The organism is Flagellimonas allohymeniacidonis (assembly GCF_004296335.1).
In the GTDB taxonomy this organism is placed as follows: Bacteria; Bacteroidota; Bacteroidia; order Flavobacteriales; family Flavobacteriaceae; genus Flagellimonas; species Flagellimonas allohymeniacidonis.
On the sequence record NZ_SGIU01000001.1, the window covers coordinates 979,349 to 1,037,019 of the forward strand.

The window sequence follows — 57,671 nt, forward strand, 5'->3', positions numbered from 1 at the left end:
TCGAAATTGATGATAACTGCCGGATTCCTTCTCTTTTTCTTAGCCTGCGGTGGCAATGAAGAAGCTTCAAAACTTTTTGAGATCCAACTGGAGGGCAAGAAAAAAAATATTCAGCAAGGGCAGGAAATCGGGATTGCCATCAAAAACAAAAAAAATCTCGACATTCAAAAAGTCACCTACTTTATGGACGGCGAGGAACTGCCCGTAAACAACGGCAAAATCTCTCTGATTTCGCAAAAACTTGGAAATAAGGTGATCAAAGCCTCTATCCTATTTGAGGAACAAACGGTGGAGATAGAAAAGAAAATTCGATTGTTGTCGGCCAACGCACCTGAGGTCTACACCTATGAAATTGTAAACACCTATCCCCATGATCCCAGCGCCTATACCCAAGGATTGGAGTTTGCCAACGACCTGCTTTACGAAAGCACTGGCCAAAGGGGAAAATCCACTTTAAGAAAGGTAAAATATGAAACAGGAGAAGTGCTCCAAAAAATTGATTTGGACAAAACTGTTTTTGGAGAGGGCTTGACCCTTCTCAATAACAAGCTCTTCCTCTTGACCTGGCAAAGCGGTTTGGGCTATGTGTACAATCCCAATACCTTAGAAAAAATCCAGAACTTCAGTTATGGTGAGAGCCGCGAGGGTTGGGGTCTTTGCAATGACGGAAAACAACTTTACAAAAGCGATGGGACCGAGAAAATCTGGTTTTTAGATCCCGAATCCATGCAGGAGGTTGGCCACATAGAAACAGTGACCAACAAATCCATTTTCAACAAGGCCAATGAATTGGAATATGTGGATGGAAAAATCTACGCGAACGTGTACCAAAAGGAAAGCATGATGATCATCGATGCCACCTCAGGGGCCATTGAAGGGGTAATTAACTTTGGAGGCCTAAAAAGCAAGGTAAACCGTGGTGAAGAATGGGATGACGTAAACTCCGTGCTCAATGGGGTCGCCTACCACCCCGAACGGGAAACCTTTTTTGTGACCGGAAAAAATTGGGACAAGCTTTTTGAGGTTAAAATCATGAAGAAACAATAGGTGCAGGTATTCGAACAGCATAGAAAAGTTGCCCCCAAAGACCTTGATGAACTTGACCATGTGAACAACGTACGCTATGTGGAATGGGTGCAGGAAATGTCCAAAAAACATTGGAACCACGCTGCAAATGCCCAAATGAAAAAGGACATGATTTGGGTGGTGCGCCGGCACGACATTGTGTATCACAAATCAGCAAAATTGGATGACACTTTGCGACTCTCCACCTTTATTAAGGAAAACAAGGGACCCATTTCAACACGGATAGTAGAAATACATGACAATAAAACCGACCAACTTTTAGTTAAAGCTACTACAGACTGGTGTCTTTTGGATGCAAAAACGCTAAGGCCCAAAAGAGTACCGGAAGCCGTAACAACCCTATTCGAAAAAGTGTGAAACGTTGTCCCCAAATCTGGATTTCTGCAATCTTCGGACTCGTATTGGTGCTCTGCTGGAGTTCATGCAGGAACGATTTTGAGTTTGAGTCCAATTCGGGCAACCTTCGCTTCTCCAAGGATACCGTTTTTTTAGATACAGTTTTTACCAATATCGGTAGCGCCACCTATACCTTAAAGGTATATAACCGGCTCAATGAGGATATCGCCATCCCTTTTGTGGGGCTTCAAAATGGTCAAAGCAGCAGTTATCGCCTAAATGTGGATGGCGAGGCCGGAAAAGAATTCTCCAATATCCCCCTTTTGGCAAACGACAGTCTTTTTGTTTTTGTGGAAACCACTTTTGATGTGGCACCCACCGGAGAGCTTGAATTTTTGAACACCGACCGAATTTTGTTCGGTGAAGGTGCAGGCCAGCAATCGGTGGAACTCGTGACCTTGGTGAAGGATGCTGTTTTTCTGTATCCTGCTACCGATGCCGACGGCCTTGTGGAAACCATCCCCATTGGCTTGGATGAGGAGGGCAATGAAATACGAATTGAAGGCTTTTATCTGGACTTTGACGAGCTCAACTTCACCAATGAGAAGCCTTATGTAATTTACGGTTATGCCGCCGTGCCCAACGGCAGTGTCCTCACGATCGATGCCGGGGCCCGGGTACACTTTCACAATAATTCAGGTATTATGGTGGATGCCGGTGCCCTCATGCAAGTCAATGGTACTCTGAGCGAAGACCAAGAACTTTTGGAAAACGAAGTGATTTTTGAAGGGGACCGGCTCGAGCCCTCCTTTGCCGATACGCCCGGGCAATGGGGCACTATTTGGATTCGTGAGGGAAGCATCGACAATTCCATACAGAACCTTACCCTTAAAAATGCCACCGTGGGCCTACGGGTGGAAGGCAACGCTACGTCCATAGTGCCCAGCTTGACCTTACAGAACAGTCAAATTTATAACAGTCTCGATACCAACCTTTGGGCCACCACGGCAACCATTAATGCGGCGAACTCCGTTTTTGGGGGTGCCGGTAACATCTCCTTCCACGGAAATTTGGGCGGCAATTACAACTTGGTGCACTGTACCCTGGCCAATTATTGGAACAATGGTTTTAGAAGCGGTCCTGCCCTGGCCTTGGACAATTTTGGGCAGAATGCTTCCGGAGAAGTTGTTGCTGAAGACCTACAACAGGCCAATTTCACCAATTGCATTATCGATGGCAGTGTTCAGGTTGAACTTTCCCTTCAACAAAATCCAGCGGCCGCTTTCAACTTTCTGTTTGAGAACTGTACACTTCAGTTCAATGATACCGCAGGTGTTTTTGAGGGCAATCCGCTCTATAATTTGGAAAACCTTTCCAACTATCAAAATATAATTTTGAACGGGGATATGGACTTTGAAATGCCCTTCGAAAACAACCTTCAAATCGGGCCCGATTCAGAGGCCATTGACCAAGGCAAAAATGACCTTCTTCCTCCCCTTCCGCAAGACATTTTGGGTCGCGATCGTATATCGCCTTCCGACATTGGTGCCTACGAATACATGTCTTCTAACTGACATTTGAGAAAGAAAATATCTACATTTTAACAAAAAAAGGGCGATTTTGAGGGAAACCCCTAATTTTTTTAAGGGAAATCTTTAATGGGTTTTTTTCATCCGTTAGTAACTTGCAACCAGCAATTTACGTATGGATTATAGCTATGCCATAATAGATTCCGACGCAACCTCACGACTACAATTACAAGTGTATTTGGAAGAGTATGAGGAATTGGTCTGTGCAGGTTCTGCCCATGGTCCAACTGAGGGCCTAAATACCATCCTCAAATTTGGTCCCGATGTGGTGTTGATCAACCTCAATGAAGATAGCGTTTCCTATTTTCAAATGGTAAGCGAATTGAACCATTATATGGGTGCCCTTCCGTTAATCATTGGCTACTCCAATTCAAAAAATTATGCATACAACGCCATAAAAAGTGGTTTTTTCGATTACTGGATATTGCCCCATAACGAGTTCGATATCCGCAAGACCATCTTCCGTTTGCGCAAATTGCACCCAAAAGATTCCAAACAGTCCACCATCTGTCTCAAATCCTATAATGATTATAGGTATCTGGACACCAAAGAAATCCTTTACCTTAAATCGGATAACAACGCCACAGACTTTTTTATGCGCAATGGCGAAGTGATCAGCGCGTTTAAAACCCTTAAGTCTTTTGAGCAGCGATTGCCCGATGGCTTTATTCGCATTCACCAAAGTTATATTTTGAACAGCAGGTACGTGGCCCGTATTAATTACGGTAAGTCGATGTGCACACTTCGCAAGCCTACGGATACCACCATTCCCTTTTCTAAAAAGTACCGCGAGCGCGTAGATTTGCTCAAAGAAATCCTATCCAAAACGGCACTTCGGGCGGTAAATTAACACAATTCTAACAGAACCGGGCCAATTACTAATAGACTGCGGTCAGTTACTAAAATGTGTCGGCCAGAGGGCGTGAACTTTCGTCGGGTAAATAACTTCGGCCCCGAAAGCTAACTTAATCTTTAAAACTTATTTATTATGAAAAAAGTATTTACCCTTATTGCCATGGCCGTGTTCACCCTAGGTTTATTTTCTTGTGAGGCAGAGACCAATGTTGAAGAAACCGAAAGCCTTTTTGAGACCATTGATGCAAAATCCAACGCTGTTGATGGTGACGACCCAATGGATGATGACAGACAGTAAATAGTTAAGTATTTTCTTGTAAATGTTAAATTATATCCCTTTTTTATCTTTTACAAGACAGTAAGATTTACTTAAAATATAACCGAGGAAGGTTTACTTCTCGGATTAAGACATAACCCCAAACCTCTCATTTAAGGATTTGGGGTTTTTTAGTACCTTGTAGTAAAAGAAATAGGTTTTTGACCTATTTTTCAACCAAACGCCATTGAAAAAAATACTTAACATACTTGTGCTGATCCTTCTTTGTTCTTGCAACAAAGGGCAAACCGAGGTTCAGGCCCCAACCAACCCTGCAATTACCCAAGCACTGGAACAGTTGCGGATTGCCAGGGACAGTACTGCTTTATCTTCGGAACAACGTAAAGAATATCTAAATAAAGGTCTGGTTCTTTTAAATCAGTTCGAAAAAGATTCCAATTATCTAACCAATCTTTCCCAGGTTTCGCTAATTAGCTCCCGACTTAAAGACTCTTCACTTTTCCGCCAGGTCAACCTTAAAGTTCAGGAGCTCTCAAACGATAGAAATGCTTTTAGAACTTTAGGGGAGTCACATTGGGACTTGGGAACGTTCTTAAGAAACAATGACAAAAAAGATAGTGCCTATTACCACTACAGAGCGGCCTATAATAGTTTTTCAAAATTACCTGTGGATTCTACTTCGCAATCCCTTAAAGCCAGAATGTTATATGGTATGGCGCGTTTGCAAGACGATTTTAAGGACTACTTAGGAGCAGAAGTAAACATGGTAAAAGCTATTAAGATTTTTGATGATTTAGGTGATAAAAGACGGTTGTACAACAGCTATAACCAGCTAGGGATCATCTCTAATGGTCAGAAAAACAGGGACAAAGCATTAGAATATTATATGAAGGCCGGAGCGCTTATTGCCAAGTTGAACGTTCCAAATATTAATAGGTATAGATGGCAAAACCAAAATAATATAGCTCACGTCCTTGTAAAAAAAGAAAAATATAATCAGGCCATAGTTTCTTATAAGAAGTTATTGGCCGAAGAAACGCTTTTTAGATCTAGGCCAAGTCTTTATTCAAAAGCATTGGTAAGCCAAACTTTTGCTCAATCCAAAACTGGGGTAACTGGCCAACAACTCAATCGACAATACGAACGTGCCATACATATTAATGATAGCATAGGCGACTTGGACGACCAGGGCCGGGCCAAACAGTTTTATGGAGAATTGTTGATTACCCAAGGAGATACCCTAAAGGGTCTAAACTATATTAAGGAGGCTCGTCAAATTGCAGAAGAAATGTCAAACAACGATCGCTCTTTGGAAGTGCTGCGTAGCCTCACCAATTTGGACAAAGACAATGCCGTGGCCTACTCTACCGCCTATTTTGACCTTAGTGAACAGATCAAAGAAGAGGAGCGCACCGAACGGGACAAGTTTGCGCGTATTCGGCTGGAGACCGACGAGGTCATTGAAGAAAATGTAATATTGACACGCCAAAAACAAATATACGGGGGCATTGCCATTGGTCTTCTACTTTTGGGGGTTGCCTTGTTTACGATAATCTCTCAGCGCATCAGCAACAACCGGCTCAAGTTTCAGCAAAAACAGCAAGAGAGCAATCAAGAGATCTATAACCTTATGCTTTCGCAACAGGGTAAGTTTGAAGAGGGCAAAAAATTGGAGCAGAAACGCATTTCTGAAGAACTGCACGATGGTATATTGGGCGAAATGCTGGGCATTCGTTTGGTTCTCAGTGGCTTAAACGAAAAAGACGACGAGAGTTCCGTAGAGCACCGGGGCCAACTTATTGAAAGGTTGCGAGGGGTGGAAGAAGAAATAAGAACAATTTCACACGAACTTAGTGATTCTTCCTACCAGAAAATTTTTAATTTTATTGTCTCCCTCGAGGAAATGATACAAAATATCGAAACTTCTTCGGGGATTGGATGCTCCTTTACATACGACCCCCATTTGGAATGGGACGAACTTGAAGGCGACCTAAAAATAAATGCCTACCGCATTGTACAAGAAGCTTTGCAAAACAGTGTGAAGCATTCACAAAGTGAAAATGCATTGGTGAACTTTGAAGTTGAAGAAAATAAACTGAAACTCAGTATCTCTGACGACGGTATTGGCTTCGACATCAACAAAGGAAAGCGTGGCATTGGGCTTCGCAACATTATATCGAGGGTGAAGAAAGTTAACGGCACCTTGAATATTGACAGTAAAAAAGGAAAGGGTACCACTTTGGTGATCACCTTTCCCATAGCATATACCAAACGAAGCGAACCGCAAGAAACAGCAGGAAGTTCAGAAACTATTAAAGCCTAAATACCTACTAAAATGAGCAAAATTAAAACACTTCGAATCTTAGCCATCGACGACCATGAAATGACCATGCTCGGATATAAGTTTATCCTTGAGCGTATCGTTTTTGAAGGTTATTCCATTATTGTGGATACCGCCAACACCTATGAGTTGGGCAAAAAAATGATCGAGGATTCCATAAATTCCTTCAGCTACGACATTTTGTTTTTGGATGTCCAGTTGTACCCACCCAATGAGGACCAACCCAATACGGGCGAGGATTTGGGAATTTTGGCGCGGCAATTGGTGCCCGAAACCAAGATTGTGTACATGTCGTCGTTCAGTGATAACTACCGAATCAACAGTATTTTAAAATCCGTTGACCCCGATGGGTATCTGATCAAAACGGATATTGATCCAAAAACCTTGGAAGATGCCGTGAAAACGGTGACCCTTAACCCGCCCTATTACTCTTCAAAAGCGTTGAGTGCCATTCGCAAGAAAATGACCAACAATATCAGCTTGGATGAAAAGGACAAAAAGATATTGTATCATTTATCGATTGGAACCAAGAACAAGGATTTGGAAAAATTCATACAACTTTCCCCCTCTTCCATCGAGAACAGAAAGCGACATTTAAAGTCTCTTTTCGGAACGGAAAATGAAAACGATCTTGCACTCATTTTAGCTGCCAAAAATCGAGGATTTATTTAGAGTTAGAAATCCATTTTAGTAAGCTTTTTAGCACAAATGGTCAATTTTTCCTGAAAAAAGTGCCCAAATAGTAGGAAACCCCCAGAATTTTTAAGGTTTTCCTTTAATCCCAAGAAAAAGTTTCGTTTTACTTTTGATAGTACGGACCATTTAACCAGAAGAACATGCCGGCACGAAAGAAAAACGAAGACAATTTCCCATTGAAAGGAATTAGGACTTTTGTCTATACCGAGGGGTTGGAAGAATTTGTCAGGGTTTTGGAGAAGGATTTTTTTGCGGAGGTAAAAGTGCAATGCAGTTACCATATCGAGAAAGGAAAAACCGATTTGATTCTTGACATTTATTGCAATTTTGGGTTCACAGAGAGCCTGCACCATTTCAACAATGGAAATTGGGGCGGTTTTTCCGCCACGGAAAACCACACTTTGCAAGAATCTTCCTTTGATGAAGCGTTCCAGCAATTGTGCATGGCCAACAATGACGCGATTGACATTGAAGAACTTTCCCTTCATTTTAGGGACACGGCCATAGTGATCAGTCGTGTACAAGATTACAGTATACCCGAAGAATTACGGAGTATCATCTTAAAGATGAGCGAACATTTTGTGTATATCACCAAAGGGCTTACGGAAATGCCCTATGAGGTTTTTGTTCCGGTCTTTGAAGACAAATCACAGAACATTACGAAATTTTCTGGAGCAAGAAGAAACTATTATGAGCACTGGGGGCTTTACTTTGATGATGAGACCAACCATGATGTAATGGTATACTCCTTGGACTCCAAAGAACTACAAAAGGAGAATTTCTTTTTGTTGGATTAACAATATATTCACCTTAGGCTTAACCTAAGAACACCCACACACCATTACATATTGAACAAAGGTCGATGACGCATTAACTCATTGACCTTTTTTCTTATGGCAGTGATATTTGCCTCATTGGCAGAATCATTGATTACCTCGTCAATTAACCCAACAATGGTCTCCATATCTTCTTCCACCAATCCCCTGGTGGTAATGGCCGGTGTTCCAAATCGAATTCCTGAAGTAATGAATGGCGATTGGTCATCAAAGGGAACCATATTTTTGTTGGCAGTAATGCCGGCATCCTCCAACGCCTTTTCGGCATCTTTGCCCGTGATGCCCTTATTGCGCAGGTCAATAAGCATCATGTGGTTGTCGGTGCCACCAGAAATGACTTTGTATTCTCTTTTCATAAAAGCCTTGGCCATGGCGTCGGCATTCTTTTTCACCTGCAACATATAGTGCAGAAAGTCATCGGTCAATGCCTCCCCAAATGCGATGGCCTTGGCGGCAATGATATGCTCCAAGGGGCCTCCTTGATTTCCAGGAAAAACAGCAAGATCGAGCAAGCCCGACATCTTTCTCAGGTTTCCATTCTTCAAACGAATTCCAAAAGGATTTTCAAAATTCTCTCCCATCAAAATCAACCCCCCGCGAGGCCCACGTAATGTTTTATGCGTGGTAGTGGTTACGATATGACAGTGCGGAATGGGATCTTTAAGAATGCCTTTGGCAATTAAACCCGCAGGATGCGAAATATCTGCCAATAGAATGGCATTTACACGGTCTGCAATCTCACGAAATCGTGCGAAGTCCATATCACGGGAATAGGCAGAAGCTCCAGCAATGATCAATTTGGGTTTTTCCCTATCTGCAATTTCCTGAATTTTATCGTAGTTCAAAGTACCTGTCTCCTCATCAACTCCATAAAACACTGGGCGGTAAAGTTTTCCAGAAAAATTCACGGGAGAACCGTGGGTCAAATGTCCACCATGGGCGAGATCAAACCCTAAAATGGTATCGCCCGGTTGCAGACAAGCATGGTATACCGCTGCATTGGCCTGTGACCCCGAATGTGGTTGTACATTGGCATAGACCGCCCCGAAGAGCTCTTTGGCCCGGTCAATGGCAAGCTGCTCTACCTCATCTACTACCTCACAACCTCCGTAGTATCTTTTCCCCGGGTATCCTTCCGCATATTTGTTCGTCAAAACAGAGCCGGCGGCCTCCATGACCTGGGGGCTTGTGAAATTTTCAGAGGCAATTAGCTCAATTCCCTCAATTTGTCGTTGGCGCTCACGCTCGATAAGGTCAAAAATTGCAGTATCTCTTTGCATTCGGTCTATTTTAAGAAGTTTCAAAAGTACGAATTGGTCATAAAATAGTTCGTAAAAAAAAGACTTCGAGCAGGGATGTTATCAAAATAAAATCAACAATTTGGTGAAGGCCGGTTTCTCCCGAAATCCGAGAAAAATATAGTATTTCATCGATTATATACTACCGTTCAACCTAAATCGTTAATACTAAGTAGGTTTTTGGCACGGCTGTTGAAAATCTATCTAAAGAATCATAAAACCAAAGACATGAAAAAACTAGTACTTTATAGCGTTGTGTTGCTACTCTTTTCATGCGGCGGGGTCAAAAAGACCCAAGAGGCCGTAAACAGTGGCAACTATATGGCCGCCATGAACAAGGCCATTAAGAACTTAGCTGAAAACAAGACAAGAAAGGGAAATCAGGCATACATTGTATTGCTTGAAGATGCCTTTGCCAAAAATGCGCAGAGAGAGCAAGAGCAGATCACTTTTCTGGAGCAAGATGGAAATCCGTCCAATTTGGAGACCATCTACAACAAATATGTACAGCTTAAAAATATTCAAAATCGGATAAGACCATTGATGCCCTTAAGAATCAACGATGAGGGACGGGATGCCAATTTTCGATTTATGAACTACGACAATGCCATCTTGGAAACCAAGGATGACCTGTCCGACTATTTGTACGTCAATGCCTCAGATTTGTTGAAATCGGCAAAATATAAGCAAGACTATAGAAATGCCTATAACGATTTCCAATATCTGCAAGAGCTAAGCCCTGGTTTTAAGGATACCGTTGAAAAAATGGACGAGGCCTATCAAAAAGGATTGGACTATGTGAAAGTTCAAATTGAAAACGAAACCGAACAGGTGATTCCAGAACGTTTGGAAGAGGAGTTGTTGGACTTCAACACCTTTGGAATCGATAACTTTTGGACTAAGTTCCACTCCAGCCCCATGGCAAACATGAAGTATGACTATGCCTTGAACCTTGGGTTTCGAGAAATCAATATTTCTCCGGAAAGAGTGAACGAGACCCAAATTATTAAGGAGAAACAGATCAAGGACGGTTATGAGTACCTGCTGGATGAAAACGGAAATGCCGTGAAAGACAGTTTGGGCAACCGTATTAAAGTGGACCGATTGCGAACCGTGCAGTGTAACTTTTATCAGTTTACACAGTTCAAGAGTGCCCAAATTGGGGCCAAGGTTAGCATCACGGATTTGGACAGTGGTCAAGAGGTGAACTCCTATCCCCTATCCTCCGAATTTGTCTTTGAGCACATATATGCCAATTACAAAGGGGACCGAAGAGCATTGGACAACGATTTGGTTGCACTATTGGATTTGGCCGCGGTGCCATTCCCAACCAACGAACAAATGGTGTACGATGCCGGAGAGGATTTAAAGGCACGACTAAAGAACATTGTTCGTCAACAACAATTTCAATAAAACAACAAGGCCCCAGTAAGGGGCCTTTTTTTATACGTATTCCTTAAGGTCGATATCGGCTATGGCACCATGCGAGGCATGGAACGATATCTCCCCGTTTTTAATTACCAATAATTGTGGGGATTCATGGATCAATCCCAATTGGGATTCCACCGCGTTGGACACATCACGGTACTGATGTAGGTCTAAAAAGTAAATATCCACATCATCACCAAGATTGTAAGTGCCGGTGAACATATTCAAAACCATACGACTAATGCCGCATGTGGTCGAATGCTTAAAAATAAGCTGTGGTCGAGAGTCGGACTCTTGCACAATTTCATCCAATTGATCTAAAGAAGTCAGTGGAATCCAAGGTACTTTCTGTACTTCCTTATTTGTCTCATCCCGCTTCCCAAAAACACTGTCGAATAATCCCATAGCATAAATTTAATACATCTGTCGGGAAGTCTTGAAAAGCTTACAGCTGACGAAATGTCCTGTGTTTTCAAGCATTTCCAGACATTTTGGCGCTTTCCCCCACTTGGTAAGGTTGTTGAACCTGATGAGAAAAATAATGAAAATGAATTTCAACAATTTTACCATAAAATCACAAGAGGCCATTCAGCAGGCGCAGCAAATTGCCCAAGGCTTTGGCCATCAGCAGATTGAAAATGAGCACTTATTCAGGGCCATTTCAGAAGTCGATGAAAATGTGCTTCCCTTCATTCTTAAGAAATTGAATGTGAACATTGCTTTGGTCGGTCAAATTCTAGACAAGGAACTGGAAAGCCTTCCCAAAGTTTCTGGAGGTGAGATCATGCTTTCCCGTGAAGCTGGAAAAACCCTGACCGAGGCAAGTGCCATTGCCAAAAAGCAATCCGATGAATATGTTTCAATCGAGCATTTGCTCTTGGCCATTTTTAAATCCAAAAGCAAAATCGCCCAAATCCTAAAAGATCAAGGGGTAACCGAAAAAGATTTAAGTGCTGCCATTGCAGAGCTTCGAAAAGGTGGCAAGGTCACCTCGCAAAGCGCTGAAGACACCTATAACTCTTTGGACAAGTACGCAAGAAACCTTAACGAACTGGCAGATAGCGGAAAGTTGGATCCGGTAATCGGTAGGGACGAGGAAATTCGTAGGGTGCTGCAAATTCTATCCCGTAGAACCAAGAACAACCCCATGCTAGTGGGAGAGCCTGGTGTGGGTAAAACAGCCATTGCGGAAGGTTTGGCCCACCGTATCGTGCAAGGTGATGTACCCGAAAACCTCAAGGATAAGGTTATCTATTCACTGGATATGGGTGCTTTGATAGCCGGAGCCAAATACAAAGGTGAGTTTGAGGAACGCTTAAAGTCGGTAATTAAGGAAGTAACCTCAGCAGATGGGGGAATCGTCCTCTTTATTGATGAAATCCATACCCTAGTTGGCGCCGGAGGAGGTCAAGGTGCGATGGATGCGGCCAATATTTTGAAACCAGCGCTTGCCCGAGGTGAACTTCGGGCCATTGGTGCCACAACATTGGATGAATACCAAAAATATTTTGAAAAGGACAAGGCACTCGAAAGGCGTTTCCAAAAAGTAGTGGTCGATGAACCTGATACGGAAAGTGCTATTTCCATTCTGCGAGGAATCAAGGACAAATATGAGGCACACCACAAGGTGCGTATAAAAGATGAGGCTGTAATTTCAGCAGTGGAGCTTTCACAGCGATACATTACCAACCGGTTTTTACCGGATAAGGCCATTGACCTTATGGACGAAGCTGCTTCGAAGCTTCGAATGGAAATTAACTCCAAACCTGAGGAACTCGATGTGCTTGACCGGAAGATCATGCAACTTGAAATTGAGATTGAAGCCATCAAACGTGAAGACGATACGGCCAAGTTGCAAAGTTTGAATTTGGAGTTGGCCAATCTTAAGGAAGAACGCAACGAAATCTTTGCCCAATGGGAAAGTGAGAAAACCGTTGTGGACAACATTCAGAAAACCAAGCAAGATATTGAGACCTTCAAACTGGAAGCGGAACGTGCTGAACGCAACGGAGACTATGGAAAAGTGGCCGAACTACGGTATGGAAAAATAAAAGAGGCCCAAGAGCGACTTGAAAAGTTGCATCAAGAATTGGCTGATCAGCAAAGTGCCGGAACCTTGATCAAGGAAGAAGTGACCAATGAGGACATTGCCGAGGTGGTTGCCAAATGGACCGGTATCCCTGTTACCAAAATGCTGCAGAGCGAACGCGAGAAACTGCTTCAGCTTGAAGAAGTTCTTCACAAAAGAGTGGTGGGCCAGGAAGAGGCCATTGAGGCGGTATCGGATGCGATTCGAAGAAGCAGGGCTGGGTTACAGGATGCTAAAAAGCCTATTGGTTCATTCCTTTTCTTGGGTAATACTGGTGTTGGTAAGACCGAATTGGCCAAGACTCTTGCAGCCTACCTTTTCGATGACGAAAATGCCATGACCCGAATCGATATGAGTGAGTACCAAGAGCGCCATTCGGTGAGTAGATTGGTGGGAGCCCCTCCCGGATATGTGGGTTATGATGAAGGCGGACAGTTGACGGAGGCGGTTCGAAGAAAGCCTTACTCGGTCGTGCTTTTGGATGAAATTGAAAAGGCACACCCAGACACCTTCAATATCCTTCTTCAGGTATTGGATGACGGAAGACTTACGGACAACAAAGGCAGAGTGGCCGATTTTAAGAACACCATTATCATAATGACCAGTAATATGGGCAGTCCCATCATTCAAGAAAAGTTTGAGGATGCTGTGGATTTGGATAGTGCAGCTGAATCTGCCCGTGTGGAGGTAATGGGTTTGTTACGACAGACCATCAGGCCCGAGTTCCTAAACCGGATTGACGATATCATAATGTTCAGGCCATTGACGAGAGCCAACATTAAAGACATTGTAGGTCTACAATTGGAGCAGCTTAAAAAATTGGTTGCTAAGCAACACATTACTTTGGATGCCACTGAAGAGGCTATTGATTACTTGGCCCAAAAAGGGTACGATCCCCAGTTTGGTGCGCGACCTGTTAAGCGATTGATTCAAAAAGAGGTGCTGAACAACCTCTCAAAAGAATTGCTTGCCGGCAAAATAACAGCAGATAGTATTGTGCTGCTCGATTCTTTTGACGATAGCTTGGTTTTTAGAAATCAAAACGAGCTGGTAAAATAAATAAGCTTAAATTCATAGTGGAAATATGCCCCTATTTTGTTAAAAGTGGGGGCATATCTTTTTTAAAATACCATGCAGTATATCTTTTTTATATATTAGCCTAAGACCAGACCATCCTGAACCAACATGGCCAAAAAAGCAGAAAGAACCACCGCCTACATTATTGAAACGGTAGCTCCAATTTTTAATAAATACGGATATGTGGGCACCAGCATGAGCGACCTTACGGAAGCTACTGGACTTACCAAAGGGGCCATCTATGGGAATTTTGAGAATAAAGAAGCCCTCGCCCTATCAGCTTTTCAATACAATCAAAATCAGTTGCTTTCGATAATCGACGAAAAACTTGATGTACCGGGTCAGGCCTTGGACAAACTGTTTTCCCTTATTCGTTTTTACCGTCAATATGATGTGTTCACCCTACCCTTTGGAGGTTGTCCGATTCTGAACGTTGGTGTGGATGCCCAAAACAACAATAAACTCCTTTCTGCAGCGGTTAAGGAAACCATTAAGGAAATTGAGGGCAAAATTGCCTTGGTATTGGAAAATGGTGTAAATGCGGAAGAAATTCGATTACCCGTGCCTCCGCTTCAATTTGCCAAACAACTTTTTACCATGTTGCAAGGGGCCATTGCCATGGCGACCATGACCCGAGATAGAAAGTACTTGGTGAACACCATCGCGTATCTTGAGCACTTGGTCAATTCTGAGATTGAAAAACTGAAATGAGCATTGTCTATGAATGATTTTGAATTCAGATGACCATTAGGAAAATAAAAATTAAAGATTACTTTTAAAATGCTGAACATCTAAGCAATAACCATTGATTTCCCATATGCGCAAGTTCTTTCAAGCTTTTATTATATTGTCGATTTGTTTGTTGGTTACCACAGGCTGTAACGAAGACAAAAAGACGGAGGTCGTTGATCCAGTGATTTCCACTTTTTATCTCATCCGACATGCTGAAAAGGACCGCACGGACCCAGAAAACAAAGACCCTGAATTGAACCAAGATGGATTGGACCGGGCCATAAAATGGGCAGAGGTCTTCGACCTCATTGAATTGGACGCCATTTATTCGACGCGATATGAAAGGACTTCGATGACTGCTGCACCCACCTCGGTTAAAAAAGAAATTGAAATCGAATATTACGACCCATCATCGGTAGATATGGAGACCTTTAAGCAATCCAATGCGGGTAAAAATGTACTGGTCGTTGGGCACAGTAACACCACTCCTACCTTTGTGAATCAACTCTTGGGGAAAAAGCTATATCCCCAAATGGAAGACACGGACAATAGCAGCCTTTTCATCGTTCGATTTATAGATGACGAGCCTACTTCCATCCGCCTCAAAATTGACTAATTAGGTTTAACTTCTATCTCGGAAAGTTCGATTTTCGAAAGTAACTCCAGTTCTCCTGCTTCGAACAAGCGGTCTATTTCGAAAATGTCGGTCCCTTTGGTTTTTGGCTTATAATTATTGTAATCCACAAAGCGTATACTATCCACATAACGCTCGTTATACGCTTCTCGAAAACGTTGTCCCCCGCCGTTCACGCGAAAATCATAGGCCAAATAATCAGGTTTTAGAGTTGCCTTGTTGAACCAATAGAGGTACACATCCTCAAAATCCTCACCGCCCATATCTTGGTCAAAGGTCACCTTGATCTTATAATAGTCCTTATCCTTGATTTTTACTTCACTGAGTAAGATTTTATTCACCGCCTTGTCATTCAGACCATATGGCAGCTTCACAAAGTAGTGAACCGAATTTACTGAATTGGAGTATCTTCTGGCTATGGAATCCGGCAGTGCAATAAGACTGTCATTGATGAATCGTTCCAAACCTTCGTTTGTTCTTTTATCTCGAATAACTATGGAATCCAGATAGGTATAGCGCTCCAGCGATTTGCCCTGCTCGTCATATTTTGAAATGTACTTTCGGTCCCTGAACAAAAAAGACACTTCATGATTTCTGAAATACTCCCCGCCACTATCTTGAATTGAGGAGTCAACGATTTTCTGGGCGGTCATAGCAGGTTCTGGCTGTTGTTTGCAAGAGATCAAGAACACCAGTAGTACGAAAGAAAGTAGTTTCTTCATTGGTATTAGTTTCATAGATAATCGTAAAAAGGTTCACAACATTACAATTTTCTTAGGGAAGAGTTTCTATTTTTGCCCTTCATGCAGAAAAACATCAACATAAAAAACAAAAGGGCCCGGTTCGATTATGAGCTCTTGGAAACCTATACAGCTGGCATTGTTTTAGGGGGTACGGAAATTAAATCCCTTCGACTGGGCAAGGCATCGCTTTCCCAAAGTTTTTGCGAGTTCAATGAAAAGGGGGAGTTGTTTGTGATCAATATGCAGATTGATGAGTACAGCCATGGCGGCCACTATAACCATAAACCCAAGGCAGAGCGAAAACTGTTGCTCAATAAACAAGAGTTGCGAAAACTACGAAAGGAGGTTACCACTTCGGGGCTTACGATCGTTCCCGTTAACCTCTTTATCAATGAAAAGGGGTTGGCCAAAATGAACATTGCATTGGCAAGGGGGAAAAAACAATATGACAAAAGGGAAACCATAAAGGACCGCGAAAGCAAACGCAGTCTTTCCAGAATCAAAAAGAACTTCAACAACTAGTTTTTGTTTTCCAACAAAGGGACAAAGCGAAAAAGGCCCAGTTCCTGCTTTTCAAACTCCTTTTCCGATTTTCTAATGAACAAGGTCATGACTTGCTCATCAGTTCCCACCGGAATCACAAGCCTACCTCCTACTTTAAGTTGCGATAACAACGCTTTGGGTACTTTCGGCGCACCTGCTGTGACAATAATCCCGTCAAACGGAGCGATTTTTGGGAGTCCTTTGTAGCCATCTCCAAAAATGACTTTTTTGGGACGGTATCCCATCCTATCGAAAAACAAACTGGTCTTTTTAAACAGTTCCTTTTGCCTCTCAATGGTATAAACTTTGGCTTTGAGCTCCAATAGAATAGCTGTTTGATAACCACTGCCTGTTCCTATCTCCAAGATGGAATCGTTGGGTTTTACTTGCAATAGCTCTGTTTGAAAAGCAACTGTGTAAGGTTGGGAAATGGTCTGACTGGCACCAATGGGAAAAGCTTTGTCTTGGTAGGCATGGTCCTCAAAACTGCTATCCAAAAAAAGATGTCGCGGCACGGCCTTAATCGCGTTTAAAACGTTTTCATCCTGAATGCCCTTGGAGGCTACAACCTGCGCCAATTTGTTGCGCATCCCCTTATGCTTTAGCGTATCTTTCATGCTTTTGGTCTGGTCTTCGAATTTAAAAAGTTTCCATCGAGAATCAACACAGGTTCGCTTCTTATTTTCATGGGAAACTGATACCATATCCTTATTTTTGACAAAAATCTGACTCATGCTTAAAGTTGGTGTCCTTGGTGCAGGACATTTGGGTAAAATCCATTTAAGGCTCTTAAACGAATCTGAAAAATATCAACTTGTTGGTTTTTACGATCCAGATGAAATCAATGCCAAAAAAGTAGCTGACGAATTTGGGTATACCTATTTTCCGAATATCAATACTTTGATGGATGCCGTGGATGTGGTTGATATTGTGACACCTACCCTATCCCATTTCGATTGTGCCAAAAAGGCTATTGAGAGAGGATGCCATATTTTTATTGAAAAGCCGATAACCAATACGCTTGAAGAAGCCGAAAGTCTGCTGACCATGGCCAACGATAAAGGAGTAAAGGGCCAAGTGGGACATGTGGAGCGTTTCAATCCGGCTTTTTTGGGTGTAAAGGACAAGATTGAAAATCCCATGTTTATTGAGACCCATCGTTTGGCAGAGTTTAATCCCAGAGGAACCGATGTCCCGGTGGTATTGGATCTTATGATTCACGATATCGATGTGATCTTGAGCGTGGTCGGTTCAGAAGTAAAACAAATCAACGCAAGTGGTGTGTCCGTTATCAGCAGTTCCCCCGATATCGCCAATGCCAGAATCGAATTTGAGAACGGGTGTGTAGCGAATCTCACTTCAAGTAGAATTTCGTTGAAGAATATGCGTAAATCGCGATTTTTTCAAAAAGATGCCTACATCTCGGTGGATTTCTTGGAAAAGAAGGTTGAGGTCGTAAAGATGAAAGATGCGCCGGAAAAACCTGGAGATTTCGACATGATTCTGCAAAATGCCGAAGGGGTACGAAAACAAATCTATTTTGAAAACCCCGATATCCTCCCCAACAACGCCATCAAACAAGAGCTGGAAACCTTTGCAGATGCCATTGAGAACAATACAGAACCTATTGTCACTTTGGAACAGGGCACAAAAGCATTGCGGGTAGCTTTGCAGATTATTGAATCCTTCAAAAAGTAATTGGAATGAAAATAATAGCGGTTATTGGAGCCGGTACCATGGGCAACGGAATCGCCCACGTTTTTGCACAAAATGGGTTTCAGGTGAACCTTATTGATATTTCGGAAGCGTCTTTGGAAAAAGGCTTGTCCACCATTGGCAAAAATTTGGACCGAATGCTGTACAAAGAAAAAATCACAGAAGCTGAAAAAGAAAGTACACTCAAAAACATTAGCACGTTCACGCAAGTAAAGATAGGTGTTGAAAATACAGATTTGGTGGTAGAGGCGGCAACGGAGAATTTGGAAATCAAACTCAATATTTTCAAAGATCTGGATGCACTCTGTGATGCCAAAACCATTTTAGCGACCAATACCTCCTCCATTTCGATTACCCAAATAGCTGCCGTTACGCAACGACCCGAGAAAGTTATCGGAATGCATTTCATGAATCCGGTTCCCATTATGAAACTGGTAGAAATCATTAGGGGCTATAGTACTTCTGATGAGGTTACCCAAACCATTATGGATTTGTCACAGAAACTGGGCAAAACCCCTACCGAGGTAAATGATTATCCCGGTTTTGTGGCCAACCGCATCTTAATGCCCATGATCAATGAGGCCGTTGAAACCCTTTTTCACGGCGTGGCCGGAGTTAAGGAAATCGACACTGTAATGAAGTTGGGTATGGCTCATCCTATGGGACCTTTGCAATTGGCCGACTTTATTGGACTTGATGTATGCCTTTCGATACTGAATGTGATGTATAACGGGTTCAAAAATCCGAAATACGCCCCTTGCCCATTGTTGGTCAATATGGTGATGGCTGGAAAATTGGGGGTTAAATCAGGGGAAGGTTTCTACGATTATTCCGAGTCGCGGAAGGCAGAAAAAGTTGCCGCACAATTTAGTTCATAGTGCATGGCGCAGATTAAACCTTTCAAAGCGATTCGGCCCAAAAAGGACAAAGCACCCTTTGTGGTATCACGTTCTTACGAGGAATACGATAAAAAAGAATTGAAGGCTGTTTTGCAATACAACCCCTTCTCCTTTTTGCATATCATCAATCCTGGTTTCAAATTTCACAAAACCATTTCGGGCCAAGAGCGATTTAAGTTGGTACATAATCGGTATTTGGAGTTTTTGGAGGAAGATATCTTCCAAGAAGATGGGGAGCCCTGCTTTTATCTCTATGAGACCGGAAAAAGCAAATTCCGAACCCTAGGTTTCTTTTGTGCTTGCAGTGTGCAGGACTATCGCAACAATGTGATCAAAAAGCATGAGGATACCATCCAGCGGAGAGAAAAACTATTTGCCGATTATCTGGAAACCGTAGGTTTTAACGCGGAACCGGTGTTGATGATGTATGAGGACAATCCAGAGATAAAGTCCATTCTCCTTAACGCGACCAAGACAACGCCCGAATATGATTTCACCACTACGGATAAAATCAGACATCGGCTTTGGAAAATAGCGAACAAGGATACTGTAAGTCATTTACAGACCATTTTTGAGCAGATGGATGCGCTATATATTGCAGACGGGCACCATCGCAGTGCTTCGTCCAACTTACTGTCAGAACGGGTGAAAAACAAAAGTGAATCCCACCAAGGCACTGAGGCCTATAATTACTTTATGGCCTATCTTATTCCCGAATCCGAAGTAAAGATTTATGAATTCAATCGCATGGTGAAAGACCTCAACGGCTACGCCAAGGAGGAGTTCTTAATCAAATTGGATGAGTTTTTCCGAATTGAGAAAAAGGATGAGGGCCTGTACAAGCCGACGCAGAAGCATCACTTTAGCATGTATTTGGATGGGGAATTCTATTCGCTATATCTTAGAAAGACCAGTTACACCTTTACCGATGCCCTGAGCGAATTGGATACCCAAATTCTTTTTAAAACCATATTGGAACCTATTTTGGGCATTCATGACCTTCGTAACGATAAACGCATATCCTATGGATATGGCAAGTACAATCTCATCAAAATGAAAGATAGCATTGATAAAGGCGATTATGTCGTTGGTTTTAGTTTGGTTCCCATCAATGTCAATGAAATTAAGGCCATTGCAGATGCCGAATTGATCATGCCCCCTAAAAGTACCTATATCGAGCCCAAATTGAGGAGCGGATTGGCCATCTATGCGTTTTAAACCATTACCCTATGTCCATCGGAACAAATCTTAACAAAGTAAAAAGTAGTCTTCCTGGCCATGTTACCTTGGTTGCGGTTTCCAAAACCAAGCCCAAGGAGGTTATTTTGGAAGCCTACAATACCGGACATCGCATTTTTGGGGAAAACAAGGTGCAGGAAATGGTGCAGAAATGGGAAGAACTGCCCAAAGACATCGAGTGGCACATGATTGGTCATGTCCAGCGAAACAAAGTGAAATACATGGCCCCATTTGTTTCCATGATTCATGGGGTAGATAGTTTTCGTCTTTTGAAAGAAATTGACAAACAGGCCAAAAAAAACAACAGGACCATTGATTGTCTGCTTCAGATGCACATTGCAAAGGAGGAAACAAAATTTGGTTTGGATGGAAATGAGTTAAAGGAAATAATCGTTTCGGAGGAATTTGAGCTTCTCAAAAACATCCGAATTGTTGGAGTGATGGGCATGGCCACTTTTACACCAGATGAGTCTCAAGTGAGAAAGGAATTCGCCTATCTAAAATCCATATTTGCTGAACTAAAGGAACAACTGCCCGAAATCGATACCCTTTCCATGGGGATGAGTGGAGATTATGGCATCGCCATTGAGGAAGGCTCTACCATGGTGCGCATAGGAAGTAGTATCTTTGGGGCACGCAACTACCTATAAACCGTTTAAAACATTACATGTACGCCATTCTTGACATTGAAAGCACCGGGGGCCAATTCAACGAAGAGGGTATTATGGAGATAGCGGTTTACCGCTATAACGGACATGAAGTGGTAGACCGGTTCATCAGTTTGATCAATCCCGAAAGGGAAATACAGCCTTTTGTTTCAAAACTCACGGGTATCAATAACAAAATGTTGCGTTCGGCACCGAAGTTTCACGAAGTAGCCAAACGTATCATTGAAATTACCCAAGATGCGGTGGTTGTTGCGCACAATGCCCAGTTTGATTATCGAATTCTTCGAACCGAGTTCAGGCGATTGGGATACGATTTTCAACGAAAGACCCTATGCACGGTTGACCTTTCAAAACAATTGCTTCCAGAAGCTGAATCGCATAGTTTGGGCAAGTTGGTTCGTTCTTTGGGCATCCCCATCAGTGATCGTCATCGAGCAAATGGAGATGCTATAGCCACTCTAAAGTTATTTGAACTTTTATTGGGCAAAGATGTAAAAAAGACCATTGTGAGTGAAGTCATCCGTGAGGCCGAACATGGCGAGCTCTCTCCAAATCAGTTAAAAATGGTTTCTTCCCTTCCTGCCAAAACAGGACTTTATTATATGTATGACAAGGACGGGAACCTTATTTTTTTAGGGAAGACCAAGGATATCCAGAAAAGGGTAAACCAACACTTTACAAACGTTGGGCAATTGGCACGAAAACTTCAAAAAGAAACCAAAAAGGTTACCCACGAACTTACTGGAAGTGAGGTTGTAGCAGTATTAAAGGAATACCTTGAGGTCAAGAAAAACAAACCTCGCTACAATACCATCAGCAAGAAGAAATTGTTCTCCCACGCCATCAACTTTTCGGAAAATGGCACGCCACAAGTTCAGTTGGAAATCGTTAAAAATGCACAACGGTTAGTGTCAAGTTTGGGCTTCAATGGGATACCCTCGGCCAAGGTTTTCTTAAAAAAAATTAGCGAAGAGTACGAACTTTGTCCCAATGCATTGGGCTTATCCCCAGCTTGCAAAACTCCAGAGAATCAATGCCAAGGCAGTTGTATTGAAGTACAGAATGTCAGGGCATACAACGAAAAAATGGAAACCGTACTCATGAAATATAGCCTCGCTGGAAAAAACTGGGTCTTGGTCGATAAGGGGCGAAAACTAGGTGAGCGAAGCTTTATTCTCATCAAAAATGGTCGGCTTGAGGGCTTTGGCTATACTGAGCTCAATCATCAAATGAATAATATTCATATATTAGAATCGCTATTGACCCCAATGTCGAGTGACGAAAACACTACTTTCATTATTGAATCCTATTTGAGAAAAAAGAATAGCCTCAAGATTTTAGAGTTAACGCCTGCCTTTTGAGAGAGCATAAAATACATTCTGGTTGGAAAAATAAGCTTCATGAAATTATTTATGAGGCCGATACTCCATTAGGAAAGATTTTTGACATCGCCTTGGTGGCCCTTATTGTTTTGAGTGTTATTTTGGTAATGCTCGAAAGTGTGAAAGAAGTGGATAGAAGCTATCACCAAATACTTCTCACACTTGAATGGATAGTGACCATATTTTTCACCTTCGAATACATCGCGCGATTGATCAGCATTAAAAAACCGTGGAAGTATGCACTTAGCTTTTATGGTATTATTGATCTAATCTCAACAATTCCCTTATATCTTTCCTACATCCTTGCCGGCTCCCAAGTGTTGTTGGCAGTTCGTGCCTTTCGACTGCTGCGGATATTTCGAATATTGAAATTGGTGAAGTTTCTTGGCGAGGCTTCACAGCTGAAGGCCGCCCTGAGAGCGAGCCGAACCAAAATAGCGGTATTCATTTACGTAGTTCTTATACTTTCGGTTATTATGGGTACCATTATGTACTTGATTGAAAGTAACGAAGCCGGATTTACCAGTATTCCTCGAAGTATTTATTGGACGATTGTCACCCTTACTACGGTAGGGTATGGTGATATTGCTCCGCAAACCACCTTGGGGCAATTTTTGGCCACTGTGGTCATGGTTTTGGGCTACGGAATCATTGCCGTGCCCACGGGCATTGTGACCGTTGAGTTTTCCAAACAAAAGGGTAAGAGTTTGATACACACCAATACCCAATGCTGCAAAAGCTGTTCGGCGGAAGGCCATAGGGATGACGCATCACACTGTTATAATTGTGGTGAACCCTTATGAATCAGAAAACCTTGTTAGCTGTAGTGGGTCCCACAGCAATCGGAAAGACCCGATTGGCCATAGCTCTTGCCAAACATTTCAATACGGAAATCATATCGGCTGATTCCCGTCAGTTTTTCAAAGAGATGAGAATAGGCACGGCTGTACCCAGCTCCAAAGAGCTTACGGAAGCCAAGCACCATTTCATTCAGCATAAAAGCATCCATGAGACTTACTCTGTTGGAGACTTTGAAAAGGAAGTCATGGCTTTGCTTCATCGCTTATTTCAGGAAAAAGATACAGTCGTTTTAGTCGGTGGCAGCGGTTTGTATGTTGACGCCTTGGTAAAAGGGCTGGATGAATTCCCCGAAGTCAATCCTAAGATTCGAAAAACTTTGAATAAAAGGCTGCTGGATGAAGGCATAGAAAGTCTTCAGAGAGAACTTAAAGCAAGGGACCCGCTTTATTATGACCAAGTAGATTTGATGAATCCGCACCGCGTTATTCGTGCTTTGGAGGTTTCTATAAGTTCCGGACGACCGTTTTCCTCATTCCGAAGAAAGCACAAAACAAACAGGTTTTTTCAAACGGTATATGTGGGAATAGATGCTGACAGAGCGATAATTTATGACCGAATCAACAGAAGGGTAGATAGTATGATGGACGAGGGCCTACTTGACGAAGCAAGACAATTGCACCCATTCAAAGAACTAAACGCCCTTCAAACCGTGGGCTACCGGGAATTGTTTGAATTTTTTGAAGAAAAATGCACTCTCGATTTTGCCGTAGAGGAAATAAAGAAAAATACGCGAAGGTTTGCCAAACGCCAATTGACCTGGCTTAGAAAAAACGAACATATTATTTGGTCGAACTATGCCGACCCGCTGGAAAAAATCATTCAACGAATAAAGAACGAAATTGGTGCGAGCAATGACTGAGAACAAAAAGGTATTTATTGTTATGGGTGTATCCGGAACGGGCAAGACCACTGTCGGGAAATTATTGGGCAAAGCCCTGGACATTCCCTTTTTTGATGGAGATGACTACCATCCAGAGACCAATGTGCAAAAAATGTCGGCGGGCATCCCATTAAATGATCAAGACCGGGAAGGCTGGCTATTAACGCTTAATGAATTGGCCCAAAAACATCGATCCTCCGGTGCTGTTATCGCCTGTTCTGCCCTGAAGGAATCCTACCGTAAAATTTTGAGGAAAGATTTAGATAATCATTTGGAGTTCGTGTTCTTACAAGGTTCCTTTGAACTTATCAAGAAAAGAATGGAAAGTCGAAAAGATCACTTTATGCCCGCGGCCCTGCTCAAATCCCAATTCGATACTTTAGAACCCCCGAACGACGCAATCACGCTTTCTATAACCAATGACCCGGAAATGTTAGTTTCCCAAATTTTGAGGAAACGGCAATAATTGCTTCTTTTTTTGATGATTTACTAAAACTTAACACCTTAAGAAGCCTATATCCACTATATTGTCAAACTTTAATGGTTAGGCCGGTAACAAAAACTTTGTAATTGCGTCTAACTGACAACTAATTTAAATTTTACCTAAAATGAAAAAAGTATGCTTTTTGGCTGCTTCCTTAATTTTTGTTGCAAGCTGCAAGGAAGAGTCGAAAGAGACCGCAGAGGTTGAAAAAATCCCCGGTATCGTATTGGAAAATATGGATGCCACGGTCAGTCCAAAAGAAGATTTTTACAATTATGTCAACGGTAACTGGATGAAGAACACCGAGATTCCAGAAGACCGTACCCGTTGGGGAGGTTTCTCGGTGCTTCGCAAATCAACAGATGCCGATGTACTTCAGATCATTGCTGATGCAAAAGAAGGCAACACCTATGACGCTTCCACAGATCAGGCCAAAGCCTTGGCCATTTTTGATACCAAAATGGATACCGCGGCGCGGAATGAAGCCGGTATAGCACCATTGCAACCTGCGCTTGACGCGATAGCGGGAATTGGCAATCTCAACGACCTTCAAACGGTACTTGCCACTAACCCATCCGTTTCTTCTCCCTTCCTTAACCTTGGGGTATTTGCAGACTTGAACAATAGTGCCATGAATGGAGTGTATCTAGGTCCAAGTGGTCTTGGACTTCCCGAGCGTGATTACTATCTGGAAGATGATGATAAGTCCAAAGAAATTAGGGAGGAATACAAAAAACACATTGTTAAGATGCTTCAAATATTGGGCGACAGTGAAGCGGATGCCCAAGCAGCTTCCGAAAAGATTTTGGAGCTGGAGACCCAACTGGCTGAACCTCGTTTAAACAAAGTACAAAGAAGGGATGCCCGAAATTTGAATAATCCAAGAAGCCTCACGGATGCAGATGATATGCTTTCAAGTATTGACTTAAAAAAGATGGTCGTAGATCTTGGTGCAACTAAAAAGTTTGATACACTTTTTGTTACCCAATTGGACTACACCAATGCATTAAATGACTTTTTAAAAAATACTCCCATTGAAGATATTAAGACCTTGGTACGATGGGACACTTTTAATAGTGCTGCTGCTAGGCTTACCACGGATATTGAAACCGCAAATTGGGAGTTTTACAGCAAATATCTAAGAGGGGCCGAAAAACAGCGTCCAGCTGATGAGAGAGCCCTAGCAACGGTAAATAGATCTGTTGGGGAAGCACTTGGTCAATTGTACGTAGATGCAAAGTTCCCGCCAGAGGCCAAGGCCAAGGCCGAAAAAATGATTGCCAACGTTATAGATGCATACAAGGAACGTATACAAAAGTTGGATTGGATGGGAGATTCCACCAAGACCAAGGCCATTGAGAAACTGGATAAGTTCACAGTGAAAATTGCATATCCTGATTCATGGGAAGATTACTCGGCTATGGGAGTTGCAGCAGACAAATCCTATTTTGACAATATGGTCGCAGTTGACAAATGGCAACGTGAAGACAACCTTTCCGATATAGGGGAACCTGTTGATAAAAGTGAATGGGGAATGTCACCTCAAACGGTAAATGCTTATTTCAATCCGCTAAACAACGAAATCGTATTCCCTGCGGCTATCCTTCAACCTCCATTTTACAACTACACAGCGGATGAAGCGGTAAATTACGGTGGAATTGGTGCTGTAATTGGACACGAAATTTCCCATGCGTTTGATGACAGCGGTTCGCGTTTTGATTCCGATGGGAATTTAAAAAATTGGTGGACGGAAGAAGATTTGGCTGCGTTTACACAACGTGGGGATTCTTTGGCAGCACAATATGATAAGGTAGAAGTACTTCCTGAGGTATTTGTAAACGGAAAGTTCACCTTGGGTGAGAATATCGGAGACCTTGGAGGTGTATTGGGTGCCTACGACGGGCTTCAACGTCACTTTGCGGAAAACGGAAGACCGGAGAACATCGATGGGTTCACTCCAGAGCAACGCTTTTTTATGTCTTGGGCCACAGTTTGGAGAACCAAGATTCGTGATGAAGCCTTGCAGACACAAATCAAAACTGACCCTCATTCCCCCGGGCAGGTGAGAGCCATTCAACCCTTATTGAACGTTCAGGCGTTTTACGATGCCTTCGATATCAAGGAAGGTGATAAAATGTATTTGGCCCCCGAGGATAGGGTTCAAATATGGTAGTTATTGCCAATACAATCTTTTAAAAAGGGGAAGGCTTTCGGGTCTTCCCCTTTTTTCATTGGAATAATACGCAACGGTCCATGTCTATTGACACTCCTTTTGTAAATTCTATTATATTTGAGCACATGGCCCAAACCAGACTCAATTCCATTTTATGACCCTTACCCTAATTTTAGCTGTAATTGCAGGTATAGCAGTTCTTCTTTTTCTCATTCTTCGTCTTAAAATCAATGCCTTTATCGCCTTGCTCATTGGAAGCATTACCGTTGGGTTGATTGCAGGATTGAATGCTAAAGAAATCATACAGACGATTCAGGAAGGGATGGGCAGCACCTTGGGTTTTGTTGCCACTGTTGTTGGTCTTGGGGCGATGTTCGGGGCTATATTGGAAGCATCCGGGGGCGCAAAGGCCATTGCAAACTTCACCGTTTCAAAATTCGGGTTGAAGCGAGCACCACTGGCCATGGTCATTTCTGGTTTTCTCATAGCCATACCTGTTTTCTTTGACGTGGCATTTATCATTTTGGTTCCCATGATCTATGCCCTACAACGAAAAACTGGAAAATCGTTGTTGTTGTATGCCATTCCTTTGTTGGCGGGTTTGGCCATAACACATGCCTTCATCCCTCCCACTCCAGGGCCTATTGCGGTAGCGGATATTGTGGGTGCAGATCTGGGCTGGGTAATTTTGGTTGGTTTCTTGGTCGGTATTCCCACAGCATTGATTGCCGGATTATGGTTTGGCAAGACCATAGCAAAAAGGATATTCATCGAAGCGCCTGCCCAGAGCAGTGGACAAGAAGAAAGTCAGCTTCCCCCCATTGCCCAGACTCTACTTATTTTGGCCCTGCCTATTTTTCTAATTCTGCTAAATACGATTTCCTCCACAGGAGCGCTGGGAATAAAAAATCAAGGTTTATTGGACACTATCGCCCTAATTGGTCATCCGTTTGCTGCGTTGATCATTGCGAATCTATTGGCTTGGTATTTCTTTGGAATCCGAAGGGGTTTCACAAAAAATCAGCTTTTTGACATCACCTCAAAATCTTTGGCTCCGGCGGGAACCATAATTCTTCTTACCGGTGCAGGAGGCGTTTTTAAGCAAGTTTTGACCAATACGGGAGCGGGGAAACTACTGGCCACTTCTTTGAGTGATGCCGGAATTCCAATTTTGGCCTTTGCCTTTATCAGTGCCGCAATTGTTCGAATCATTCAAGGATCGTCGACAGTGGCCATGATAACGGCTGCCGGTCTCATATCCCCCCTTTTGATGGATGCCTCGCTTTCCCCAATCCAACTTGCATGCATGGTGATTGCCATTGCTTCTGGAGCAAGCATCTTCTCTCATGTAAATGACAGCGGATTTTGGTTAGTAGGTCAATATTTGGGAATTACCGAAAAACAAACCTTCAAGTCCTGGACCATAATGACGACACTTTTGGCCCTTGTCGGTATCACAACGGTTTCCCTAATTTACCTTCTGGTATAAAAAAACCACCCTTTGGGTGGCTTTTACGTATTACTTTATAACTGTGTGGGTACTATTACTGATTTTCCGCCTTGATTACCAATCTGAATCCTTCCCCATGGATATTCAGTATCTCAACAAGATCATCACGCTTCAAATATTTGCGGAGTTTCGCAATATAGACATCCATACTTCGAGAAGTGAAGTAATTGTCATCCCTCCAAATTTTGGTCAATGCCAATTCCCTTGGCATCAAATCGTTTTCGTGTAGGGCCAACAAGCGCAGCAATTCGTTTTCCTTTGGGGAAAGTTTGATAGGCTCCTCTTCCTTGTACTTCAAGAACCTAAGTTTGGAATTCAAATGAAAATTGCCGATTTGAAATTCAAATTGTTTGCTGTCTGCCAACGTACTGGACGCTTTTCTTTGAAGTATCGCTTTAAGCTTCATAAGCAGTACTTCAGAATCAAAGGGCTTGTTCAAATAGTCATCAGCTCCTGCCTTATAGCCTTTGAGCACATCTTCCTTCATCGTCTTGGCCGTTAGAAATACAATGGGAACATTCTCATTCTTTTCCCGAATTTCACGAGCCAGAGTGAACCCATCCTTATACGGCATCATAACGTCCAAAATACAGACATCGTAATTGTCTTTTTTGAACTTTTCAAACCCCTCCATTCCATTCTTTGCCAACACGACATCAAAGTCGTTCATAGACAAGTAATCTTTCAATACGATTCCAAAATTTGGATCGTCCTCTACTAGCAATATTTTCTTTTTTTCAGTATCCATAAGCTTTTATATTAGAGGAAGTTTGATGAAGAAAGTGCTACCTTTTCCTTTTTCACTTTCTGCATAAACCTCGCCTTGATGATCTTCAATTATTCGTTTTACATAGGCCAAGCCTAAGCCATGACCTTTTACATTATGTATATCCCCGGTATGCTCCCGGTAGAATTTTTCAAATACTTTTTTAAGAACCGCTTTGCTCATACCTGCTCCTTGGTCCTTCACTTTGATAATGATGTTGTTCTTTACCACCTCGGTAAACACATCAATTTTTGGGGAATCGGGTGAATACTTTACGGCATTGTCCAAAATATTGACCAGAACGTTCGTGAAATGCACATCATTGGCCAATACTTCAGACCGCTCAGCATCCAAATGGGCATTGACATACCCTCCGCGATCAGCTACAATCAACTCCACATGATCTATGGCCACTTTTACAATGTCGTGGGCATCTACCCTATCCTTTCTTATATCGAGCTGATTTTTCTCCAATTTTGAGATTCGGAGCACATTCTCCACTTGGGCGTGCATCCGTTTGTTTTCATCCCGAATCATTCCCAAATACCTCAAAACTTTGTCCGTGTCATTCAGTGATTTTGGGTTTCGTATCGCCTCAACAGCCAAATTGATGGTTGCAATGGGCGTTTTGAACTCATGGGTCATATTGTTGATGAAATCTGATTTTATCTCAGAAATCTGTTTCTGTTTGATTAACTGATAGATGGCACTGGAATAGGCCACCACAATAACCAAAGTGAAAATCAACGACAACAAAGCCATTCCCATTATGGACCTAAAAAGAAACCTTTTCATTTTAGGAAAGGTAAGCAGCAAGGAAAAATTGGTTTGACCCTCACTGTCCTTAAAAATGGGTGCCCGATACATTTTGGTCTCCAAAAATTTGAATTTCTTGGACTGTACCTTGGTTGGGAAACCCCTGCTGTACACACCATATTCAAAGTCGATGTCGATGTTGCGATTGCTCAGCTCTTGGGCCAAAAGCAACTCTATTTCTTTTTTTGAGACCCTTTTGTGAATTGGCCTACTTTTGGCGTATTCCATAAAGACATCTTCCCAAACCGCTTTATCTATACTTGACAGGCCTCCAATTTTTTCAGCTTTCTGGATGGGTGTTAAGCTGTATCGCTTTCCGTCCAGCCCAAACTCTTCTTTGAAAACCGCCTTGGTTCTCTTACTCGTATAGTTTTTAAACGTGGTAGTGTCCTCATCCCCGTTTTCATTATCAAAGAACGTCGATGTTATATCGTAATCTTCTTCTAAAATCCCATGGGAATAGAAGAGTATTTCATCCGAATTCAAATCCCGATCAACAAATAGAAAATTCCTAAACTGGGTTGTCTTAGGTTGTCCAATGCTATCGACCAAAGAAGCTAATCGGTCTGAATAATCTTTCATCTCACGCTTCTCCACCCTATTTGCAACCCTATCAAGAATATCCGTTACCGTTCTTGAGAACTGTTCCTCTTTGTCATCTACCGAGGTCCTTATCCAGTAAACTTGTACAAATATGATACCGGTCAGGGACAAACTCATCAGAATGACGAGAAGAACAAAAAGCTTCCTGTTCATTGGGGTAAAATTAGAAATTTAACATTTAGAGCATTTACCGTTTAACCTAACCTTAACAAAAATGTTAAAATTGAAGGTCAATTCGCAAGTTTCACTAGGCTTTCATGCGTTTCTTTGACTTTTTTAAGGGTAGTGTCCAAGTCAATGTTTTCAATGACAAAATGGGCCTTTTCCATTTTCCCTTCATCTTCCATCTGGTTTTTCATACGCTGGAGTACATCTGCTTTAGTCAGACCATCTCTTTTTGCCACCCTATCCAATCGAAAGTCTTTCGGGGCCGTAATCAAAATCACACTATCATAATAATCCTCAATACCCTTCTCGAAAATCAGTGCGGTTTCCTGAATAACATAAGGTGCATCCTGTTTTGAAGACCAGCTCTCAAAATCTTCCCGTACCGCCGGGTGGACTATGGCATTTAAACTTTGCAGTAAGTCTGGATGGGTAAAAACCCGCCTTGCAATATAGGGTCGGTTCAAATTTCCATCCAAATAGGATTCATTTCCCAATAAATCTTTGATTTGCTCCTTAAGCTTTTTCGAATGGACCATCAATCTTTTAGCCTCGTAATCAGAGTCGTATACCGGAACACCAAGCTCTTTGAACATTTTGGCCACGGTACTTTTACCACTCCCAATTCCACCTGTTAAGCCAACTACCTTCATTTCCGTTCCAATACAAAGTTCACGGTTCTTTCTTGAAGACGCACCCCATAAATATCTTCAGGGCTTTGCACAATACGAAGCAACAACGAATTGTTACTGGCGCCCCCCAATTGTTTGTAATCCGCAATAATTTGAAAATCCTCCGAGGAAATGTCCTTTAAGTTGGCTATTGAAGCCTTGCAGACCAACGATATCTTGTTGGGAAACAACTTCACCTCATACCCTTCCGGAAAATTGATTGCTCGGATAGGTACTTCAAACTCTTTTTCTGAAAAACGCGCCACCTTGCCCGACACTTTCACCCTACTCTTGGAAAATATGCTGTTTTCTAAGGCATTGGGGAAAACCAAAGCCGCATCCACAGAAAAGTCGGATGAGATATCGTTCAGGACAATGGGCTCCGTCTCCACCTTCATCAAAGTGTCTATTTCTCTAGCAGGACCCTTAACCAAAATGGAGTCTGGTTCTATTGTAAAAATACCATTCAAAAGGTGGTTGGATTCGAACTTAAGCTCAATATTGGGGCGCACCGGAATTTTTTTGGAGGCTACCTGATAAAGGTCAACCTCCAATCGATTTCGGTCCAAATCCAAGAGTGAGACACTCTGCGAAAATTGCCCCTCCAACTGTTTTTTCACAGCATCCTCGGACAAGGTATACTTTCCGTCCGCATAAACCACTTGGGACACGTCGAGATTCATTCGCTTTTTTACCAGATTGAAATAAAACATACGAAATCCGTTGGTTCTGATTTTCGCTTCAATAGAATTCACAGGATTGTTTCCCAATAAAAGGGAGTCCGGTAAATTTCGATAGTTTAAGACGAAATTTGCCCTTGACTCATAGGAATCGGAAAGATTGCTCAAAAACCAAGCAAGGAAAGAGCAGGCCAGAAAAAGGGAAAATACCTTTATCTTTCTTTTACTTTGACCACTAAACAGCTTTGCCTCCACGTTCTATCCTTTCTTAAAAAAAAGCTTTGGAAATAGAATTTCCGGCTCCTTACTGCTAAAATTAACCAAGAAAGTGGACTTAAGAAAACCTGAGCCGTATCCCACGAATTGAATGAAGGTAGCGAAGATGGAAAAAAATGCAATTTTTAGGTGTTTCGTTTTTACCAAAGCATCAAGGAAGAGGACACTAAAATAGATGCCAAAAAATAGCAATGGTACGTAAAACCCTGTAAACGCCAATCCTATTGAAAAAAGCAATCCAAAAATAAAAAGAGTAGGAAACCAATACGTAATGCGAGCCGTTCCTGGGTGCCATTTGTTCAAAATGGGACGAACCATTCCAAATTTATTGACCTGGATGTAAAACTTCTTCCAATCAATACGTCTTTTATGGTACACAAATGCTTCGGGAAACAACCTTGAGCTGTAACCGGCTTTCCAAATGCGAAAGGTCAAATCTGGGTCTTCCCCTGGATGGATTTGTCCAAATCCCTTGGTCTTTTCAAAGGCTTCTTTTGAAATCCCCATGTTGAAACTGCGAGGCTGGAACTTGCCCACCGCCTTCTTGCTGCCCCTAATACCACCCGTGGTCAAAAAAGAGGTCATCACATAATTAATGGCCTTCTGAATACTAGAAAAAGAAGGGTCGGCCGCATCGGGTCCCCCAAAGCAGTGCACATACTCTTTGGCAAGCTCTTTGGACACTTCTTCCAAATATTGGGGTGGTAGAATACAGTCAGAGTCTAAAACGATGAAATAGTTGCCCTTGGCGCGAGTCATCCCATAATTTCTGGAATCACCGGGTCCCGTATTGGGTTTCTGATAGTAGGATATCTGCAATTGGCCTTGGAATTGGTCAATCACAGCTTCTGAGCTTTCCGAAGAACCATCTTCAACAATGACCACCTCATAACCTCCTTTGAAGGTCTGATGTATAAGACTCTCCAGCAACTCCTGGATTTCATCAGGTCGATTGTAAACCGGTATGATCAATGAAAGCTCTATCACCATCCCTAAAAAATAGAAAAGCCATCCTCTTGTGGATGGCTTTAACGGTTGTTTTATTTAGTTATTCTGAAAACTCATCAATGACTTCCTGACTTACGCCAGTATTGGAGAACCCTCCATCGTGGAACAGGTTCTGCATGGTGACTTTTTTGGTCAAGTCAGAAAATAGTGTGACGGTATAATTGGCACAATCATCTGCCGTGGCATTGCCAAGGGGAGACATCTTCTCTGCATAACTGATGAAACCATCGAAACCTTTTACCCCCTGTCCAGCTGTAGTAGGGGTTGGTGATTGTGATATGGTATTTACCCTAACCTTTTTCTCCTTCCCAAAGAAGTAGCCAAAACTTCTGGCCACGGATTCCAAATAAGCCTTGTTATCGGCCATATCGTTATAATCGGGAAAAGTTCGCTGCGCAGCCATATAGGTCAAAGCCACGATACTGCCCCATTCGTTCATGGCATCTGCCTTGAAAAGGGTCTGCATTACCTTGTGGAATGAAAGCGCCGACACATCCCATCCCTTGGTCGTGAAATCGTATTTCTCATCGGTATAGGCCCTTCCTTTTCGAACGTTGACCGACATGCCGATGGAATGCAAAACAAAATCCAGTTTGCCTCCCAAAATCTCCATGGACTTTTCAACCAAATTCTGAAGCTCTTCTTCGTTGGTTGCATCCGCTGGGATGATTTCAGAGCCCGTTTTTTTGGCCAATTTATTAATCTGTCCCATCCGCATGGCAATTGGGGCGTTTGTCAAAACAAAAGTCCCTCCTTCCTCGTGAACACGTTCTGCAGTTTTCCATGCTATGGAGTTCTCATCCAAAGCACCAAATATGATTCCTCTTTTTCCTTTTAAAAGATTGTAAGCCATAGTATGTTGTACTCGTTGGTTTAACGGCAAAGATATCCAATCTTTCCGATTTTGTGGTCGAAAAACGTGCTGCTTGCCAATTTCAGTTTATGCTTGATTCAACAACTCTTTGGCGTGGGCCACGGCAGATTCAGATAGGGATTTTCCACCCAACATTTCCGCCAGCTCCGCCACTCGCTCTTCCTCGGTCAACTGCTTCATTTGGGTACTGGCGACCCCATTCTGTTCTTCCTTGAAAACTTTGAACTGGTGCTTGCCCTTTGAGGCCACTTGGGGCAAATGGGTAATGGAAAGCACCTGCATGGTTTTGCTCATTTCCAACATAATTTCCCCCATTCGGTTGGAAATCTCTCCAGAAACCCCTGTATCAATTTCGTCAAATATCAGGGTGGGCAGCTGCTCGTATTGTGATAAAATGGATTTTATGGTAAGCATAATCCGGGATAGCTCTCCACCGGACGCCACTTTTTTCAGTTCCCCATAATTGGATCCCTTGTTTGCCGAAAACAGGAAAGTCAAATCATCCTTTCCGTTGGATTTATAGTTTTGTGATGGATTTATTTCAATCTGAAACGTTGCCGCAGGCATCCCTAAATGCATTAGTTTTTCTTGCAATAGGGACTTCAGTTTCGACAGGACTGACCTTCGGCCTTCGCTTAAATCCACGGCATAATGCTCTAAAGCTTTTTCAGTCTTTTCCACCGCCTCCTGTTTCTGCTGAAGTTGTGCTTCCATGTTTTCCACAACTTCGACCTTTGCCGCTAAATCATCCTTGATTTTCAGTAATTCTTCAACAGAATCGGTTTGGTGCTTTTTCTGAAGGGCGTAGAGTTGCTGCAATTGCCCATTGACAACCTCCAATCTTTGTGGATTGGCTTCCACACTGTCTTGTAGCACCTCAAGTTCCGAAGCAATGTCATCCGTCTCAATCAAAACCGATTGAACACGTTCGCTTAGTGCGGCATAGGCGCTCCCGAAAGCTTCCAAATTTTGCAATGTTCTTTTAAGTTCAGCCAAACTGGCCAACACTCCCATGGGTTCTCCGTTCATCAGCTGGTGACCTTGGGATAGTTTTTCCAGAATTTGCTCCACATTGTTCAATTGCTCATATTCCGATTCCCATTCCTCTTGAACACCAGGTTGCAATTGCGCCGCTTCCAATTCCTTGAAGAGAAAACTATTGTAATCATGCTCTTTAATGGCGTTAGCTTGGGATTCTTGAAGCTCCTTCAACTCGGTCAAGGCATGTTTGTAGTCGACCAAAGCGGCTCGGTAACTTTCCAGTTTTTTGTCGTTCCTCGCCAAGGCATCCACCACCTTCATCTGAAAATCGTTTTCGGTGAGCAACAAAGTCTGGTGTTGGGAGTGCACATCGACCAATAATTCCCCAAGTCGTTTCAATACATCAAGGTTGACGGGAGAATCGTTAACAAAAGCCCTCGACTTGCCACTGGGTAGAATTTCCCTTCTAAGAAGGGTGGTGTCTTCATAATCGAGATCATTGGATGAGAAAAAGCGTTTCAATCGATATTTTGAAACATCAAATTCCGCTTCAATAATGCATTTTTTATCCATCTCCTTGAGCGAGGACAAATCGGCCCTCTTTCCCAAAGCCAAGGACAAGGCACCTAAAAGAATGGACTTTCCAGCGCCCGTCTCTCCGGTAATCGTGGTAAAACGGTCAGAAAAAGCAACATTGATATCATTGATCAATGCATAATTCTTAATGGAAAGATGGACTAGCAAACTTTACAAATTTGCAGATAAAGATAACGGTCTTTGTAGAAACGGACTAGTAATTTATTTCATTCCAAACATTGGAATAAAATGGGGCCACACGGTTGAGAGTTTCCTTTAATCTAACGATGTCCACTTTGGGGCCATCGGAAAAAATATTTTGTATCTCCTCAGACTTCGCATCAAAAAAGGTCTGGATCAAAAAGGCATTGGGCCTTCTTTTGATAAGGGTTTCAAAAAGGCGCAAACTTCCTGCAATAACTTGTTTTCCGGTGCTGTTATTATCTCCTAAAATGTCGAGGCCCTTTCGGTGGTAGTTGTACATGGCAATGCGATATTCCCGAAATGAGTTGCTCAACAAATTGTCCACCAATTCGAAACGGGAACGGGTCCCGGTCTCCTGGCTCCATCCAGAAGAGTTGGATCCTTGGGCTTGGGTCACAATATTTTGGGCCTTTCGGTAGAACTCATCCCCACCCTCAAGGGAAAAGGTATCGGCGTCCAATCCCAAAATGACATACACATAATAACTAATAACGGCAATCAAGTTCGATTCAAACACATTTTCGTTGTACACCAAAGGCTGAAACTCCTGGTACAGAAAATTGAAAGCATCGTCCTTGTAATTAAAAACAGGACTTTCGTAGGAAGTATTGAAAACAGGTCGGGAAGATTGAATTTGAATATTGGCCTCAAATCTATCAGACTCATACTGGGTCACGGTGATAAACATTCGGGCACTTATCCTTTCATTTTCCTTGTATACTCGATTCGTCCATTGATTTTTGTTTACAAAATCGTTCAGGGAGCGCTCCAGTGTTCTAAAGATTTGCTGGTTCGTCTGATTCACCTGGTCCGAATTGACCACAACGGTACAATTCAGTTCTTGCCCATGGGACAATAGCCCAAACGCCAACAAAATAATTGTGAAAAAAGCCTTACGCATGAATTCTGGAGATGATTTCTTTCCAAATATCCGAAGCCACCTCTGACTTCGTCTTCAAATCAAACGTTTTAATCTCTAAATTCTTATCGATAAAAGAGATTTTATTCGTGTCCCCAGCGAAACCTGCCCCATCATCTTTCAGGGAATTCAAAACAATGGCGTCGAGGTTTTTTCGTTTCAGCTTTCCCTTGGCATTTTCCAATTCATTTTCTGATTCCAACGCAAAGCCCACCAAAAACTGGTGGGTTTTTTGCTCACCCATGGAAAGCAGGATATCGGGGTTTCGTTCCAATTCAATGGCCAGATCTCCCTCTTGTTTTTTTATTTTCTCCTTGAACACCTTTTTGGGGCGATAATCTGCAACGGCGGCAGCACCTATTACCACATCCATTTGGTCGTAGTGTTCATGGCAAATCTCATTCATTTGTCTGGCAGAAGTAACCCGGATGAGCTCTACATTGGCGTGGTTCACATTCAGATGGGTTGGACCGGAGACCAAAATGACCTTCGCCCCCATTTCAGCCGCAATTTTGGCCAGTGCAAATCCCATTTTTCCTGTGGCCCGATTGCCCAAAAAACGAACAGGGTCAATGGCTTCATGGGTGGGACCTGCCGTAATCAGCACTTTTTTTCCAGATAGCGGAAGGCCTTGGGCCAAATCATTTTGTAGAAAAGCCACTATGGACTCGGGTTCTGCCAAACGCCCTTCCCCGTGCAATCCGCTTGCCAGTTCGCCCGATTCTGCTGGAATCATTTTGTTCCCATAAGCAATCAGTTTTTCAAAAGTAGCTTCGGTGGATGGGTGCTTGTACATATCCAAATCCATGGCCGGTGCAAAATAAACCGGACATTTTGCAGACAAGTACGTGGCCAGTAACAGATTGTCGCAGGTGCCATGGGCCATTTTTGAAAGCGTATTGGCCGTAGCTGGAGCAATCACCATAATATCGGCCCAAAGACCCAGCTCTACATGATTGTTCCAAGAGACACTCCCGTCTTCCTCGTTCACAAAATCCATAAGGGCTGGATTTTTGGAAAGGGTGGAAAGGGTAAGGGGAGAAACAAAATCGCTGGCACTCGATGTCAAAATAACTTTGACATTGGCACCAGCTTTGATCAATAACCTAACGAGAAAGGTGGTTTTGTAAGCGGCAATTCCCCCGGTAATGCCCAAAAGGATGTTTTTACCGCTAAGCATCTATTCTGCGTCTTTCTCTGTATTTCTGTAATAAATTTTGTCTTCCAACCACTCCATTACGGCCAAGGCATGGGGTTTTGGAAGCTTTTCGTAAAACTTGGAAACTTCAATCTGCTCCTTGTTCTCAAAAACTTCTTCCAAACTGTCGCTATAGGTAGCGAACTCCTCAAGCTTTTCCAACAATTCCTTTTTGATCTCAGAATTAATCTGGATTGCTCTTTTGGAAGCTATGGAAATGGCCTCGTAGATATTATCGGTTTTTTCATCGAACTCGTTTCTGTTGAGTGTCTTGGTGGAAACCGGTGCGTTGGTGTTTTTTAAATCTTGCATATGCTCGTAAACTTTTGTGCTAAATGTTATTTTGAGGCCGTTTCGTATTGGCCCAATTCCTCTTGGACTTTTGCAACCAAATCGTCTGCCTTCTTTTTAAACTTTGATTCGGGAAAATATCGCATCAAGGTATTGTAGGACTCCTGTGCATCCTCCAAACGTTCTTTTTTCCTGTTTTCCGTACTGTTCAAGGCCAAACTGGTCGTGGCCTCAATTTTATAGTACAACGCCTCTTCTCGATAAATCGACCCTGGGTTATCAGAAATAAAATTATCAAGGGCCGTAATGGCCGATACTAGGATGGGATAGTTGAATTTTCCCAATTTATTGAACTGCTTTGCAATTTCAATCTGTTTTTTTTCCTTTTTGGCGGTAAGTTCTTTGGCCATAGTATTGGCCTCTTCAAAGTATTCCGATTCTGGATAGGTATTGATAAAAATCTGAAGCTTGGCCAATGCTTTTTCCGTATCGGTCTGATCCAAGGAATACCTTGGAGAGAGCTCGTAGTAGCTTTTTGCTCCTAAAAAAGTGGCCTCTTGAATTTTATCGCTCTTTGGGTACGACTTCACGAAACGCTCAAACTGATATCCAGATAGGTAATAATCGCCGTTTTTAAAATAGGTGTCCGCAAAAAAGAACATCACCCGCTCGCCTTGGGGTTTCCCCGCATACTTGGGTGCAATTTGCTCGTACAGTCTTTGGGCACGACGGTAATCCTCTTCGTTATAGAGTTTTTCAGCCATGTCGTACTTGTTCTTTATGTTGTCCTCCTTGAGCACTTTTTGGTACTCACTACAACTTGAAAGCAAGAAAACTAAGGCTATAAAAAAAAGAAGGGGTCTCATTTTCAAAAACATCGGGCAAAATTAGGGATTATCAACGGATTTTAAAAATAGAATCACATAGCAAAAGTAAGATGCCTTTTGACATTCCAATGCGTTTTGATAAAGCTTTAACGAAACTTAGGCGTTAACCTTGCTATTCAAGGTCAAAATAAATTGCGAAATCCTGTTTTTCAGTTTCGGGCTTGCTTCCACCAAAGGTAAGCGAACCAAGGCGTTGGACAGCCCCAAATGTTCAAAAATGCTTTTGATTCCGGCCGGATTGCCCTCTTCAAAAATAAGTCGCATCAACGGCAATAGACCATGGTGGATTTTGTACGCCTCCTCTGCCCTACCTTCTCGCGCATATCGAATCATTTGAGAGAAAACTTCGGGCAAGCCCTGGCCCAAAACCGAAATTACCCCCGCTCCACCGGCCAAGACCGTTGAAAGCGCTGTGAAATCGTCCCCAGAAATTACCAAAAAGTCCGAAGAGGCATTCCTTAGAATTTCATCAATTTGAACGGAGTCCCCACAAGCCTCTTTGATGGCAACAATACTCTCGAAATCCTTCGCCAAGCGAATGGTGGTTTCCGGAAGCATGTTGCTTCCTGTGCGCGACGGCACATTGTACAAAATGATAGGTTTTGGAGAAGCTTCCGCCAACACTTTAAAGTGTTGGTAAATCCCCTCCTGTGTGGGTTTGTTATAGGCTGGTGATACAGAAAGGACCGCATCAAAATCCGTTAAATTGGTGGTTCGGAGTTCTTCGGCAAGAGCGGCTGTATTATTTCCGCCGATGCCCAAAACCAAGGGCAATCTTCCTGCATTGGTCTTTACAACGATATCGGCAACCTGCTTTTTTTCCGCTTTGGAAAGCGTCACCGATTCTCCGGTGGTACCCAAAACCACCAAATAGTCCACGCCACCTTGAATGTTGTGCTCAACAATTCGAGAAAGCGCAGCTGCATCAACAGACCCCTCTTCTGTAAAGGGGGTGACCAAGGCCACTCCGGTTCCCATCAACTGTTCCATCATATTTCGTTCAATACCGTTAAATACTTTTTCAGTTCCTCCTTAAACGCCTTAAAATCCTTAAAAGGCGTACCCAAGATCAAATCGTTCAGTTTTGAATCCACCGAAGAGAAACCAACTCTTAGGCGAGCCGGCGTTTTTATGGTCAACAGTTTCATCATCAAATTATCCTCTTCATAATAGTTGATCAAAAGATCATACTCCCTGCCCAAAAATTCCAAAACATAGCCGTTTTCAATGTCGCCCTTCCAGCCGAGATCCTTATCGGAAAACATTTGGATGGCAAAGGGTGAATTTTTGCCGAAATCCCTTTTGTAGCCAATGATTTTTATGGCATTGGGCCGTAACGAAAATTCCTCAATCAGTTCATAAAATACATCGGCTTTTGGAAAATTGTCCACATCGACAATACAGGCGATACTGGTAACGCCCTTCTCCCGCTCCACCTGAGCTGGAGGTTTTTCCATCTCCTCCTGAAGATATTTCAGACCCGATTTAACTTTAAATTTATCTTGGAGCCCTTTGAAAACCATAAATTTCGCCCATTTTTGCAAAGGTAATTATTCTACCAAGATAACAGAACAAAGATACCTCAAGTGACAAATTCAAAAATAAAACATTTTGTTGTAATTATAACACTATGTTTTTCCTTTGCCTGCAAGCAGGAAAAAGGGCAGCTCATCGAAATTGAGGGAAAGCAAATCCCCGTCGATTCATCACTATCGGGAATTGACTCCCTTACAGCTTTTATAGCTCCCTACAAAAAACGCGTGGACGAGGTGTTGGACAGTACCTTGGCCCATGCACCCCGAAGTCTTGATCTTAATGACGGCGAGCGCAATACCTCCATGGGCAACTTTTTGGCCGATTTGATTTTTGAAGAGACCGCTCCCCTTTTTAAAACCAAAACTGGAAAAGAGCTCGATTTTGTGATCATGAACCACGGTGGGGTACGTGCCATTCTTTCGGCTGGACCCGTCACAGCACGAAATGCCTACGAGATCATGCCGTTCGAGAATTACATCTCGGTGGTAGAACTCGACGGCACAGCCGTTCGAAATCTGGTTTTGTATTTGGCCGGTGCCCGAAGGGCCCATCCCATTGCAGGGATGCAGATTGTGATGGACCAAGATGGCGGACTGGAATCCATTACCATTGGGGACAGTCCTTTTGATGAAAGCCGCAGCTATTTTGTGGCCACTTCGGATTATTTGGTAGCGGGAGGGAGCGAAATTGGTTTTTTCCCGAATGTGGAATCCACTACGGATACGGGCTATCTGTTGCGCAACGCCATCATCGACCATTTTCGAAAAAAGGACACGCTAACCGGTCAAGTGGATGACCGATTTATTATGAAGGACCAATGAAACGAAGAGATTTTCTCAAACAAACAGCAGCGACCTCAAGCTTTGTGGGCTTGGGCGGATTAGGACTGAATTCTTGTGCCCACTTTGGCCAAAAAAAGATTACCATTTTGCATACCAACGATGTACACAGCCATATTGAGACCTTCCCCAGTACGCATGCTCGATGGGCCAATTTGGGCGGGGTGGCCCGACGAGCGGCCTTGGTGGAAAGCATTCGCAACGAAAACCCCAATACCCTTTTGTTCGATGCCGGGGATATCTTTCAAGGAACACCTTATTTTAATTTTTATGGAGGCGAACTGGAGTTTAAATTGATGAGCAAGCTGAAGTACGATGCAGCCACCATCGGCAACCACGATTTTGACAATGGGATTGGTGGGCTGTTGGCCCAGGTGCCCCATGCCAGTTTTGAGCTGCTCTCGGCCAATTATGATTTTACCAACACCGAGATGGATGGCTATACCAAGCCCTACAAAATTTATAGTATTGATGGTATTAAAATTGGCGTATATGGATTGGGCATACAACTGGAGGGGCTAGTGTTGAAACGCTTGTGCAAGGAAACCCAATATTTGAACCCCTTTGAGGTTGCTTTGGATACCGAACGCCAATTGAAGGAAAAAGAAAACTGCGATTTGGTGATTTGCCTCTCGCATTTGGGCTATGATTATGCCAACCCCAATCGCCCCTCCGATACGCAATTGGCGGAGCGCACCTCTTATACCGACCTTATTATTGGTGGCCATACCCATACCTTTTTGGATAAGCCCGATGTTCGCACCAACCAAAAGGGCAACTCCGTTTTGGTGAACCAAGTGGGCTGTTATGGGATTAACTTGGGCCGTATTGACTTTTACTTTGATAGCCAAAAAAATGCCTCGGCAAATGGGGTGTCAATCACGGTGTAGCATAAAAACACCCAAGCGATATCGCTTGGGTGTGTGTATACCTCAAAACCGGGTATGGCCCATACCACGGATTTGTATTTTTTAATTTATTTTAATTGCATTGGGAGTCTCCTACTATTTGCCAACTATCGTCATTGACCAAGGAGTCTCTGGCGGCAATGCCCTCATCACAATAGGTGAGTCCATCGGCCCCCAAGGTTATTCCTTGAGGTGGGGATTCTAAACTGGCCCAGCCGACCAAAGTAGCACTGTAGTTTTCTTGGGAAAGACCAGAATCAGAGAGCATGTTTGACAAATTGGAAGAATTGGAAATATCCCAATCTCCTAAACTTTTGTCAAACGAAGACGCTTTAAATAACATTCGATTCATATTATTTACCTTGCTGGTGTCCCAGTCTTTAATGTCTGAATTAAAACTCTCCGCTTCGGTAAACATATAGGCCATACTAGTCACATTATTTACTTGCCAAGTACTAATATCTCTGTTAAAAACCCTAGCACCAGAAAACATGCTGTTCATATTTTCCACTTTGCTGACGTCCCAACCGCTGATGTTTCCATTAAACTTTTCAGCTTTTTGAAACATTGATTCCATCTTAGTGATGTTACTTACATTCCAATTATTTAGGTCCCCATTAAAATTAAATGAATACCAAAACATCTTTGAAAGGTCCGTTACGGAAGACAAATTGGGAGCGTCAACAGCATTGCTAACCACTTGCTCACATCTGGCAAAAGCATATTCCATGGTTTCCCATTCAATGAATCCCCATTGATCGATACTCTTCAGGGCAGTATTAGGTGCATTACCCATCCCCATGCCAAATGCGGGGAACTGTCCTTTTATAGCTACTTTGTATGTCCCTAAAGTATTATAGGTGTGGTGTATATCATTACTTTCGGTGATGTCTTCAATGAAGCCATCTCCCCAATCAATAGTGTAGTTATAGGTTCGCTCAATATGGGTGAAAATGGTAATGGTCTCCCCATTTTCATCGGTCCTCCATGTAGTAACAAACCATTCAGGATCGTCGGCAAAGCTTTTAAAAGCATCTAAAACAGTAATACTTACATGAGCCTCTGCTATTTCAGTCCCATCTGTAACACTTACAATGATTTCATGTGCTGTTTTGGTCTTGTAATCTAACTGTTGGCCTTGGCCCAAACTAATCTCCCCACTGTCCGTAATCTCAAATAGATTGCCATCGTTAGTACTAATGCTAAAGACAAGTTCGTCACTGTCAAGATCCATAGCGACCACCATGCCAATCACGGTTATATCTTCTATATTTTCTGCGGCGACAAAGGCTTGGTCCTCCATTTCAGGGGCATTGTCGTTCACATTGGTCACGGTTATTGTAATCTCTGCGGTAATAGTTTCGGTGCTGTCATTTACGGCAACGGTTATTGCATGAGACTCGGCGATCTCAAAATCGAGATTTTGTCCCTCGGCCAGGCTCAGCATACCTGTTTGGGTAATTTCAAACAAGTCGGCGTCGTTAGTCACAATGCTATAAGTCAATTCGTCCCCGTCTTGATCACTAGCCACAACGATTCCAATTTCTTCGGCATCATCAATGTCCTCAGTCACGATAAATTGCTGATTCTCAATTTCGGGGGCATTGTCGTTGTCGTTGGTCACGTTGATGGTGATCTCGGCAGCGGCGGTGGCCGTGCCATCGTTTACCTCAACAGTGATGGTATGAGCGTCTGCTGTCTCAAAATCAAGGTTTTCCCCCTCGGCCAAACTTAATACGCCAGCTTCGGTAATTTCAAATAGGTCATTGTCGTTGGTGGTGATGCTGAAAACAAGTTCGTCACCGTCCTCGTCATTGGCCACCACGGTGCCTATCTCAAAGGTATCCTCTATATTTTCAACCACCGAAAAGCTTTGGTCCTCGATCATGGCGCTGGAGTTCACATTGGTGACGGTGATGGTCACCTTGGCGGTGGCCTCGTCCTCCCCATCGCTAACGCTAACGGTGATCTGGTGCGATTGGGCGGTGTTGAAATCAAGGCTCTTTCCACTGGCCAGGCTCAGGGCGCCCGCTTCTGTTATCTCGAACAGCTTGTTGTTGTTTGTGGTGATCTCAAAGGTAAGGGCATCCCCGTCGGCATCGGTGGCCTGGAGGGTGCCGATTATTTGGGAATCGGGTATATTTTCCGCCACGGTAAAGGCCTGATCGGCCATTTTGGGCGGAGTATTGGGTTTTTCATCGTCCTTGCTGCAGGCAAAGACCAAGATTGCAAAAGAGGCAAAAAGAAGTAGGTCACGTAATTTCATCACGGGTGTTTTTTTGGTTTAACAAATTGAAATTAGGGGTTGCGGAAATTTTGGGGTGACCTTGTTTTATGGACCCAGTACACCAATTGACCAAGGGCCGTTTTGGGTTGACGGGATAAAAAAACACCCAAGCGATCTCGCTTGGGTGCCATACATCCCAAATTCGTGAACATATTTGAATCACGTTTTGTTTATATTTTTATTAGTTGCATACGGCATCTCCAGTTATGTCCCAGCCATGATCATTGACCAAGGAATCTCTTGCTCCTATGGCTTCAGGACCGCAATAGATAAGGCCATCAGCTCCCAATTCAATTTCTTGTGGTGGCGAAACATGATCGGCCCAGCCAATCAAGGTAGCGCTATAGTTCTCACTGGAAAGACCAGAATTATTGAGCATCAATTGCATATTCAAAACTTTACCTATATTCCAGCTACCGATATTTTGGTCGAAATACGTTGCATCGGTGAACATGGCATACATATTGGTTACGTTGCCAACATTCCAATCACTTATATCTTGATTGAATGAACTTGCCTGTCTGAACATCCATCCCATATTGGTCACGTTACCGACCTCCCAAGAGCTGATATCACTATTGAATACCTCAGCACCCAAAAACATTTGTTCCATATCGGTCACTTGGCTTACATCCCAAGCACTCAGATTTCCACTAAATGAACTTGCGTGGGTGAACATGGAATTCATGTCCGTTACTTGGCTTACATCCCAGTCGCCAATATCACGGTTGAACAAACTAGCATATGAGAATAAGCGGGACATAGACTCTATGTTGCTCACATCCCAACTACCTATGTCGCCATTAAACATAGAACATTCATAAAACATATATGCCATGGAGGTCACTTGGGGTAAGTTAGGAGCATCGATGGCATTGTGTACCATTGTCGTGCAATTCATAAAGGCATTTTCCATTGTTTGCCATAGATTGGTGCCCCACTGGTCAATACTTGCAAGGGCAGGTATGTCTTCCTCTGCTTCACCCATATTAATGGCCGGGAACTGGCCCTTTAGGGCCACAGTATACGTACCCGCTAGGGTGTATGTATGCTCCGCATCATCACTGCTTGTAATTTGCTGGGTCGTGCCGTCTCCCCAATTAATGGTATAGTTATATTGCAGTTCTCCACGGGTGTAAATGGTGATGGTTTCGGCATTGTTCTTTGTTTTCCAAGTGGTGATAAATGCCTCTGGGTCTTCAAAAAGGCTTTCAATCGTATTATCAACGTTAATGTTGATCTGTGCGTTCACCTCTTCTTCCCCGTCGGTAACGCTGACGGTAAAACTGTGCTTCTGTTCTTTCTCATAGTCCAGTTGTTTGCCAGCCGCAAGGCTAATGGCTCCACTTTGGGTAATCTCGAACAGGTCGGCGTCGTTGGTAACCAAACTAAAGGTAAGGGCGTCACCATCGGCATCGATTGCTGTAACGGTGCCAATTACCTCAGTATCGGATACATCCTCAGAAGCGGTAAAGGATTGGATGGCCATTTTAGGGGCACTGTTGGTTGCGGGCACTTCTTTTGGCCCATCGTCTTTGCTACAGCCAATCACAGTGATCATCAAAACGGCAAAAAAGGTTGTTTTGTAAAATTTCATTTTAGATTTTTTTAAGGTTAAGGCCTGAAACTATGGGGTTTCTTGTATTTTAAGGGTGAGTGTTTTACGGAACGAGGCCACCGATTGACCAAGGCCCGCTTTGGGTTGATTTGATTTTAGTCTTCAGTGAAGACATCATCTTTTTCAAAAAAAATATTCGCTACTGTAACAATGCCATTTTGGAATACTCTTTAGACCAAACATCAATCAACAAAACCTCATCAATCGAGAACAAACATCAATCAAAAAAACCATGCATTTCAATTTCAAGAAAGCAACACTGTGTGCCGTCAGTATCCTGATGGCGCATGGTGCTTTTGCACAGAACCAAACACCGATTAGCGAAGTCAATTTTTATGAATCTGTAGAAACGGTAAAAGCGAAAATTGGCAATCACGTACTTTCCCATTCCGTTTTGTCCCTAGATCAGCCGACCTTTCCGTTGGCGAAGGATTCCGAAATCCATTTGTTGTGCACCAACCTTAAAACCGAACAAGGCATCTTGGCACAAGTTGTTTTTACTTTTGCTGATGACCAACTGCAGTATATAGAGGCACGGGGCAATGCCGTCAGCACCCTTATCGAAGCTCGAAAAGATACCGCTCAGACCTTTATGGGCTATAAGGTGCTTTTTAAGGAGCGTATATTCGGAAATATGGAAAAAGACATTGTTTGGATACTGACCGAAGAGGCCATGCATCCCAATTTGTTTACTTGGGAGAATCCCTATCTCACCAAAGGCGGTGCTGTGGAAATGGAACACTCCGTTTCTGCAGAAATTCCTGATTTTATTGAAATGGGCGCTGATCTCGAGACGCTTCGCCCCCTATTTGAAGCCAATAGCAGTTTTGTACATGAGCAAAAGCTCGATGGTTCGGACCCCAATGCCCAGTTGCAGCTGAATTGCTTTGGAGTGGACTACGCCGGGTTTCCGCGAAAAATTGAAGCGCGATTCGGTGATGGCAAGCTCAATGTGGTATGGATCCTGACCGGCAAGGGCGAAGAAGACCGCCTACGTAAAAAATTGGTGGCACAGTACGGGGAGCCCATCTTTGTAAATGATGCCTGGGAAATGTTTGAAAACTGGACCATCGGCCTGAGGAAAGATAAACCCGAAGTTTTGCTCTTGACGCCAGAGCTGGGTCAGTTCTACAAAACGGAATACTTTAAGCAGTAGCTTTTTTTGTTCAATGGCAGGTCACCAACAATGTTGCGGGTTCAGTGATTCCCTTCCGGCGTTGTCTTCGATTGAAATTTTATGAGGAAAGTGCCGCTTCGACCAATTGTTTCAGCTCAGCTTCCAAGCTGATCTTTGGAAAAGGTTGGCCAGCCCTGCGGTACCAGTAGCCGGCATTCCAATCATCACCTTCCTTGCGGTGCAGATAGGCGTGAATCCAACTTCCCATGTCGGTATTGAGGTCTTGTGCTATGTTGTGGGATGCATTCCAATCGCCTTTGGCATCCCACCAGAGGGATTGTAGGGCCAATGACCAACTTTTACTCGGGGCGGAGGTATCCAAAGTTTCTTGAAAGGCATCAAAGTCCTTAGGAATCATCCCTCTAATTTTTGAAGAAACTCTTGTTCCGAAATGATGGGCACGCCCAAATTTTCGGCTTTCGTCCGTTTGCTGGGGCCCATATTCTCCCCTGCCACCAAAAAGCTTGTTTTTGAAGATACCGAGGAAGCCACCTTGCCCCCATTGTCCTCAATCAACTTTTTCAATTCGTTACGGTTGATGGTTGCAAAAACCCCAGACACTACGAAGGTTTGGCCTTTTAAATGATCCGTTTGGTTTTGCAATTGTTCTTCTGACAAGGAAAACTGTAAGCCATAATCTTTGAGTCGATGTACAAGTTGAACATTGCTTTCCTCTCCGAAGAACTCCACCACACTTTCTGCAATGCGTTCACCTATTTCATCCACGGCGACCAGTTCCTCTGCAGTAGTTGCCATCAAAGCATCAATATTTTTATAGGCCTTGGCGAGTTTTTTGGCCACGGTCTCCCCCACATATCGAATTCCAAGCGCAAACAAGACCCTCTCAAAGGGTATGGCCTTTGAAGCTGCCACCCCATTTACCAAATTTTCCGCTGATTTTTCGGCCATGCGTTCCAAAGGCATGATCTGTTCCTTGGTGAGGGTATACAAATCTGCATAATTCTGAATCAGGCCTTCTTTGTGCAACAATTCCACCGTTTCACCACCCAATCCTTCAATATCCATCGCCTTACGGGAAATAAAGTGTTGTATGCGGCCTGTGATTTGGGGAGGACAGCCCACGTCATTGGGGCAAAAATGTTGGGCCTCACCCTCATTGCGAATCAATTCCGTGCCGCATTCGGGGCAATGGGTAATGTATTGGGTGGGTTGGGAGTCTTTGGGACGCTTTGTAAAGTCCACCGCAATGATTTTCGGAATAATTTCGCCACCCTTTTCCACAAAAACCGTATCGCCTTTGCGAATGTCCAACTTCGCAATCTGGTCTGCATTGTGGAGGGAAGCTCTTTTTACCGTGGTCCCCGCCAAGAGTACGGGTTCTAAATTCGCCACGGGTGTGATGGCTCCGGTTCGACCTACTTGATAGGTTATCTCGTGAAGCACTGTTGAAGCTTGTTCCGATTTAAATTTATAGGCCATGGCCCAGCGCGGGGATTTGGCGGTATATCCCAATTCTTCTTGATGCCGTATGTTATTGACCTTGACCACAACCCCATCTGTTTCGTAGGGTAGGTCATGACGGTGTACATCCCAATGATTTACAAATTGCATGACCTCAGTGGTGGATTTGCACAACTTAGCCACTGTAGGCACCTTGAAACCCCAAGACCGGGTTTTTTCCAAAACTTCAAATTGGGAAGAAATGCTTAGGCCGTTCCCAACAACACTATACAATAAGCACTCCAAAGGACGTTGGGCCACCAAGGCGCTGTCTTGCAATTTCAAGCTTCCCGAGGCGGTGTTTCTGGGATTCATGTAGGGTTCCTCCCCATTGGCGATGCGTTCTTGGTTCATTTTGGCAAAACCTTCCAAGGTCAAGATTATTTCTCCGCGGATATCGAATTTGGGAGGGTAGTTGCCTTTCAATTGCAAAGGCACTGATTTGATCGTCTTAATGTTGGTGGTGACATCATCGCCTTGAAATCCGTCACCGCGGGTCACGGCTTTCACCAACCTTCCTTCTTCATATGTAAGGCTTATGGAGGCTCCATCGTATTTGAGTTCGCAGGTGAATTCCACCTCAACATTGCCCAGAATCCGTTGAATGCGTTTTTCCCAATCTTCCAGGTCTTCCTTGGAATAGGAATTATCCAAGGAATACATGCGGTGTTCATGGGCCACGGTCTCAAAATTCTTGGTCACCTCGCCCCCAACCCTTAGGGTTGGTGAGGTTGGGTCATGAAATTCGGGGTGAGCGGCCTCCAACTCCTGAAGCTCTTTGAGCTTCATATCAAATTCATAATCAGATATGGTGGGCTGATCGAGGACATAGTATTTGTAATTGTGCTCCCGAAGTTCTTCGCGAAGGGCAGTTATTTTTTGTTTGGCATCCATTAGTTACATTTTGGGCTGATCGCAAATTACCCTATGAGGTCTTTACTCCTTTTAGCATTCGAAAATTACCAAAAATATCTTTCCGTAATTCCAGATTGACAAAATTCGAATCTCTTAAGAGCTGTTCGGTTTCTTTGGATAGATATTGATTGATTTCCAAAAACAATTTCCCGCCAGGTTTTAAGTGTGTTGTGGCATACTCCGTAATGGTGCGATAAAAAACCAAGGGGTCCTCATCAGGTACAAAAAGTGCAAGGCCCGGCTCATATTTTTTTACATTATTTTGAATTTCTTTCTTTTCCAATTCCCGAACATAAGGAGGGTTGGAAACGATTATATCGTACTCCTGTGCGATGTTTTCTGAAATGTTTCGGATGTCTCCTTGAAAAAATTCCACTGAAACCTCGTTCAACTTAGCGTTTTCAGTTGCAAGTTGTAAGGCTTCTTCGGAAATGTCCAAGGCATGAACCTGGGCAGCTGGCCAATTTTTGGCGATGGCGATGGCGATACATCCGCTGCCTGTTCCGATGTCGAGAATTCTTAGGTCGGGTGTTTGGTGTTTGGTGCTTGATGCCCGGTGCTTGGTGTTGGATGTTGGGTGTTCGAGGTCTGAAATAACCCATTGTACCAATTCCTCCGTTTCTGGTCGAGGAATGAGCACATTTTCGTTGACCTTGATTTCCAAATCCATGAAATGGGCAATTCCCAAAATGTATTGGAGTGGTTTTTCCAATCGCAATTGGGCCAAAGCTTCAAAAATGGGCTGCTCCTCTTCTTTGGTAATGGTGAGCTGGGGCTGTAAAACCAAAACAAAGCGCTCCAATCCCAAATAATGCTCAATGACCCGATAAAAAAAAGAATCTACCTCCTCGACCGGATATAGATCGTCCAATTCTTTATGAAAGATGTTTTTGATATCGGCCAGAAGCATCTTACAGTTCTTTTAGCATCCAAACCGGACAAGAATAGTGTCCTGTGTTGCCCATGGGGGCATCGATGTATTCAAACCCATTTTTTTGATAGAGTTTTTGGGCGGCTTTCATGTAGGGCATGGTTTCCAAGTAGCATTTTTCAAACCCGAATTCACGAGCTTTGTCCAAACAGACCGAAATCATTTTAGAGCCCAGTCCCTTGCCGCGCAATTCATCCAAAAAGTACATTTTTTGTAGCTCGCACACATTGCCTTCATAATTATCCAACTGTGCAATTCCGGCGCAACCGAAAATCCTTCCGTTGTCCTCCACCACAAAATAGGTGGCCTTGGGAACATTGTAGGTCGAATACATATCATCCAAGGCTTTATCGGCATAGGCAGTGCCCACTTTCGGAACGCCCAAATCTTCCAAAACCTTTCGCACGACCTGAGCTACTTGTGCATTATCTTCGGGTTTGATTTCTCGAATGACCATCGCAGTTTTATTGCGCTTTATTGTTCTATTTTTGCTGGGTGAAGATACACGAAAAATACATCCGACGTTGCATTGAGTTGGGCGAAAATGGCCTAGGTTCCACAGCGCCAAATCCTATGGTTGGATGTGTAATCGTTCATCAGGATTCCATCATTGGAGAAGGCTTCACCAGTCCGTTCGGAGGTCCACATGCCGAGGTGAACGCCATAGAATCCGTAGAAGACAAGTCATTACTTGAAAAGGCTACCTTATATGTGACCTTGGAACCTTGTTTCCATTTTGGCAAGACCCCGCCCTGTGCGGATTTGATCATAGCATACCAAATTCCTGAAGTGGTTATTGGGCTGTTGGACCCACATGAAAAAGTTGGTGGAAAGGGCATTGAAAAATTGAAGAAATCCGGGTGCGAGGTGACCATCGGTGTTTTAGAGGAAGAATGCCGCGCACACCACAAAAGGTTTTTGAGCTTTCACGAACGTCAACGCCCATACATTATTCTGAAATGGGCAGAAACACAGGATGGCTTTATCGCTCCAGAAAAATCGGCTCGGTCCAATACCCCAGAGCCTTATTGGATCACCAACTCCTACTCTCGACAAAGGGTGCATCAATGGCGAAGCGAGGAACAGGCCATTTTAGTGGGAACCCAAACCGTTTTGGAAGATAACCCCAGTTTGACCTTACGGGATTGGGTTGGAAAGCATCCCATCCGGATTGTGTTGGACCGTGATTTACGGATTCCCAAGGACTTCAAGGTTCTTGATCAAGAATCAAAGTCCATAGTCATCACACAAAACTCGGATGCGAACAAAATGATAAAGGGTGTGCATTATGAAATAGCAGATTTCAACAGGGAACTTGCAACTCAAATCTGTGAAATCCTGTACCGCAATTCCATCAACTCGGTGATTGTTGAAGGTGGCACACAGACCCTACAGACTTTCATAGATGCCAAACTATGGGATGAAGCGCGAATTTTTAGGGGAGAGATTACCTTTGGAAATGGGCTTGTTGCTCCCAAAATTTCTGGAAAAGTGAAGACCTCAACGAAAATACAATCCGATTCTTTAACCCTACTTACCCCATGATCAAGAACATTATACTGGATTTTGGCGACATTTTCATCAATCTCGACAAACCTGCCACGGCAAGGGCCATGGTTCCTTTTGGTTTTACAGGGGTGACCCCTAAGTTGGATGCGCTTTTTAAAGCCTATGAGAAAGGTACAGTTTCGAGCACTGTATTTTTGGAAGTGGTTTCCGCTGAGTTTCCCAAGGCCAGCGAATCTGATTTGATCAAGGCTTGGAATGCCATTCTTTTGGAATTTCCTGATTCCCGTTTAGAGTTTGTTGAGCAATTGGCCCTTGAAAATCAGTATCGTTTGTTTCTTTTGAGCAATACCAACGACATTCATATTGAATATGTGAAACAGACCATGGGCCTGGAAAAGTATGCCCGATTCAAAAATGCGTTTGATGTTTTCTATCTCTCTTATGAGATGGGCATGCGGAAACCTGATCTAGAAATTTTCGATTTTGTGCTACAAGAAAACCATCTACGGCCCCATGAAACTTTATTTGTGGATGACACTAAGGACAATACGGATGCGGCATCGCAGTTGGGCATCAAAACCTGGAACCTTCTGGTCGGCAAAGAGGATATTACCCAATTAAAGTTGCACCTATAATGTTAGACCTTGCTTTAAGTGTTCTATGCTCCAGCCTCATCTTTGTTATTTTCAAGTTGTTCGATGTATACAATGTACAGACCTTATATGCCATAATCGTCAACTATTTGGTGGCTTTTATAACCGGAACTTTACTTTATGAGGGTTCACTAAACCTTAGTGAGGTGTTTGCACAGTCCTGGTTTTTGGGAACTTTGGCCTTGGGTGTTCTTTTTATAGTCATCTTCAATCTTATGGCCAAGACCTCTCAGGTGGCCGGGGTGTCCGTTGCATCTGTTGCCACAAAAATGTCCTTGGCGATTCCGGTGGTGTTTGGGATGGTGCTTTACAAAGAACAGCTTTCAGTACTACAAATTCTGGGAATCGTTTTGGCATTGGCGGCCGTCTATTTTGCTTCCATTAAAGGGAATGCCCGCGCTGTTCCCAAAAAGGCGTTACTCTTGCCCTTTTTGGTATTTCTGGGTTCTGGCATTATCGATACCAGCATGAAATATTTTGAGGAGAGACATCTCTCCAATGAAGAGGTGGCTATTTTCTCTGCTATGATTTTTGGGGCAGCGGCCTTTACCGGTCTATTGTTCATTCTGGTAAACCTTCGCAAAAAACCCCTGAAAGTGAACTACAGAAATCTTGCAGGTGGGATTCTGCTGGGAGTCCCCAACTACTTTTCCATCTTTTTCCTTTTAAGGGCACTACAAAATGACCTATTTGCCAGTGCTTCCATTTTTACCATCAACAATGTGGCCATTGTTATGTTTTCGACCTTCTTGGGCATTCTGTTATTTAAGGAAAGGATGAGCATCAAAAACTGGAGTGGGATCTTGCTGGCTGTTGTAAGTATTGTTTTAGTAGCCCTTTTTTAATGGAGAACGGAACAGGCATCTATAAAACACTAACAAGACCTTCGGTAGAAATTCTTTTTAAGGATAGAAAAAGTAAGTTTTTTGGGTATGCCTTTCCTATTCAAACCGAGGAAGAAGTAAAGCCCATAGTTGAGGAATTACGAAAAAAACATGCTTCCGCAAATCATGTGTGTTATGCCTGGCAGCTAGGTATTGATAATCCTAGATTTCGTGCCAATGACGATGGAGAACCCAATAATTCAGCTGGCATGCCCATTTATGGGCAAATCCAATCCTTTGGGGTCACCAATCTGCTGGTCGCTGTGGTCCGAATTTTTGGGGGAACCAAACTTGGGGTCGGGGGACTCATACAGGCTTATCGCGCTGCAGCCGAAATGGCATTGGATAGTTCAGATATTGAGGAGCGAACGGTAGTAGAGAATTTTCAACTTGATTTTAGCTATTCGGAAATGAGCAAGGTGATGCGAATGATCAAACAGCATCCAATAGAAATTGAATCGCAGAAAATGGAGATGGATTGCTGTTTTATAATTTCCGTCCCCAAAAGCAGGTCCGACATTATATTTGAATATTTCAACGAGCTGCCCTCGATTTCAATTCGAAAGATTTAAGGGTCCAACCTTTCCAGAATATAATCTGGGCACATCATCGGTTTTTGGGAGGTTTTGTTCATGAAGGCCAAAACCGTATGGGCCTCGACCAAAAGTTCCTTTTCCTCGTTATAGATTTTATAGTCGAATTCTATTTTAACTTTGGGGGTTTTTACAAGTTGTGTTTCAACTGTAAGAAGGTCATCATACAGTGCTGATTTTTTATAATGTAGTTGTAAGGAAATTACAGGTAACATGATTCCATTTTCCTCCATGCTCCTATAGGTAATGCCCAAAGCCCTTAACCACTCTACCCTGCCCATCTCCAAGTATTGCGCGTAGTTACCGTGATACACCACGCCCATCTGGTCGGTTTCGCCATAGCGCACGCGAAAAGAATGTGAATTTAATCGCATATTTTAAGCGAAAAACTTTATATTTAAAAGCTTGGTTAACATTAAGGAAACATGCGAAAAAAAAATAAAACTTTCAACCAGTTTTGATTTTTTTTTTAAAAGATTTGTTTACATATTTGTCGCATCCGATAAGCATCTTTCAACCTTAGATGCTTTCATCTAAAAAAGCATCTAGCTAACCAACAAACAAGGGAAAACTTTTATGAGTGTTACTGCAAATTCCGTATGGAACAACTGTTTGGCTTTTATCCAGGATAATATCCAACCGCAGGCATTCAAAACGTGGTTTGAACCTATTAAGCCCATCAAGCTTGCAGATAATGCCCTGAGCATTCAAGTTCCCAGCAAGTTTTTCTATGAATGGCTCGAAGAGCACTATGTAAAGCTTTTAAAAGTTGCCTTGACCAAAGAGCTGGGTAAAAACGCAAAGCTTATCTACATTATTAAGATGGAAAATAAGTACGGGAACAAAGAACCTTTTACGGAGCAAATTCCAAGTTCTAATAGAACCTCCATGGATCCTCAAGAGCTTGATGTTCCCATCACCTCAAAAAGTCCTGAGCTAAAGAACCCATTTGTTATTCCCGGAATTAGGAATATAAAAATCGAGTCCCAGCTCAATCCCAGTTATAATTTTGATAATTTCTTGGAAGGGGATTCCAATCGGTTGGCTCGTTCGGCAGGTATGGCCGTAGCCAATAAACCCGGGGGTACCTCTTTTAACCCACTTTTGGTTTTTGGAGGGGTTGGTTTGGGGAAAACGCATTTGGCCCATGCCATTGGAGTTGAAATAAAGGATAAGTACCCGGAGAAAACGGTACTTTATATTTCTGCTGAAAAATTCACCCAACAATATATTGAGTCGGTAAAAAAGAATACCCGTAACGATTTCATCCACTTTTATCAATTGATAGATGTATTGATCATTGATGATGTCCAGTTTCTTTCTGGAAAGTCTGGAACCCAGGATGTTTTCTTTCATATTTTCAACCATCTTCACCAAAATGGGAAGCAGGTTATTTTAACCTCAGACAAAGCCCCAGTGGATATGCAGGATATCGAACAGCGTCTGCTGTCTCGATTCAAATGGGGACTGTCCGCAGAGCTTCAAAGTCCAGATTACGAAACCCGGATATCCATTTTAAAGAACAAACTATATCGTGATGGGGTAGAAATGCCCGAGGAAATCATTGATCATGTGGCCAAGAACATCAAGACCAATATCCGCGAACTGGAAGGCGCCATTATCTCCTTGATTGCGCAAGCTTCTTTCAACAAGCGTGAGGTCACTTTGGAATTGGCGCAACAGGTGGTTGAAAAGTTCGTGAAAAACACCAAAAGGGAAGTTTCCATTGACTACATTCAAAAAGTGGTCTCGGACTATTTTGAAATGGATGTGGCTACCCTACAATCAAAAACTCGTAAGCGACACATTGTTCAAGCAAGGCAATTGGCCATGTTCTTTGCTAAAAAGTTCACCAAGGCCTCCTTGGCAAGCATCGGTTCCCAAATCGGAAAAAGAGACCATGCCACGGTATTACATGCTTGCAAAACCGTCGACAATTTGGCAGAGACCGACAAGCAGTTCAGAAAATATATTGAGGATTTGAGCAAAAAATTCTCCTAACAATCCCGTACTTTGATGAAAACCAAGGTTTTGATGGTCTGCTTGGGAAATATCTGCAGGTCTCCATTGGCTGAGGGTATTTTGACATCCAAAATAAACCCCGAAACGGTCTGGGTAGATTCAGCTGGTACGGCGGGATATCATATTGGCAGTCCTCCTGATTCAAGATCCATAGCCGTGGCACAGAATTATGGCCTGGATATCAGCAAGCAACGTTGTCGCAAATTTTCCTACTCAGATTTTCTGGAATTCGATTATATCTATGCCATGGACCTGAGCAATTATGCAGACATTGTGAGCCTGGCCCAAAACGAAGCTGATAGATTGAAAGTTCAACTCTTGCTGCAACAGGTAGATTTGGGGGTAACTGAAGTGCCAGACCCCTATTACGGTGGAGCTGAAGGTTTTGAACAGGTTTTTCAAATGATCGATGCAGCCTGTGAGGTCATTGCAAAAAAAATAGAGGGTTATGGAAGAAACTAAACCCAGTTTGGTAGCCGGCAAGGTATACTTGATTCCGACCACTTTGGGAGATGGAGCACCACTGGAGGTTTTGCCCATATCTATAAAGAGGACTATTGAAAATATTGACCATTACATTGTTGAAAATGAGAAAACGGCCCGAAGGTTCATCAAAAAAGTGAGCCCTAGCAAATCCCAACCTGATCTGCACATCGAACCTCTCAACAAGTACACAGACCCCGCGGTAATTCCGAGTTATCTGGATCCTTGTATCCACGGTCATGATGTAGGCGTACTGTCCGAAGCTGGCTGTCCCGGAATCGCCGATCCTGGCGGTGAAGTGGTCAGAGTGGCCCATGAAAAGAGGATACAAGTAGTTCCCCTGGTCGGGCCTTCTTCCATTCTTATGGCCATGATGTCCAGTGGCATGAATGGACAAAATTTTGCCTTTAATGGCTATTTGCCCATTGAGGGACCTGAGCGAAAAGCCATGATCAAAAAATTGGAGCGAACCTCTCGAGAGACAGGGCAAGCCCAAATATTTATGGAGACCCCTTACCGGAATGACAAGCTCTTAAAAGAACTTACCCGCACCCTTCAAAAAAATACA

Annotated in this window: 57 protein-coding genes (2 of these 57 running past the window's edge); 33 read left to right on the forward strand and 24 right to left on the reverse strand. The window is 43.1% G+C overall.

Annotated elements, in window-relative coordinates:
- The 8 genes from EW142_RS04370 to EW142_RS04400 form a co-directional block, all read left to right on the forward strand.
- A protein-coding gene (locus EW142_RS04370; RefSeq protein ID WP_240740156.1) for a glutaminyl-peptide cyclotransferase crosses the window boundary here: on the forward strand, positions 1-1,047 show its 3' portion. It extends 24 nt beyond the left edge of the window; only the last 1,047 of its 1,071 coding nucleotides appear in the window; its start codon lies beyond the left edge, outside the window; its stop codon occupies positions 1,045-1,047.
- Positions 1,048-1,443: an acyl-CoA thioesterase gene (locus tag EW142_RS04375; RefSeq protein WP_130610179.1), complete on the forward strand. Its 396-nt coding sequence runs from the start codon at positions 1,048-1,050 to the stop codon at positions 1,441-1,443.
- Positions 1,440-2,996 (forward strand): hypothetical protein, encoded by a 1,557-nt coding sequence (locus tag EW142_RS04380; protein ID WP_240740157.1) that lies wholly within the window; start codon positions 1,440-1,442, stop codon positions 2,994-2,996. The genes EW142_RS04375 and EW142_RS04380 overlap by 4 nt, the downstream gene beginning before the upstream one ends.
- 130 nt (positions 2,997-3,126) lie before the next feature.
- A complete protein-coding gene (locus EW142_RS04385) occupies positions 3,127-3,861 on the forward strand; it encodes a LytR/AlgR family response regulator transcription factor (protein ID WP_130610182.1) in 735 nt (244 codons plus the stop codon).
- Positions 3,862-3,999: 138 nt separating this feature from the next.
- Entirely contained in the window at positions 4,000-4,164 is a 165-nt protein-coding gene (locus tag EW142_RS16675; protein ID WP_165395222.1) for a hypothetical protein, read from the forward strand.
- Positions 4,165-4,369: 205 nt separating this feature from the next.
- Positions 4,370-6,466, forward strand: a complete 2,097-nt coding sequence (locus tag EW142_RS04390; RefSeq protein WP_130610185.1) for a tetratricopeptide repeat-containing sensor histidine kinase — start codon at positions 4,370-4,372, stop codon at positions 6,464-6,466.
- A 12-nt stretch (positions 6,467-6,478) separates the two neighbouring features.
- The gene (locus EW142_RS04395; RefSeq protein WP_313790902.1) at positions 6,479-7,156 is read left to right on the forward strand and encodes a response regulator; all 678 of its coding nucleotides are present in this window, start codon (positions 6,479-6,481) and stop codon (positions 7,154-7,156) included.
- Positions 7,157-7,320: 164 nt separating this feature from the next.
- Positions 7,321-7,977: a hypothetical protein gene (locus EW142_RS04400; RefSeq protein WP_130610188.1), complete on the forward strand. Its 657-nt coding sequence runs from the start codon at positions 7,321-7,323 to the stop codon at positions 7,975-7,977.
- Positions 7,978-8,021: 44 nt separating this feature from the next.
- On the opposite strand, the gene EW142_RS04405 is transcribed toward EW142_RS04400, so the two are convergent.
- Positions 8,022-9,296: a serine hydroxymethyltransferase gene (locus EW142_RS04405; protein ID WP_130610191.1), complete on the reverse strand. Its 1,275-nt coding sequence runs from the start codon at positions 9,294-9,296 to the stop codon at positions 8,022-8,024.
- Positions 9,297-9,542: 246 nt separating this feature from the next.
- On the opposite strand from EW142_RS04405, the gene EW142_RS04410 reads away from it, so the two are divergent.
- On the forward strand, positions 9,543-10,727 hold the full coding sequence (locus EW142_RS04410; protein WP_130610194.1) for a hypothetical protein: 1,185 nt from the start codon (positions 9,543-9,545) through the stop codon (positions 10,725-10,727).
- 30 nt (positions 10,728-10,757) lie between these two features.
- On the opposite strand, the gene ytxJ is transcribed toward EW142_RS04410, so the two are convergent.
- Positions 10,758-11,147: a bacillithiol system redox-active protein YtxJ gene (gene ytxJ / locus EW142_RS04415; RefSeq protein WP_130610197.1), complete on the reverse strand. Its 390-nt coding sequence runs from the start codon at positions 11,145-11,147 to the stop codon at positions 10,758-10,760.
- Positions 11,148-11,289: 142 nt separating this feature from the next.
- On the opposite strand from ytxJ, the gene clpB reads away from it, so the two are divergent.
- From clpB to EW142_RS04430, 3 genes are all read left to right on the forward strand, one after another.
- Positions 11,290-13,890: an ATP-dependent chaperone ClpB gene (clpB, locus tag EW142_RS04420; RefSeq protein ID WP_130610200.1), complete on the forward strand. Its 2,601-nt coding sequence runs from the start codon at positions 11,290-11,292 to the stop codon at positions 13,888-13,890.
- A 126-nt stretch (positions 13,891-14,016) separates the two neighbouring features.
- A complete protein-coding gene (locus EW142_RS04425; RefSeq protein ID WP_130610203.1) occupies positions 14,017-14,619 on the forward strand; it encodes a TetR/AcrR family transcriptional regulator in 603 nt (200 codons plus the stop codon).
- A 106-nt stretch (positions 14,620-14,725) separates the two neighbouring features.
- Positions 14,726-15,256, forward strand: a complete 531-nt coding sequence (locus EW142_RS04430; RefSeq protein WP_130610206.1) for a SixA phosphatase family protein — start codon at positions 14,726-14,728, stop codon at positions 15,254-15,256.
- On the opposite strand, the gene EW142_RS04435 is transcribed toward EW142_RS04430, so the two are convergent.
- Positions 15,253-15,996 (reverse strand): DUF6503 family protein, encoded by a 744-nt coding sequence (locus EW142_RS04435; protein WP_130610209.1) that lies wholly within the window; start codon positions 15,994-15,996, stop codon positions 15,253-15,255. The two genes, EW142_RS04430 and EW142_RS04435, sit on opposite strands and share 4 nt — an antisense overlap.
- Before the next feature lie 81 nt (positions 15,997-16,077).
- Here EW142_RS04435 and smpB point away from each other — a divergent pair, with 81 nt between their 5' ends.
- Positions 16,078-16,539 (forward strand): SsrA-binding protein SmpB, encoded by a 462-nt coding sequence (smpB, locus tag EW142_RS04440; RefSeq protein WP_130610212.1) that lies wholly within the window; start codon positions 16,078-16,080, stop codon positions 16,537-16,539.
- On the opposite strand, the gene EW142_RS04445 is transcribed toward smpB, so the two are convergent.
- On the reverse strand, positions 16,536-17,177 hold the full coding sequence (locus EW142_RS04445) for a protein-L-isoaspartate(D-aspartate) O-methyltransferase (protein WP_130612484.1): 642 nt from the start codon (positions 17,175-17,177) through the stop codon (positions 16,536-16,538). The two genes, smpB and EW142_RS04445, sit on opposite strands and share 4 nt — an antisense overlap.
- 115 nt (positions 17,178-17,292) lie before the next feature.
- Between EW142_RS04445 and EW142_RS04450 the strand changes: the two genes are divergently transcribed.
- From EW142_RS04450 to EW142_RS04495, 10 genes are all read left to right on the forward strand, one after another.
- On the forward strand, positions 17,293-18,258 hold the full coding sequence (locus tag EW142_RS04450; RefSeq protein ID WP_130610215.1) for a Gfo/Idh/MocA family protein: 966 nt from the start codon (positions 17,293-17,295) through the stop codon (positions 18,256-18,258).
- 5 nt (positions 18,259-18,263) lie between these two features.
- Entirely contained in the window at positions 18,264-19,154 is an 891-nt protein-coding gene (locus EW142_RS04455; protein ID WP_130610218.1) for a 3-hydroxybutyryl-CoA dehydrogenase, read from the forward strand.
- Positions 19,155-19,157: 3 nt separating this feature from the next.
- Positions 19,158-20,393 (forward strand): DUF1015 domain-containing protein, encoded by a 1,236-nt coding sequence (locus EW142_RS04460; protein ID WP_130610221.1) that lies wholly within the window; start codon positions 19,158-19,160, stop codon positions 20,391-20,393.
- Positions 20,394-20,404: 11 nt separating this feature from the next.
- Positions 20,405-21,064 carry a YggS family pyridoxal phosphate-dependent enzyme gene (locus EW142_RS04465; RefSeq protein ID WP_130610224.1) on the forward strand — a complete coding sequence of 220 codons (660 nt, stop codon included), beginning with the start codon at positions 20,405-20,407 and terminating at the stop codon, positions 21,062-21,064.
- A gap of 17 nt (positions 21,065-21,081) precedes the next feature.
- Positions 21,082-22,443: an exonuclease domain-containing protein gene (locus EW142_RS04470; RefSeq protein WP_130610227.1), complete on the forward strand. Its 1,362-nt coding sequence runs from the start codon at positions 21,082-21,084 to the stop codon at positions 22,441-22,443.
- Complete coding sequence (locus EW142_RS04475; protein WP_130610229.1) at positions 22,440-23,267, forward strand: ion transporter; 828 nt, start codon at positions 22,440-22,442, stop codon at positions 23,265-23,267. Before EW142_RS04470 ends, EW142_RS04475 begins: the two co-directional genes overlap by 4 nt.
- Entirely contained in the window at positions 23,264-24,184 is a 921-nt protein-coding gene (gene miaA / locus EW142_RS04480; protein ID WP_130610232.1) for a tRNA (adenosine(37)-N6)-dimethylallyltransferase MiaA, read from the forward strand. The genes EW142_RS04475 and miaA overlap by 4 nt, the downstream gene beginning before the upstream one ends.
- Positions 24,177-24,671 carry a gluconokinase gene (locus EW142_RS04485; RefSeq protein ID WP_130610235.1) on the forward strand — a complete coding sequence of 165 codons (495 nt, stop codon included), beginning with the start codon at positions 24,177-24,179 and terminating at the stop codon, positions 24,669-24,671. Before miaA ends, EW142_RS04485 begins: the two co-directional genes overlap by 8 nt.
- Positions 24,672-24,813: 142 nt before the next feature.
- The gene (locus EW142_RS04490) at positions 24,814-26,862 is read left to right on the forward strand and encodes a M13 family metallopeptidase (protein WP_130610238.1); all 2,049 of its coding nucleotides are present in this window, start codon (positions 24,814-24,816) and stop codon (positions 26,860-26,862) included.
- A gap of 154 nt (positions 26,863-27,016) precedes the next feature.
- Positions 27,017-28,351 (forward strand): GntP family permease, encoded by a 1,335-nt coding sequence (locus EW142_RS04495; protein ID WP_130610241.1) that lies wholly within the window; start codon positions 27,017-27,019, stop codon positions 28,349-28,351.
- Between the two features lie 55 nt (positions 28,352-28,406).
- Here the strand turns inward: EW142_RS04495 and EW142_RS04500 are convergent, their stop codons facing one another.
- The 13 genes from EW142_RS04500 to EW142_RS04560 form a co-directional block, all read right to left on the reverse strand.
- Positions 28,407-29,120, reverse strand: a complete 714-nt coding sequence (locus EW142_RS04500) for a response regulator transcription factor (protein WP_130610244.1) — start codon at positions 29,118-29,120, stop codon at positions 28,407-28,409.
- 6 nt (positions 29,121-29,126) lie between these two features.
- A complete protein-coding gene (locus EW142_RS04505; RefSeq protein WP_130610247.1) occupies positions 29,127-30,710 on the reverse strand; it encodes a sensor histidine kinase in 1,584 nt (527 codons plus the stop codon).
- A 77-nt stretch (positions 30,711-30,787) separates the two neighbouring features.
- Positions 30,788-31,375 carry a dephospho-CoA kinase gene (gene coaE, locus EW142_RS04510; protein ID WP_130610250.1) on the reverse strand — a complete coding sequence of 196 codons (588 nt, stop codon included), beginning with the start codon at positions 31,373-31,375 and terminating at the stop codon, positions 30,788-30,790.
- The gene (locus EW142_RS04515; RefSeq protein WP_130610253.1) at positions 31,372-32,328 is read right to left on the reverse strand and encodes a CdaR family protein; all 957 of its coding nucleotides are present in this window, start codon (positions 32,326-32,328) and stop codon (positions 31,372-31,374) included. The genes coaE and EW142_RS04515 overlap by 4 nt, the downstream gene beginning before the upstream one ends.
- A gap of 3 nt (positions 32,329-32,331) precedes the next feature.
- A complete protein-coding gene (locus EW142_RS04520; protein WP_130610256.1) occupies positions 32,332-33,339 on the reverse strand; it encodes a glycosyltransferase family 2 protein in 1,008 nt (335 codons plus the stop codon).
- Positions 33,340-33,397: 58 nt separating this feature from the next.
- Complete coding sequence (locus EW142_RS04525; RefSeq protein WP_130610259.1) at positions 33,398-34,210, reverse strand: enoyl-ACP reductase FabI; 813 nt, start codon at positions 34,208-34,210, stop codon at positions 33,398-33,400.
- Between the two features lie 87 nt (positions 34,211-34,297).
- Positions 34,298-35,956, reverse strand: a complete 1,659-nt coding sequence (gene recN, locus EW142_RS04530) for a DNA repair protein RecN (RefSeq protein ID WP_130610262.1) — start codon at positions 35,954-35,956, stop codon at positions 34,298-34,300.
- A 46-nt stretch (positions 35,957-36,002) separates the two neighbouring features.
- A complete protein-coding gene (gene porD, locus EW142_RS04535; RefSeq protein ID WP_130610265.1) occupies positions 36,003-36,893 on the reverse strand; it encodes a type IX secretion system protein PorD in 891 nt (296 codons plus the stop codon).
- A complete protein-coding gene (gene coaBC, locus EW142_RS04540) occupies positions 36,886-38,091 on the reverse strand; it encodes a bifunctional phosphopantothenoylcysteine decarboxylase/phosphopantothenate--cysteine ligase CoaBC (RefSeq protein ID WP_130610268.1) in 1,206 nt (401 codons plus the stop codon). The genes porD and coaBC overlap by 8 nt, the downstream gene beginning before the upstream one ends.
- Positions 38,092-38,421 carry a DNA-directed RNA polymerase subunit omega gene (locus EW142_RS04545; RefSeq protein WP_130610271.1) on the reverse strand — a complete coding sequence of 110 codons (330 nt, stop codon included), beginning with the start codon at positions 38,419-38,421 and terminating at the stop codon, positions 38,092-38,094.
- A gap of 26 nt (positions 38,422-38,447) precedes the next feature.
- Positions 38,448-39,278 carry an outer membrane protein assembly factor BamD gene (locus tag EW142_RS04550; protein ID WP_130610274.1) on the reverse strand — a complete coding sequence of 277 codons (831 nt, stop codon included), beginning with the start codon at positions 39,276-39,278 and terminating at the stop codon, positions 38,448-38,450.
- A gap of 105 nt (positions 39,279-39,383) precedes the next feature.
- Entirely contained in the window at positions 39,384-40,277 is an 894-nt protein-coding gene (gene dapA, locus EW142_RS04555; RefSeq protein ID WP_130612487.1) for a 4-hydroxy-tetrahydrodipicolinate synthase, read from the reverse strand.
- Entirely contained in the window at positions 40,277-40,810 is a 534-nt protein-coding gene (locus EW142_RS04560) for a DUF6913 domain-containing protein (RefSeq protein ID WP_130610277.1), read from the reverse strand. Before EW142_RS04560 ends, dapA begins: the two co-directional genes overlap by 1 nt.
- Before the next feature lie 63 nt (positions 40,811-40,873).
- Here EW142_RS04560 and EW142_RS04565 point away from each other — a divergent pair, with 63 nt between their 5' ends.
- Entirely contained in the window at positions 40,874-41,644 is a 771-nt protein-coding gene (locus EW142_RS04565; RefSeq protein ID WP_130610280.1) for a 5'-nucleotidase C-terminal domain-containing protein, read from the forward strand.
- A complete protein-coding gene (locus EW142_RS04570; RefSeq protein ID WP_130610283.1) occupies positions 41,641-42,552 on the forward strand; it encodes a metallophosphatase in 912 nt (303 codons plus the stop codon). The genes EW142_RS04565 and EW142_RS04570 overlap by 4 nt, the downstream gene beginning before the upstream one ends.
- 91 nt (positions 42,553-42,643) lie before the next feature.
- On the opposite strand, the gene EW142_RS04575 is transcribed toward EW142_RS04570, so the two are convergent.
- Positions 42,644-44,836, reverse strand: a complete 2,193-nt coding sequence (locus EW142_RS04575) for a BspA family leucine-rich repeat surface protein (protein WP_130610286.1) — start codon at positions 44,834-44,836, stop codon at positions 42,644-42,646.
- Positions 44,837-45,038: 202 nt separating this feature from the next.
- Positions 45,039-46,454 carry a BspA family leucine-rich repeat surface protein gene (locus EW142_RS04580; protein ID WP_130610289.1) on the reverse strand — a complete coding sequence of 472 codons (1,416 nt, stop codon included), beginning with the start codon at positions 46,452-46,454 and terminating at the stop codon, positions 45,039-45,041.
- Positions 46,455-46,707: 253 nt separating this feature from the next.
- On the opposite strand from EW142_RS04580, the gene EW142_RS04585 reads away from it, so the two are divergent.
- Entirely contained in the window at positions 46,708-47,631 is a 924-nt protein-coding gene (locus EW142_RS04585) for a hypothetical protein (RefSeq protein WP_130610292.1), read from the forward strand.
- Between the two features lie 79 nt (positions 47,632-47,710).
- On the opposite strand, the gene EW142_RS04590 is transcribed toward EW142_RS04585, so the two are convergent.
- The 4 genes from EW142_RS04590 to EW142_RS04605 are packed head-to-tail and all read right to left on the reverse strand — an operon-like array spanning position 47,711 to position 51,416.
- Complete coding sequence (locus tag EW142_RS04590) at positions 47,711-48,010, reverse strand: hypothetical protein (RefSeq protein ID WP_130610294.1); 300 nt, start codon at positions 48,008-48,010, stop codon at positions 47,711-47,713.
- Positions 48,007-50,007 carry an NAD-dependent DNA ligase LigA gene (gene ligA, locus EW142_RS04595; protein WP_130610297.1) on the reverse strand — a complete coding sequence of 667 codons (2,001 nt, stop codon included), beginning with the start codon at positions 50,005-50,007 and terminating at the stop codon, positions 48,007-48,009. Before ligA ends, EW142_RS04590 begins: the two co-directional genes overlap by 4 nt.
- 31 nt (positions 50,008-50,038) lie before the next feature.
- A complete protein-coding gene (gene prmC, locus EW142_RS04600) occupies positions 50,039-50,938 on the reverse strand; it encodes a peptide chain release factor N(5)-glutamine methyltransferase (RefSeq protein WP_130610300.1) in 900 nt (299 codons plus the stop codon).
- A gap of 1 nt (position 50,939) precedes the next feature.
- Positions 50,940-51,416, reverse strand: a complete 477-nt coding sequence (locus EW142_RS04605; protein ID WP_130610303.1) for a GNAT family N-acetyltransferase — start codon at positions 51,414-51,416, stop codon at positions 50,940-50,942.
- A 38-nt stretch (positions 51,417-51,454) separates the two neighbouring features.
- Here EW142_RS04605 and ribD point away from each other — a divergent pair, with 38 nt between their 5' ends.
- Genes ribD through EW142_RS04625 form a run of 4 tightly spaced genes read left to right on the forward strand, consistent with a single transcriptional unit; the run spans position 51,455 to position 54,577 of the window.
- A complete protein-coding gene (gene ribD, locus EW142_RS04610; RefSeq protein WP_130610306.1) occupies positions 51,455-52,504 on the forward strand; it encodes a bifunctional diaminohydroxyphosphoribosylaminopyrimidine deaminase/5-amino-6-(5-phosphoribosylamino)uracil reductase RibD in 1,050 nt (349 codons plus the stop codon).
- Positions 52,501-53,103 (forward strand): HAD family hydrolase, encoded by a 603-nt coding sequence (locus EW142_RS04615; RefSeq protein ID WP_130610308.1) that lies wholly within the window; start codon positions 52,501-52,503, stop codon positions 53,101-53,103. The genes ribD and EW142_RS04615 overlap by 4 nt, the downstream gene beginning before the upstream one ends.
- Positions 53,103-53,966 carry a DMT family transporter gene (locus tag EW142_RS04620; protein ID WP_130610311.1) on the forward strand — a complete coding sequence of 288 codons (864 nt, stop codon included), beginning with the start codon at positions 53,103-53,105 and terminating at the stop codon, positions 53,964-53,966. The genes EW142_RS04615 and EW142_RS04620 overlap by 1 nt, the downstream gene beginning before the upstream one ends.
- On the forward strand, positions 53,966-54,577 hold the full coding sequence (locus tag EW142_RS04625) for an IMPACT family protein (RefSeq protein ID WP_130610314.1): 612 nt from the start codon (positions 53,966-53,968) through the stop codon (positions 54,575-54,577). Before EW142_RS04620 ends, EW142_RS04625 begins: the two co-directional genes overlap by 1 nt.
- On the opposite strand, the gene EW142_RS04630 is transcribed toward EW142_RS04625, so the two are convergent.
- The gene (locus EW142_RS04630; protein WP_130610317.1) at positions 54,574-54,972 is read right to left on the reverse strand and encodes an acyl-CoA thioesterase; all 399 of its coding nucleotides are present in this window, start codon (positions 54,970-54,972) and stop codon (positions 54,574-54,576) included. The genes EW142_RS04625 and EW142_RS04630 overlap by 4 nt on opposite strands.
- Before the next feature lie 202 nt (positions 54,973-55,174).
- Between EW142_RS04630 and dnaA the strand changes: the two genes are divergently transcribed.
- The 3 genes in view from dnaA to EW142_RS04645 are tightly spaced (at most 15 nt apart) and all read left to right on the forward strand, a layout consistent with a single transcriptional unit that may run on beyond the window.
- Positions 55,175-56,599, forward strand: coding sequence for a chromosomal replication initiator protein DnaA (gene dnaA, locus EW142_RS04635; RefSeq protein WP_130610319.1), 1,425 nt, complete (start codon positions 55,175-55,177; stop codon positions 56,597-56,599).
- Between the two features lie 15 nt (positions 56,600-56,614).
- The gene (locus EW142_RS04640) at positions 56,615-57,082 is read left to right on the forward strand and encodes a low molecular weight protein-tyrosine-phosphatase (protein WP_130610322.1); all 468 of its coding nucleotides are present in this window, start codon (positions 56,615-56,617) and stop codon (positions 57,080-57,082) included.
- Positions 57,069-57,671, forward strand: the 5' portion of a protein-coding gene (locus EW142_RS04645) for an SAM-dependent methyltransferase (RefSeq protein ID WP_130610325.1). Its footprint extends 126 nt past the window's final position; 603 of the gene's 729 nt are visible here — the first part of the coding sequence; its start codon is at positions 57,069-57,071; its stop codon lies beyond the right edge, outside the window. Before EW142_RS04640 ends, EW142_RS04645 begins: the two co-directional genes overlap by 14 nt.

Coding starts and splice junctions, on each gene's coding strand:
- EW142_RS04630 (WP_130610317.1), bottom strand. CDS start 54,972: ATGCGATTAAATTCACATTCTTTTCGCGTGCGCTATGGCGAAACCGAC.
- EW142_RS04500 (WP_130610244.1), bottom strand. CDS start 29,120: ATGGATACTGAAAAAAAGAAAATATTGCTAGTAGAGGACGATCCAAAT.
- EW142_RS04585 (WP_130610292.1), top strand. CDS start 46,708: ATGCATTTCAATTTCAAGAAAGCAACACTGTGTGCCGTCAGTATCCTG.
- EW142_RS04615 (WP_130610308.1), top strand. CDS start 52,501: ATGATCAAGAACATTATACTGGATTTTGGCGACATTTTCATCAATCTC.
- EW142_RS04450 (WP_130610215.1), top strand. CDS start 17,293: ATGCTTAAAGTTGGTGTCCTTGGTGCAGGACATTTGGGTAAAATCCAT.
- EW142_RS04575 (WP_130610286.1), bottom strand. CDS start 44,836: ATGAAATTACGTGACCTACTTCTTTTTGCCTCTTTTGCAATCTTGGTC.
- dnaA (WP_130610319.1), top strand. CDS start 55,175: ATGAGTGTTACTGCAAATTCCGTATGGAACAACTGTTTGGCTTTTATC.
- EW142_RS04435 (WP_130610209.1), bottom strand. CDS start 15,996: ATGAAGAAACTACTTTCTTTCGTACTACTGGTGTTCTTGATCTCTTGC.
- EW142_RS04520 (WP_130610256.1), bottom strand. CDS start 33,339: ATGGTGATAGAGCTTTCATTGATCATACCGGTTTACAATCGACCTGAT.
- EW142_RS04405 (WP_130610191.1), bottom strand. CDS start 9,296: ATGCAAAGAGATACTGCAATTTTTGACCTTATCGAGCGTGAGCGCCAA.
- EW142_RS04580 (WP_130610289.1), bottom strand. CDS start 46,454: ATGAAATTTTACAAAACAACCTTTTTTGCCGTTTTGATGATCACTGTG.
- EW142_RS04590 (WP_130610294.1), bottom strand. CDS start 48,010: ATGATTCCTAAGGACTTTGATGCCTTTCAAGAAACTTTGGATACCTCC.
- EW142_RS04430 (WP_130610206.1), top strand. CDS start 14,726: ATGCGCAAGTTCTTTCAAGCTTTTATTATATTGTCGATTTGTTTGTTG.
- EW142_RS04620 (WP_130610311.1), top strand. CDS start 53,103: ATGTTAGACCTTGCTTTAAGTGTTCTATGCTCCAGCCTCATCTTTGTT.
- coaBC (WP_130610268.1), bottom strand. CDS start 38,091: ATGCTTAGCGGTAAAAACATCCTTTTGGGCATTACCGGGGGAATTGCC.
- EW142_RS04455 (WP_130610218.1), top strand. CDS start 18,264: ATGAAAATAATAGCGGTTATTGGAGCCGGTACCATGGGCAACGGAATC.
- dapA (WP_130612487.1), bottom strand. CDS start 40,277: ATGGAACAGTTGATGGGAACCGGAGTGGCCTTGGTCACCCCCTTTACA.
- smpB (WP_130610212.1), top strand. CDS start 16,078: ATGCAGAAAAACATCAACATAAAAAACAAAAGGGCCCGGTTCGATTAT.
- EW142_RS04470 (WP_130610227.1), top strand. CDS start 21,082: ATGTACGCCATTCTTGACATTGAAAGCACCGGGGGCCAATTCAACGAA.
- EW142_RS04545 (WP_130610271.1), bottom strand. CDS start 38,421: ATGCAAGATTTAAAAAACACCAACGCACCGGTTTCCACCAAGACACTC.
- EW142_RS04640 (WP_130610322.1), top strand. CDS start 56,615: ATGAAAACCAAGGTTTTGATGGTCTGCTTGGGAAATATCTGCAGGTCT.
- EW142_RS04625 (WP_130610314.1), top strand. CDS start 53,966: ATGGAGAACGGAACAGGCATCTATAAAACACTAACAAGACCTTCGGTA.
- EW142_RS04525 (WP_130610259.1), bottom strand. CDS start 34,210: ATGGCTTACAATCTTTTAAAAGGAAAAAGAGGAATCATATTTGGTGCT.
- EW142_RS16675 (WP_165395222.1), top strand. CDS start 4,000: ATGAAAAAAGTATTTACCCTTATTGCCATGGCCGTGTTCACCCTAGGT.
- EW142_RS04410 (WP_130610194.1), top strand. CDS start 9,543: ATGAAAAAACTAGTACTTTATAGCGTTGTGTTGCTACTCTTTTCATGC.
- EW142_RS04605 (WP_130610303.1), bottom strand. CDS start 51,416: ATGGTCATTCGAGAAATCAAACCCGAAGATAATGCACAAGTAGCTCAG.
- ytxJ (WP_130610197.1), bottom strand. CDS start 11,147: ATGGGATTATTCGACAGTGTTTTTGGGAAGCGGGATGAGACAAATAAG.
- prmC (WP_130610300.1), bottom strand. CDS start 50,938: ATGCTTCTGGCCGATATCAAAAACATCTTTCATAAAGAATTGGACGAT.
- EW142_RS04395 (WP_313790902.1), top strand. CDS start 6,479: ATGAGCAAAATTAAAACACTTCGAATCTTAGCCATCGACGACCATGAA.
- clpB (WP_130610200.1), top strand. CDS start 11,290: ATGAATTTCAACAATTTTACCATAAAATCACAAGAGGCCATTCAGCAG.
- EW142_RS04400 (WP_130610188.1), top strand. CDS start 7,321: ATGCCGGCACGAAAGAAAAACGAAGACAATTTCCCATTGAAAGGAATT.
- EW142_RS04485 (WP_130610235.1), top strand. CDS start 24,177: ATGACTGAGAACAAAAAGGTATTTATTGTTATGGGTGTATCCGGAACG.
- EW142_RS04550 (WP_130610274.1), bottom strand. CDS start 39,278: ATGTTTTTGAAAATGAGACCCCTTCTTTTTTTTATAGCCTTAGTTTTC.
- EW142_RS04465 (WP_130610224.1), top strand. CDS start 20,405: ATGTCCATCGGAACAAATCTTAACAAAGTAAAAAGTAGTCTTCCTGGC.
- EW142_RS04385 (WP_130610182.1), top strand. CDS start 3,127: ATGGATTATAGCTATGCCATAATAGATTCCGACGCAACCTCACGACTA.
- EW142_RS04505 (WP_130610247.1), bottom strand. CDS start 30,710: ATGAACAGGAAGCTTTTTGTTCTTCTCGTCATTCTGATGAGTTTGTCC.
- porD (WP_130610265.1), bottom strand. CDS start 36,893: ATGCGTAAGGCTTTTTTCACAATTATTTTGTTGGCGTTTGGGCTATTG.
- EW142_RS04570 (WP_130610283.1), top strand. CDS start 41,641: ATGAAACGAAGAGATTTTCTCAAACAAACAGCAGCGACCTCAAGCTTT.
- EW142_RS04560 (WP_130610277.1), bottom strand. CDS start 40,810: ATGGTTTTCAAAGGGCTCCAAGATAAATTTAAAGTTAAATCGGGTCTG.
- coaE (WP_130610250.1), bottom strand. CDS start 31,375: ATGAAGGTAGTTGGCTTAACAGGTGGAATTGGGAGTGGTAAAAGTACC.
- miaA (WP_130610232.1), top strand. CDS start 23,264: ATGAATCAGAAAACCTTGTTAGCTGTAGTGGGTCCCACAGCAATCGGA.
- EW142_RS04495 (WP_130610241.1), top strand. CDS start 27,017: ATGACCCTTACCCTAATTTTAGCTGTAATTGCAGGTATAGCAGTTCTT.
- EW142_RS04425 (WP_130610203.1), top strand. CDS start 14,017: ATGGCCAAAAAAGCAGAAAGAACCACCGCCTACATTATTGAAACGGTA.
- EW142_RS04490 (WP_130610238.1), top strand. CDS start 24,814: ATGAAAAAAGTATGCTTTTTGGCTGCTTCCTTAATTTTTGTTGCAAGC.
- EW142_RS04460 (WP_130610221.1), top strand. CDS start 19,158: ATGGCGCAGATTAAACCTTTCAAAGCGATTCGGCCCAAAAAGGACAAA.
- EW142_RS04445 (WP_130612484.1), bottom strand. CDS start 17,177: ATGAAAGATACGCTAAAGCATAAGGGGATGCGCAACAAATTGGCGCAG.
- ligA (WP_130610297.1), bottom strand. CDS start 50,007: ATGGATGCCAAACAAAAAATAACTGCCCTTCGCGAAGAACTTCGGGAG.